Source organism: Acetobacterium sp. UBA5834, from assembly GCF_002435675.1.
GTDB lineage: Bacteria > Bacillota > Clostridia > Eubacteriales > Eubacteriaceae > Acetobacterium > Acetobacterium wieringae.
Genome location: NZ_DJGY01000020.1, coordinates 53,634 through 111,304, shown reverse-complemented (window position 1 = coordinate 111,304; position 57,671 = coordinate 53,634). Strand labels below are relative to the sequence as shown.

Annotated in this window: 53 protein-coding genes and 3 riboswitches (1 of these 56 only partly in view); of the genes, 46 read left to right on the top strand and 7 right to left on the bottom strand. The window is 46.9% G+C overall.

The window, feature by feature from the left end:
- The 5 genes in view from mtnA to B3F51_RS04780 are tightly spaced (at most 18 nt apart) and all read left to right on the top strand, a layout consistent with a single transcriptional unit that may run on beyond the window.
- Positions 1 to 873 carry the 3' portion of an S-methyl-5-thioribose-1-phosphate isomerase gene (gene mtnA / locus B3F51_RS04800; protein WP_286945747.1) on the top strand. 159 nt of this gene lie to the left of the window's left edge, so only the last 873 of its 1,032 coding nucleotides appear in the window; its start codon lies off the left edge, out of view; its stop codon occupies positions 871 to 873.
- Between the two features lie 18 nt (positions 874 to 891).
- Positions 892 to 1,623 (top strand): glycosyltransferase, encoded by a 732-nt coding sequence (locus B3F51_RS04795; protein ID WP_070369580.1) that lies wholly within the window; start codon positions 892 to 894, stop codon positions 1,621 to 1,623.
- A gap of 15 nt (positions 1,624 to 1,638) precedes the next feature.
- Entirely contained in the window at positions 1,639 to 2,751 is a 1,113-nt protein-coding gene (locus tag B3F51_RS04790) for a DegT/DnrJ/EryC1/StrS family aminotransferase (protein WP_070369579.1), read from the top strand.
- Between the two features lies 1 nt (position 2,752).
- Positions 2,753 to 3,892: an NAD(P)/FAD-dependent oxidoreductase gene (locus B3F51_RS04785; RefSeq protein ID WP_228878898.1), complete on the top strand. Its 1,140-nt coding sequence runs from the start codon at positions 2,753 to 2,755 to the stop codon at positions 3,890 to 3,892.
- The gene (locus B3F51_RS04780; RefSeq protein ID WP_070369577.1) at positions 3,885 to 4,853 is read left to right on the top strand and encodes a glycosyltransferase; all 969 of its coding nucleotides are present in this window, start codon (positions 3,885 to 3,887) and stop codon (positions 4,851 to 4,853) included. The genes B3F51_RS04785 and B3F51_RS04780 overlap by 8 nt, the downstream gene beginning before the upstream one ends.
- 264 nt (positions 4,854 to 5,117) lie before the next feature.
- Here the strand turns inward: B3F51_RS04780 and B3F51_RS04775 are convergent, their stop codons facing one another.
- Positions 5,118 to 5,858, bottom strand: a complete 741-nt coding sequence (locus tag B3F51_RS04775) for a hypothetical protein (RefSeq protein WP_070369576.1) — start codon at positions 5,856 to 5,858, stop codon at positions 5,118 to 5,120.
- 129 nt (positions 5,859 to 5,987) lie between these two features.
- On the opposite strand from B3F51_RS04775, the gene B3F51_RS04770 reads away from it, so the two are divergent.
- The 14 genes from B3F51_RS04770 (at position 5,988) to B3F51_RS04705 (ending at position 20,048) form a co-directional block, all read left to right on the top strand.
- Positions 5,988 to 6,782, top strand: a complete 795-nt coding sequence (locus B3F51_RS04770) for a sugar phosphate isomerase/epimerase family protein (protein ID WP_286945743.1) — start codon at positions 5,988 to 5,990, stop codon at positions 6,780 to 6,782.
- A 5-nt stretch (positions 6,783 to 6,787) separates the two neighbouring features.
- Positions 6,788 to 6,980: riboswitch (cobalamin riboswitch) on the top strand.
- A 106-nt stretch (positions 6,981 to 7,086) separates the two neighbouring features.
- Entirely contained in the window at positions 7,087 to 8,043 is a 957-nt protein-coding gene (locus B3F51_RS04765) for an ABC transporter substrate-binding protein (protein WP_228879300.1), read from the top strand.
- Between the two features lie 94 nt (positions 8,044 to 8,137).
- Entirely contained in the window at positions 8,138 to 9,169 is a 1,032-nt protein-coding gene (locus tag B3F51_RS04760; RefSeq protein WP_286945741.1) for a FecCD family ABC transporter permease, read from the top strand.
- A 1-nt stretch (position 9,170) separates the two neighbouring features.
- The gene (locus B3F51_RS04755; RefSeq protein WP_286945739.1) at positions 9,171 to 10,448 is read left to right on the top strand and encodes a heme ABC transporter ATP-binding protein; all 1,278 of its coding nucleotides are present in this window, start codon (positions 9,171 to 9,173) and stop codon (positions 10,446 to 10,448) included.
- Between the two features lie 79 nt (positions 10,449 to 10,527).
- The gene (locus B3F51_RS04750; RefSeq protein WP_286945738.1) at positions 10,528 to 11,892 is read left to right on the top strand and encodes a cobyrinate a,c-diamide synthase; all 1,365 of its coding nucleotides are present in this window, start codon (positions 10,528 to 10,530) and stop codon (positions 11,890 to 11,892) included.
- Positions 11,889 to 12,773, top strand: coding sequence for a GHMP kinase (locus B3F51_RS04745; protein WP_228879280.1), 885 nt, complete (start codon positions 11,889 to 11,891; stop codon positions 12,771 to 12,773). Before B3F51_RS04750 ends, B3F51_RS04745 begins: the two co-directional genes overlap by 4 nt.
- Positions 12,774 to 12,831: 58 nt before the next feature.
- The gene (locus B3F51_RS04740; RefSeq protein WP_228879276.1) at positions 12,832 to 13,461 is read left to right on the top strand and encodes a precorrin-8X methylmutase; all 630 of its coding nucleotides are present in this window, start codon (positions 12,832 to 12,834) and stop codon (positions 13,459 to 13,461) included.
- Complete coding sequence (cobI, locus tag B3F51_RS04735) at positions 13,455 to 14,195, top strand: precorrin-2 C(20)-methyltransferase (protein WP_228879273.1); 741 nt, start codon at positions 13,455 to 13,457, stop codon at positions 14,193 to 14,195. The genes B3F51_RS04740 and cobI overlap by 7 nt, the downstream gene beginning before the upstream one ends.
- A 12-nt stretch (positions 14,196 to 14,207) precedes the next feature.
- Positions 14,208 to 15,353: a cobalt-precorrin-5B (C(1))-methyltransferase CbiD gene (gene cbiD, locus B3F51_RS04730; protein WP_286945734.1), complete on the top strand. Its 1,146-nt coding sequence runs from the start codon at positions 14,208 to 14,210 to the stop codon at positions 15,351 to 15,353.
- Entirely contained in the window at positions 15,341 to 15,967 is a 627-nt protein-coding gene (gene cbiE, locus B3F51_RS04725) for a precorrin-6y C5,15-methyltransferase (decarboxylating) subunit CbiE (RefSeq protein ID WP_148637940.1), read from the top strand. The genes cbiD and cbiE overlap by 13 nt, the downstream gene beginning before the upstream one ends.
- Positions 15,960 to 16,538: a precorrin-6Y C5,15-methyltransferase (decarboxylating) subunit CbiT gene (gene cbiT, locus B3F51_RS04720; RefSeq protein WP_286945731.1), complete on the top strand. Its 579-nt coding sequence runs from the start codon at positions 15,960 to 15,962 to the stop codon at positions 16,536 to 16,538. The genes cbiE and cbiT overlap by 8 nt, the downstream gene beginning before the upstream one ends.
- A 205-nt stretch (positions 16,539 to 16,743) precedes the next feature.
- Positions 16,744 to 16,932: riboswitch (cobalamin riboswitch) on the top strand.
- A gap of 480 nt (positions 16,933 to 17,412) precedes the next feature.
- Positions 17,413 to 18,126 carry a type 1 glutamine amidotransferase gene (locus B3F51_RS04715; protein WP_286945730.1) on the top strand — a complete coding sequence of 238 codons (714 nt, stop codon included), beginning with the start codon at positions 17,413 to 17,415 and terminating at the stop codon, positions 18,124 to 18,126.
- 264 nt (positions 18,127 to 18,390) lie between these two features.
- Entirely contained in the window at positions 18,391 to 19,152 is a 762-nt protein-coding gene (locus B3F51_RS04710) for a creatininase family protein (protein ID WP_070369564.1), read from the top strand.
- Positions 19,153 to 19,205: 53 nt separating this feature from the next.
- Positions 19,206 to 20,048, top strand: coding sequence for a hypothetical protein (locus tag B3F51_RS04705; RefSeq protein WP_286945728.1), 843 nt, complete (start codon positions 19,206 to 19,208; stop codon positions 20,046 to 20,048).
- A 71-nt stretch (positions 20,049 to 20,119) separates the two neighbouring features.
- Here B3F51_RS04705 and B3F51_RS04700 read toward each other — a convergent pair whose 3' ends face one another.
- Positions 20,120 to 21,184: a chitobiase/beta-hexosaminidase C-terminal domain-containing protein gene (locus tag B3F51_RS04700; protein ID WP_286945726.1), complete on the bottom strand. Its 1,065-nt coding sequence runs from the start codon at positions 21,182 to 21,184 to the stop codon at positions 20,120 to 20,122.
- Positions 21,185 to 21,490: 306 nt separating this feature from the next.
- Between B3F51_RS04700 and B3F51_RS04695 the strand changes: the two genes are divergently transcribed.
- From B3F51_RS04695 to B3F51_RS04680, 4 genes are all read left to right on the top strand, one after another.
- Positions 21,491 to 22,165, top strand: coding sequence for a response regulator transcription factor (locus tag B3F51_RS04695; protein ID WP_286945724.1), 675 nt, complete (start codon positions 21,491 to 21,493; stop codon positions 22,163 to 22,165).
- Position 22,166: 1 nt separating this feature from the next.
- A complete protein-coding gene (locus B3F51_RS04690) occupies positions 22,167 to 23,177 on the top strand; it encodes a sensor histidine kinase (protein WP_228879258.1) in 1,011 nt (336 codons plus the stop codon).
- 121 nt (positions 23,178 to 23,298) lie between these two features.
- Positions 23,299 to 24,066: an ABC transporter ATP-binding protein gene (locus B3F51_RS04685; RefSeq protein WP_228879256.1), complete on the top strand. Its 768-nt coding sequence runs from the start codon at positions 23,299 to 23,301 to the stop codon at positions 24,064 to 24,066.
- Positions 24,059 to 26,044 carry an FtsX-like permease family protein gene (locus B3F51_RS04680; protein ID WP_286945720.1) on the top strand — a complete coding sequence of 662 codons (1,986 nt, stop codon included), beginning with the start codon at positions 24,059 to 24,061 and terminating at the stop codon, positions 26,042 to 26,044. Before B3F51_RS04685 ends, B3F51_RS04680 begins: the two co-directional genes overlap by 8 nt.
- A gap of 201 nt (positions 26,045 to 26,245) precedes the next feature.
- On the opposite strand, the gene B3F51_RS04675 is transcribed toward B3F51_RS04680, so the two are convergent.
- Positions 26,246 to 28,282 (bottom strand): putative bifunctional diguanylate cyclase/phosphodiesterase, encoded by a 2,037-nt coding sequence (locus B3F51_RS04675; protein WP_286945718.1) that lies wholly within the window; start codon positions 28,280 to 28,282, stop codon positions 26,246 to 26,248.
- 198 nt (positions 28,283 to 28,480) lie between these two features.
- A riboswitch (cobalamin riboswitch) is annotated at positions 28,481 to 28,658 on the top strand.
- A gap of 183 nt (positions 28,659 to 28,841) precedes the next feature.
- Between B3F51_RS04675 and B3F51_RS04670 the strand changes: the two genes are divergently transcribed.
- From B3F51_RS04670 to B3F51_RS04580, 19 genes are all read left to right on the top strand, one after another.
- On the top strand, positions 28,842 to 29,588 hold the full coding sequence (locus tag B3F51_RS04670; protein ID WP_070369556.1) for an energy-coupling factor ABC transporter permease: 747 nt from the start codon (positions 28,842 to 28,844) through the stop codon (positions 29,586 to 29,588).
- On the top strand, positions 29,566 to 29,865 hold the full coding sequence (locus tag B3F51_RS04665) for an energy-coupling factor ABC transporter substrate-binding protein (RefSeq protein WP_286945716.1): 300 nt from the start codon (positions 29,566 to 29,568) through the stop codon (positions 29,863 to 29,865). Before B3F51_RS04670 ends, B3F51_RS04665 begins: the two co-directional genes overlap by 23 nt.
- Positions 29,866 to 29,900: 35 nt before the next feature.
- Positions 29,901 to 30,602 (top strand): cobalt ECF transporter T component CbiQ, encoded by a 702-nt coding sequence (cbiQ, locus tag B3F51_RS04660; RefSeq protein WP_286945714.1) that lies wholly within the window; start codon positions 29,901 to 29,903, stop codon positions 30,600 to 30,602.
- Positions 30,595 to 31,437 carry an energy-coupling factor ABC transporter ATP-binding protein gene (locus B3F51_RS04655; RefSeq protein ID WP_286945711.1) on the top strand — a complete coding sequence of 281 codons (843 nt, stop codon included), beginning with the start codon at positions 30,595 to 30,597 and terminating at the stop codon, positions 31,435 to 31,437. The genes cbiQ and B3F51_RS04655 overlap by 8 nt, the downstream gene beginning before the upstream one ends.
- Entirely contained in the window at positions 31,412 to 32,704 is a 1,293-nt protein-coding gene (gene hemA, locus B3F51_RS04650; protein WP_286945709.1) for a glutamyl-tRNA reductase, read from the top strand. Before B3F51_RS04655 ends, hemA begins: the two co-directional genes overlap by 26 nt.
- On the top strand, positions 32,682 to 33,266 hold the full coding sequence (locus tag B3F51_RS04645; protein ID WP_286945707.1) for a precorrin-2 dehydrogenase/sirohydrochlorin ferrochelatase family protein: 585 nt from the start codon (positions 32,682 to 32,684) through the stop codon (positions 33,264 to 33,266). The genes hemA and B3F51_RS04645 overlap by 23 nt, the downstream gene beginning before the upstream one ends.
- A 22-nt stretch (positions 33,267 to 33,288) precedes the next feature.
- Positions 33,289 to 35,706, top strand: coding sequence for a hydroxymethylbilane synthase (gene hemC, locus B3F51_RS04640; protein WP_286945705.1), 2,418 nt, complete (start codon positions 33,289 to 33,291; stop codon positions 35,704 to 35,706).
- 165 nt (positions 35,707 to 35,871) lie between these two features.
- Positions 35,872 to 36,837: a porphobilinogen synthase gene (hemB, locus tag B3F51_RS04635; protein ID WP_070369549.1), complete on the top strand. Its 966-nt coding sequence runs from the start codon at positions 35,872 to 35,874 to the stop codon at positions 36,835 to 36,837.
- Positions 36,838 to 36,994: 157 nt separating this feature from the next.
- Positions 36,995 to 38,293 (top strand): glutamate-1-semialdehyde 2,1-aminomutase, encoded by a 1,299-nt coding sequence (gene hemL, locus B3F51_RS04630; RefSeq protein WP_286945703.1) that lies wholly within the window; start codon positions 36,995 to 36,997, stop codon positions 38,291 to 38,293.
- Between the two features lie 30 nt (positions 38,294 to 38,323).
- Positions 38,324 to 39,115 (top strand): sirohydrochlorin cobaltochelatase, encoded by a 792-nt coding sequence (locus B3F51_RS04625; RefSeq protein ID WP_148637926.1) that lies wholly within the window; start codon positions 38,324 to 38,326, stop codon positions 39,113 to 39,115.
- Positions 39,116 to 39,144: 29 nt separating this feature from the next.
- Positions 39,145 to 39,903 (top strand): precorrin-4 C(11)-methyltransferase, encoded by a 759-nt coding sequence (gene cobM, locus B3F51_RS04620; protein ID WP_070369546.1) that lies wholly within the window; start codon positions 39,145 to 39,147, stop codon positions 39,901 to 39,903.
- A 4-nt stretch (positions 39,904 to 39,907) separates the two neighbouring features.
- Positions 39,908 to 40,963 (top strand): cobalt-precorrin 5A hydrolase, encoded by a 1,056-nt coding sequence (locus B3F51_RS04615; RefSeq protein WP_286945700.1) that lies wholly within the window; start codon positions 39,908 to 39,910, stop codon positions 40,961 to 40,963.
- A gap of 26 nt (positions 40,964 to 40,989) precedes the next feature.
- Positions 40,990 to 41,727 (top strand): precorrin-3B C(17)-methyltransferase, encoded by a 738-nt coding sequence (cobJ, locus tag B3F51_RS04610; protein WP_070369545.1) that lies wholly within the window; start codon positions 40,990 to 40,992, stop codon positions 41,725 to 41,727.
- Positions 41,724 to 42,488: a precorrin-6A reductase gene (cobK, locus tag B3F51_RS04605; protein ID WP_250934526.1), complete on the top strand. Its 765-nt coding sequence runs from the start codon at positions 41,724 to 41,726 to the stop codon at positions 42,486 to 42,488. Before cobJ ends, cobK begins: the two co-directional genes overlap by 4 nt.
- Before the next feature lie 231 nt (positions 42,489 to 42,719).
- Positions 42,720 to 44,222, top strand: coding sequence for a cobyric acid synthase (locus tag B3F51_RS04600; RefSeq protein ID WP_263992931.1), 1,503 nt, complete (start codon positions 42,720 to 42,722; stop codon positions 44,220 to 44,222).
- Positions 44,219 to 45,232: an adenosylcobinamide-phosphate synthase CbiB gene (cbiB, locus tag B3F51_RS04595; protein ID WP_324251093.1), complete on the top strand. Its 1,014-nt coding sequence runs from the start codon at positions 44,219 to 44,221 to the stop codon at positions 45,230 to 45,232. The genes B3F51_RS04600 and cbiB overlap by 4 nt, the downstream gene beginning before the upstream one ends.
- Before the next feature lie 45 nt (positions 45,233 to 45,277).
- On the top strand, positions 45,278 to 46,324 hold the full coding sequence (locus B3F51_RS04590) for a pyridoxal phosphate-dependent aminotransferase (RefSeq protein WP_070369542.1): 1,047 nt from the start codon (positions 45,278 to 45,280) through the stop codon (positions 46,322 to 46,324).
- Positions 46,324 to 46,878, top strand: a complete 555-nt coding sequence (gene cobU / locus B3F51_RS04585; protein WP_070369541.1) for a bifunctional adenosylcobinamide kinase/adenosylcobinamide-phosphate guanylyltransferase — start codon at positions 46,324 to 46,326, stop codon at positions 46,876 to 46,878. Before B3F51_RS04590 ends, cobU begins: the two co-directional genes overlap by 1 nt.
- Before the next feature lie 88 nt (positions 46,879 to 46,966).
- Complete coding sequence (locus B3F51_RS04580) at positions 46,967 to 47,659, top strand: DNA alkylation repair protein (protein ID WP_286805592.1); 693 nt, start codon at positions 46,967 to 46,969, stop codon at positions 47,657 to 47,659.
- Positions 47,660 to 47,672: 13 nt separating this feature from the next.
- On the opposite strand, the gene B3F51_RS04575 is transcribed toward B3F51_RS04580, so the two are convergent.
- Positions 47,673 to 49,589, bottom strand: a complete 1,917-nt coding sequence (locus B3F51_RS04575; RefSeq protein WP_286945698.1) for an FAD-dependent oxidoreductase — start codon at positions 49,587 to 49,589, stop codon at positions 47,673 to 47,675.
- A 189-nt stretch (positions 49,590 to 49,778) separates the two neighbouring features.
- Between B3F51_RS04575 and B3F51_RS04570 the strand changes: the two genes are divergently transcribed.
- The 4 genes from B3F51_RS04570 (at position 49,779) to B3F51_RS04555 (ending at position 54,591) form a co-directional block, all read left to right on the top strand.
- Positions 49,779 to 51,122: a helix-turn-helix domain-containing protein gene (locus B3F51_RS04570; RefSeq protein WP_286945696.1), complete on the top strand. Its 1,344-nt coding sequence runs from the start codon at positions 49,779 to 49,781 to the stop codon at positions 51,120 to 51,122.
- A 215-nt stretch (positions 51,123 to 51,337) separates the two neighbouring features.
- Complete coding sequence (locus B3F51_RS04565; RefSeq protein ID WP_286945693.1) at positions 51,338 to 51,874, top strand: DUF1697 domain-containing protein; 537 nt, start codon at positions 51,338 to 51,340, stop codon at positions 51,872 to 51,874.
- A 99-nt stretch (positions 51,875 to 51,973) separates the two neighbouring features.
- On the top strand, positions 51,974 to 53,944 hold the full coding sequence (locus tag B3F51_RS04560; protein WP_286945692.1) for a tetratricopeptide repeat protein: 1,971 nt from the start codon (positions 51,974 to 51,976) through the stop codon (positions 53,942 to 53,944).
- Entirely contained in the window at positions 53,929 to 54,591 is a 663-nt protein-coding gene (locus B3F51_RS04555; protein ID WP_070369535.1) for a hypothetical protein, read from the top strand. Before B3F51_RS04560 ends, B3F51_RS04555 begins: the two co-directional genes overlap by 16 nt.
- A gap of 117 nt (positions 54,592 to 54,708) precedes the next feature.
- Here B3F51_RS04555 and B3F51_RS04550 read toward each other — a convergent pair whose 3' ends face one another.
- The 3 genes from B3F51_RS04550 to B3F51_RS04540 are packed head-to-tail and all read right to left on the bottom strand — an operon-like array spanning position 54,709 to position 57,595.
- A complete protein-coding gene (locus tag B3F51_RS04550) occupies positions 54,709 to 55,959 on the bottom strand; it encodes an ABC transporter permease (protein WP_070369534.1) in 1,251 nt (416 codons plus the stop codon).
- Positions 55,946 to 56,674, bottom strand: a complete 729-nt coding sequence (locus tag B3F51_RS04545) for an ABC transporter ATP-binding protein (protein ID WP_286945691.1) — start codon at positions 56,672 to 56,674, stop codon at positions 55,946 to 55,948. Before B3F51_RS04545 ends, B3F51_RS04550 begins: the two co-directional genes overlap by 14 nt.
- A 3-nt stretch (positions 56,675 to 56,677) precedes the next feature.
- A complete protein-coding gene (locus tag B3F51_RS04540) occupies positions 56,678 to 57,595 on the bottom strand; it encodes an efflux RND transporter periplasmic adaptor subunit (protein WP_286945690.1) in 918 nt (305 codons plus the stop codon).
- Positions 57,596 to 57,671: the final 76 nt, after the last annotated feature.

The following is a 57,671-nucleotide window of genomic DNA, read 5'->3' as shown; positions in this document are numbered from 1 at the left end:
GGCTACGGTGTTTATTTTGGTGCGTTGGAATATCAAAACGAGCCAAAAGATGTTTTTTATGTTAAAATGAAAGAAGTTTGCGAATTACTGGCGTCTACCCGTCCCACCGCCGTGAATTTATTCTGGGCGATTAAGCGGATGGAAGATGTGATGGCGGCCAATGCCGATAAAGAACCGGCCGAGCTGGTGACGATTTTAAAACAGGAAGCCGATGCAATCTGTGCCGAGGACATTCAGATGTGCCGGGACATGGGCAAGCATGGCGCCGAACTGATCCACGAAGGTGATACCCTCTTGACCCACTGCAATGCGGGTGCTCTGGCCACCGCCGATTACGGCACCGCCCTGGGCGTGATCCGGGCCGCCCATGAAGCGGGCAAGAATATTTCTGTCTATGCCGATGAAACCCGGCCGTTTTTACAGGGTGCCCGGCTGACGGCCTATGAGCTCCACGCCGACGGCATTCCGGTAACGTTGATCACCGACAACATGGCGGGCTGGATGATGAAGCAGGGTAAAATTGACGGCGTCATTGTCGGCGCCGATCGGATTGCAGCCAATGGCGATGTCGCCAATAAAATCGGTACCTATTCGGTGTCGGTACTGGCCAAGGCCCATGGCATCCCAATGTATGTGGCCGCACCGACCTCGACCATTGATTTTGAGATGCAGTCCGGGGATGAAATTGTCATCGAACAACGGGATTGCCGGGAGATCAGCCATATTGGCGGGGTTCAGGTGGCACCCGACGGGGTCAATATGGAAAACCCGGCCTTTGATGTCACCCCCCACCAGAACGTCACTGCCATCATCACCGAAAAAGGGGTGGTCTATCCGCCTTATGACCTTAATATTCCCAAGCTGAAAGAATAAAAAGCAAAAGGATGACGCATGAAAGTAAATATATTATTTCCCGTTCTCGATGAAGAACGGCGCCTCGAAAAGGGGATCTTAAAAACCCTGATATTCCTCAAAAAAAACAAACTGTTTGATTATCAGCTGACCATCATCGATAATGGCTCCACCGATGCCACCGAAGCCATCAGCCGCCGCTTGTGTGAAAAGTATAAAGAAGTCGAATATCTAAAAACCCCAGAAAAAGGGGTCGGTGTAGCCCTGCGAACCGGTGCGGCAGATAACAGCTGCGAAGTGATCGGCTATATGGACATTGACCTGTCCACCGATATCGAACATCTCAGACAGGTAAAGGATATTTTTGAAAACCAGCCCGATGTAAAAATTATTAAGGGGTCGCGGCTGATGAAAAATTCGGCCGTGACGGGCCGCAAGCTATCAAGAGAATTGACCTCCCGGGGGCTTAATAGCCTCTTGCATGTGGTGTTTAAAAATAAGTTTACCGATGCCCTCTGTGGTTTTGATTTTTACCGCAAAGACACCTTTGATCAGTTAATTGCCGCTTCCAGCCAGGACAATGGCTGGTTTTATTGCGTGGAGCTGCTGTTGCGGGCTGAGCGCCAGGGCATCGCCGTTTATGATATTCCGGTAATCTGGAAAGATGATTACGATACTAAGGTAAAGGTTGTTAAAACTGTGGTATCCTATCTTAAGCAGATCAAATTTTTAAAGTCAGAGTTTATCAAAGAAGATCGAACAAAAGGCTGACAGCAAGGAGTTAAGATGAAGGTACCAGCAAACAATTTACTACGTCATTTTGAAGAACATCAGCAAGAATATGAAAACAAAGCCCTGGAAATCTTAAGAAGCGGCAGCTACATTCTCGGGGATGAGGTGGACCGCTTTGAAAAAGATTTTGCCAGCTATATCGGCACCAGTTACTGCGTTGGCCTGGGCAACTGTTTAGATGCCCTGTGGCTGTCGTTTCGGGTCTTGGGCATTGGCGCCGGTGATGAGGTCATTGTTCAGGCCAATACCTATATTGCCAGCGTCATGGGCATTACCATTAACGATGCCACCCCGGTTTTTGTCGAGCCGGACGCCTTTCATAGCATCGATGCGGACAAAATCGAAGAAAGAATTACCGACAAGACCAAAGCCATTCTGGTGGTGCACCTTTACGGCACCTGCTGCGAAATGGATAAGATCGTGGCGATTGCCAAAAAGCATAACCTTTATCTGGTAGAAGATTGCGCCCAGAGCCATGGCGCCACCTATCAGGGTCAGATGACCGGTTCTTTTGGGGATATCGGCTGTTTCAGTTTTTATCCATCCAAAAATCTTGGCGCATTTGGTGATGGTGGGGCGATTACCACCAACAGCCCGGAACTGGATCAGGCCTTTCGGATGTATCGGTTTTACGGCAGTGAGAAGCGCTATTATAATAAGGTGGTCGGCACCAATTCCCGGCTCGATGAACTTCAGGCCGGGCTGCTAAACGTTAAGCTTCGTTATCTGGACGCGCTTAATGCCGACCGCAACCGGGTTTGCATGACCTATCTTAACAAAATGAACAACCCTGTAATTGCGCTGCCAAAGCTGCGGGTCCAGGCTACCACAGTCTGGCATCAGTTTGTCGTGACCACGCCCTATCGGGATGAGCTGAAAGATTATCTGGAAACACAGGGCATTGGCAGTATTATTCACTACCCGATCCCACCCCATCTGTCGGAAGCCTATGCGTATTTAAAGATCGGCCCGGGCAGTCTGCCGATTACCGAAAAACTGGCCGACGAGGTTTTATCGCTGCCGCTTTTTTATGGGATGACCGACGCTGAGATTGATACGGTAGTGGCTGCCATCAATGCTTTTGTGCCCAAGGCATTGGAGCAATAAGATGACCGCAAACAAAAGCAAATGGGACAAGATCATTATCGGCGCCGGGCTTTACGGTCTTTATGCCGCCAAGCTCTGTGGCGAGCGGGGCGAGCGGGTGCTGGTGCTGGAATGGGAAAAATCCCCCTTTCAGCGGGCCACCTACATCAACCAGGCCCGGGTTCACATGGGCTATCATTATCCCCGGTCTTATGCCACGGCCATCAAATCAGCCCATTATTTCAACCGTTTTATCAAGGATTATGATTTCTGCATTCACAGTGCCTTTGATCAGGTTTACGCCACCAGCGACAGCTTCAGCTGGACCAACCGGGAACAGTTTGTCCAATTCTGTCAGGCCGCCGAGATTCCCTGTGAAGAATTAATGCCCGACAAGTATTTTAAAAAGGGCCTTTGTGACGGCGCCTACCTGACCAAGGAATATACCTATGACGCCGGGATTCTGGGGCAGTTTTTTGTCGATGCGCTGACCGGAATGAAAAATGTTGAAATCAACTATGGCGTCCGACTGCAGCAGATTGATAAGGGGCCAGACAGCTACGTCCTGACGCTGGAAAGCGGTGCCGCTTTAGAAACGGGCTTCCTGCTTAACGCCACCTATGGTTCCACCAATCAGATTCTTAGTCTGGCCGGTTATGAGCCCTTTAAAATTAAGTATGAGCTCTGTGAAATCATTCTCTGTAAACCCCAGGACAAACTCCAGGAGGTCGGCATTACGGTGATGGACGGGCCTTTTTTTTCGGTAATGCCCTTTGGCAAAAGCGGCTATCATTCCCTGACTTCAGTCACCTTTACCCCCCATGTTTCGTCCTTTGACAGCCTGCCGCAGTTTAACTGTCAAACAAAGAGCTGGGGATATTGCAGTCCCGAACAGCTGGGCAATTGCAACGATTGCGTCGCAAAGCCCCAATCCGCCTGGCCCTACATGTCCAATATGGCTGAGAAATATCTAAAGGCCGAGTACGGTTTTAGCTACGAGGGCTCACTCTATTCAATGAAGCCGATCTTAAAGGCTTCCGAGGTGGACGACTCCCGGCCGACGGTGATCCGCAAGGTCAGCGAAAAGCCAACCTTTGTCTCGGTATTATCGGGAAAAATAAACACGGTTTACGATTTGGATGAGGTACTAAAAAATGACTAGACAGCAAGAACAGAAGGTGACCGTTCGGGACAAAGAAAAGAACTTTGTTTCGGCGGTGATCTATATTTATAATGATGAAGAGCGAATCCGGGATTTTCTGGAAAAAATCAATGCGGTTTTAAGTGCCAATTTTGAAAACTACCAGATCATCTGCGTCAATGACGCTTCGGATGACAACAGCCTGGCAGTGATCCGGGAGATTGGCAAAAGCATCAAAGGTACCGTCATCAACGTCGTCAACATGAGCTTTTATCAGGGCGTTGAGCTGGCCATGAATGCCGGGATTGATCTGTCCATCGGTGATTTCGTCTTTGAATTTGATAACATGGTGATGGATTATGATGCCGAGCTGATGATGGATGTCTATTACCACAGCCTGACCGGTTTTGATATCGTCAATGCCGCCCCGAAAAAATGCGGCCGCAAGACCTCGCGACTTTTTTATGCGGTCTTTAACCGGTATTCCCGCAGCCCCCATCCCCTGCGAACCGAAAACTTCCGGGTGTTGTCGCGCCGGGCGATTAACCGGGTCCATTCGATGAGCAAGACGATTCCCTACCGTAAGGCGGTTTACGCCAACTGCGGCCTGAAGATCGACACCATCGAGTACGACAATGACCGCTCCTGCACCAAGGGCTACGATAAGGAAACCCGCTATCAACGCAAAGAAATGGCCGCCGATTCGCTGATTCTGTTTACCAATGTGGCCTATAAGATGACCCTGCTGGCAGCGGTCTTTATGATGGTAGCCACCTTTGGCATTGGCATCTATACCCTGGTCAGCTATGTTACCGAAGACGTGGTGTCCGGCTATACCTCGATGATGCTGGTGATTGTCTTTGGCTTTTTCGGCGTCTTTGTGATTCTGGCGGTGATCATCAAATACTTGTCGATGCTGATGGAGCTGGTTTTCAGCAAACAGAAATACACCATCGAGTCGGTGGAGACGATCAGCGAGTAAGATCAAAAAGCTATTTGTTGTCTCAAGATAACCCAGTACCGACAATTGTTACATCATGTTGTACGCATCGGAGCGGACATGGCATCGCCTGTCCGATTCTGCGCGCAGGCAACGAGCCAATCACAAGCTTGCTTGTAGTTGGCGACTGCCCGCGACCAATGCGAAAGGAGCAAAGCGGATTTCGCATGGCGCGGCGAACAACAGATTAACAATTGGTCGGTACGGTAGTTGAGCGATAACCCTAAAGGTTGAGAAGAACGTTGGTTATTGAATTTCGACTTCGGCCTGGGGATCAAAGGGATTGGTTCGGATCGAAAAAGAGTACAAAAACGGATAGGACTTGCGCTGGTGGTTCATATACAGCAGCCATTCCACCAGCAGCAGTTGGTAGGCCCGTTCAATATCGGTCATCAGGTGGCGGTAATCATTGTCATTGAGCGTTAGCAGGTTTTTGCGGCTGGACAGTTCCTGCTCAGCATGGGAAAGCGACATAACCAGGTCGGTAAAGGTTTCATGCTCAACCAGAAACGGGTTTTCCAGCAGTTTTAAAAAAAGCTCCCGGTGCGACGTTAAAAATTCGCTGAGATTCGTAAGGCAGGGCCCGGAAAAACTCAGATGATGGCGAACCCCCTTCAGATTCTTCAGGGCGTTTTTATAATCCCGGTTATCCCACTGCGGTTTGATCAGCAGAAATTCGCGAAAATCTGGGAGGTGTTGATCTTCCCGGGAAAAGAACTGCATCAGTTCAACACCGGCCTCGGAGAAGAAAACACTGAGTACCATGTTGACTTTTTTGAGCCGTTCTTTTTTATCCTTATCTTCAATGACCTTATGAAAAATCACCGAAACCAATAAGACTTCAATCGGTAAAAAGGCAATGTCGCCCAGCAGATACAAAAAGATATGATGAGAATCCTTGAAAATCAAAAAATGCGAATAGTAAAGAATGGCGGATAAGGCGATAAAGCCAATGCCGATCAAGATGCCTTTGTAATATTTTTTCATGAACACGCTCCAATTTTAGTATTAGAGATATTATAGCGCAGTTTTTAAAAGATGACCAGAGTGGCGATTTGAAGAGCACGGGTAAATATCAGCAAAAGACCTAAATTTATTTGAGAATGCGAGGCCATTATGAAGTATAGTATGTTTTCCTGGTTTGGCTATTTTATGAAATTTGAAGACCGCATCAAAATCATTGCCGATGCCGGTTTTGATGAGGTGATGATTTCCTGGGAGGATGAGTTTGAGCCCTGGGCCTTAAAAAAAGAAGAATTCCCAGAGTTGGTTCGAAAAAACGGTTTGGGGATCACCAATATCCATGCCCCCTTTATCGGCTACAGCGACATCTGGACCGCCTCCCGGATGGAGATAAAACCCAAGCTGCAGATGTTCAAAGATTATCTCAAAGATTGCCAGGCTTTTGAAATCCCGGCGATGGTGATGCACACCAATGATCTCGATGAATTTGAGCCGGATCTCGATAAAGGCCTGGCCTTCTTCTCCGAGCTGGCTGATGCCGCCGAAAAATACGATGTCGATCTGGCGGTGGAAAATGTTTCCCGCCAGCATCTGCTTTGTTATCTGCTCGATCAGATTAATGCCCCCCGCTTTGGGATGTGCTATGACAGCTCCCACGATTTTCTGGAAGAACAGAACTGCGGCCGGATTCTAAAAAAGCATAAAGACCGGCTTAAGGCCCTGCACCTGTCCGACAATGATTTTAAGGCTGACCGCCACTGGATTCCCGGCGAAGGCAGCATTCCCTTAGATCAGGTAATGGCCGAAATTCTGACCGTGCCAACGATTACGATCATTTCCTACGAGGTGCTGGCCAATGAAGACTGGCGGGAAAAGGAACCGCTTGATTTTGCCCGGGCGGTGCTTGAGAGTCTGGCCATAAATGATGAAAAACCACCGCAAAAATAATCAATTGAAAAGTTGCCGATTCTATGATACACTGCCACTAATATAAATAAAGAAGTGATGAGGAAAGAGGTGGAAGACCTCTACAGCCCCCGCTACTGTAATTGCCAACGAGATTTTTGTGCCACTGTCTTTAAGGATGGGAAGTGAGAATCAAGAATATGCATAAGTCAGGACACTCATAATCATTGATATTCTTCGGTGGGAAGAACAGGATTAAACCGTTTGTTTAGTATCCAGCCTCCACAGGAAGCTGGATTTATTTTTGCAAAAAAATGCAAAAAAATAAAGAAAAAGAAGGACGAAAATGAAAAAGAAAAGCATGCGAAATTGGTTGGTGATTCTTGCTGTGATTGCTTTAATGGTATCCTTTACCGGCTGTCAGCCAGGCAAAACGACAGCGGATGAATCAGGCGTCGAAACAAAAAGCGGCTCGACTACTTACCCGGTCACGGTAACCGATAATGCCGGTAATTCAGTGACCATTGAAAAAGAACCCCAGAAGATCGTCTCATTGTCTCCGGCAACAACCGAAATCCTGTTTGCCCTGGATCAGGGGGACAAGGTCGTCGGACGGACCAAATACTGTGATTACCCCGAAGCCGCTTTAGCCGTGACCGATATTGGTAGTTTTAACGCACCAACCCTGGAAAAAATTATTGAGTTGGCACCGGATATTGTGGTGGCCTCGGATTTTGTCTCCGATGATATCAAACAACAGTTGGAAGCCACTGGCGCCAAGGTAATTACCTTTAATGCTGCCAATATTGACGGCGTCCTGGCCAATATTGTTCAGGCTGGCGAGGTCACCAATGCCAACGACAAAGCGACTGAAATAGTTAAAAAAATGCAAGCTGACCGAGAAGCGTTAATCGAAAAGGCGAAGACTGCCAAAACCCAAAAGTCAGTTTTCTTTGATATCGGAAAATTCTATACCGCTGGTCCCGGGTCCACTTTGGATTCGATGCTGACCGATTTGAACGCCGTCAATATTGCCGCTGATGGAGCAGAACAATGGCCGCAGCTCAGCACCGAAGAAATCATTGCTGATAATCCGGATGTTTATATTTCGCTTTATACCAAACCGGAGGATGTTAAAGCCACCGCTGGTTTTGATAAGATCAATGCGATCATTAATGATCAACTGATCTACTTTGAATACCTGACCCCGGAAAGTGATATGATTCAGCGGCCCGGTCCCCGAATTATTGAGGGGATGGCCTTAATAGCCGAAAGCATTTATCCGGAAATATTTACCAAATAAGTTTGTCTGATGGGGCGAAGGCTGTTCGCCCCCTGGTTTTCTTAAGTAGAGAGACTCAGGGGGTGAACAGACAAAATGATTAGTGGGAGAATACATGAAGAATACCGTCAAGAAATATGGCATCATCCTGTCCATTGCCATGTGCATCATCATCATTTACGTCTGTACCTTATTGGGGGTGGCATCGATTTCTTTTTGGGATGCCAATAAAATTCTATTGGATCAGATTTTTCATATCGATCTTGGGATGGAAAATATCAGTGACGGGGCCATTGCGATTATCTGGAATGTCCGTCTGCCCCGGATTATTTTGGCCTTTATTACCGGTGGAGTGCTGGCTATCTGTGGCGCCGCCTACCAGGGCATTTTTAAAAACCCGATGGCCGACCCCTATATTTTAGGAGTATCCTCCGGGGCGGCGCTGGGGGCGACGATTGGTATTGTCATGAATTTTTCCAGCAGTTTGTTCGGAATGAATGGTACGGCGATTTTAGCCTTTGTTGGTTCCTTTACCACCATTCTGGTGGTGTACAGTATTTCACGGGTTGGTCGCAAAGTGCCGGTGGCGACGCTGCTGCTCAGCGGGATTGCCATTGGTCAAACCATCAGTGCGATTATGTATCTACTGATGATTTTTAATCAGGAAGAAATGACCCAGATTATGTTCTGGATCATGGGCAGTTTAAACGGCAAGGGCTGGGATCAGGTTTTAACAGTCCTGCCCTATGTGCTGATTGGCGGGGTGATCATGCTGACTTCAGTGCGGGAGCTCGATATCATGCTCCTGGGCGAGGAAACCGCCACCCAGCTGGGCGTCGATACCGAACGGTTAAAAAAGAAAATTCTGATTACCTCGTCCCTGCTGACGGCGGCGGTGGTTTCGGTAACCGGGATCATCGGCTTTGTGGGACTGGTGGTGCCGCATATTGTGCGGTTGGTAACCGGGCCCAAACACCGGGTACTCATTCCATTCTCATTGCTCTTTGGCGGGGCGTTTCTGATTCTTTGCGATACCCTGGCCCGAACGGTGGCCGGGCAGGAAATTCCCGTTGGGATTATCACCGCCGCCTTTGGCGGGCCTTTCTTTGTCTATCTGCTTAGAAAACGCAAGCAGGGAGGTGCCTGAGATGGAACGATTAATGCCAAAAGTCATGCTGGATTTTAAGGATGTGGTCTCCGGCTATGGTGAAAAAGACATCCTGCAGGGCTTTAACGCCACCATCTGCCAGGGTGAGTTTGTCGGCCTGATCGGTCCTAACGGCACCGGGAAGTCGACTCTGCTCAAATGTTTGTCTGGTCTGTTGCCGGTGAAATCCGGGGTCATCACCCTGGAAGAAAAGGACAATACCAGCTATAGCCAACGGGAACGGGCCCAGATGATTGCAGTGGTACCCCAGTCCTTTGATATCGACTATGATTTTACCGTTGAGGATATTGTTCTGATGGGACGAAACCCCTACTTAAGTTATCGGACCAGGGAAAGTCAGAATGACTACCACATTGTGACGGAGGCGATGCGGGCTACCAAGACCCTCCCGTTTAGAAAACGGCTCTACAATAATCTCAGCGGCGGGGAAAAACAACGGGTGATTATTGCCCGGGCGATTGCCCAGGAACCGGACATTATTCTGTTGGATGAACCGACCTCGGCCCTCGATATCCACCACCAGATTGAAGTGATGGAGCTGATTCGCGATCTCAATCTGAAAAAATCGATGACGGTGGTGGCCGTGCTGCATGATATTAATCTGGCGGCCCGTTACTGTAACCGCCTGATTTTAATGAAAGACGGCAAGGCGATTGTCGATGGCATCCCCAAAGATGTGATCACCGAGCCTAACCTTAAAAAAGTCTATGAGATGAAAATGTTTATCAAGGAGAACAAGCTGTTTGGAAAACCGGAAATTATTCCCCTGCGGGTGATTAAAGAATCGGAGGACTACCGCAGCTTGCGGATTCATGTGATCTGCGGTGGCAACAGGGCCTCCCAGGTGCTTGAAGAACTCGAAGCCATGGGTCATCAGCTCACCGCCGGGGTGGTCAACCAGGGCAGCGATGATTGGACTATCTGTGATGTACTGGGGATTCCGATGATTGAAGAAAGTCCCTTTACGGCCATCAGCAGTGAAAAACAGGTTAAAAACCTGGCCGTTATGGCTAAGAGCGACCTGATTCTGATTTCTGATCTGCCCTTTGGCCACGGCAACATTACAAATCTGAACGGTCTGGAAAAGCTACCGGGGGAGATATATTTCCACCGCAATTGTCTGAATAATGATTTTACCGAAGGTCAGCTGCAAAAGCGGCTGGAAGCGATCAAAAAGCACAAGACGGTTAATGAAATTGATGATCATCAGGAATTTATTGAAATAGTTAAAGCCTTGACGCTAATTGAAGATAAATAATTTCGTATTAAACGGTTTTTAGCGGTCGATCAGTGAATGCGAATAACGAGATATGTCATTGGAAAAAGGAGACACAATTATGAATTATTTTATGCTGGCCGGAGCCAGCAGTAACGTCGGCAAAACAACCGTCACCATGGGCATCATGGCAGCCTTCAAGAAACGGGGACTGAGGGTAAAGCCCTTCAAAACCGGGCCGGATTACATTGATCCGATGTTTCACCGCTTTGTAACCGGCGAGCCGTCCATTAATCTGGATACCTGGATGTTAGACGAAGAAACGATCCGGGGGTTATTCTCCCGTCGTCTGGCAGAAAACGATCTGGGTATCGTTGAAGGGGTGATGGGTCTTTATGACGGCCATAGTCTGGAATCGGATGTCGGCAGCAGCGCCTATCTGGCTAAAACCATTGATGCGCCGGTGATTCTGATCATCGATGGCCGGGGCATGGCCAAAAGTGCGGCGGCAATGGTTAAAGGCTATGTCGATTTTGATCCCGATACCAAAATTGCCGGGGTCATCATCAACCGGATCTCAACCGAATCCCATTATCTCTTATTAAAAGAAATGATAGAAGCCTATAACGATGTGACCTGTCTGGGGTATTTCCCCAACAATCCCGATATTGTTATGGACAGCCGTCATCTGGGGCTGGTGCCAGTGGAAGAGATTGCTGATTTCCGGGACAAGGTGGACAAGGCCGGAGCATTGGCCGAAGCCCATATTGATCTCGATAAACTATGGGAAATCAGCCAGCACGATCAGGAGGTCAGGGCTTATGCCGATCCTTTTGCAGATTACGCCGCTAAATATCAAGGTCTGCGGATAGGGGTGCCCAAAGACCGAGCCTTTAATTTTTACTATGATGACAATTTTATGGCGCTTAAGCATGCCGGGGTGGAAGTGGTTCCTTTCAGTCCGCTTAATGATGTAAGTCTTCCTGAGCCGCTCGATGGCCTATATATCGGCGGGGGCTTTCCGGAAATCTTCGGCGCCGAGCTGGCAGCCAACACCGCAATGATCGCCGATATCAAAAGTAAGCTGGAAGCCGGACTACCCTGCTATGCCGAGTGCGGCGGGCTGATGTATTTAACCAACTCGATGACCTTAAACAGCGGCGAAACCAATCCAGCAGTGGGCTTTTTCGAGGCCGATGCTCAGATGACCAAACGGCTGCAGCGGTTTGGATATGTCAATATCGCCGCCTATCTGTGCGGCAAAACCATCGAGATCCGGGGACACGAATTTCATCACAGTCTGGTGAGTACCACCGAAGCCTTGCCGACTGCCTATGTGATCACCAAAAAAGGTAAAACCTGGACTTGCGGCTATCGCCAGAAAAACGTTCTGGCTGGCTATCCTCATATTCATTTTTACAGCAATCCGCTGTTTTTAACCAGTCTCTTAAATGTGGTTCTTGAGCACCAAGCGGGGCAGGCATGAGGCGGGTTACAGTTAAAACCCCGGGCACCTGCGGCGAATACATCCAGGGCTGGTATGATGGCAGCCCCTGTCTGGTATCCAGCCCGATTGACCGTTATTCCCGGATTATTCTTGAAGAAGGTCCGGGGAATATTGAGTGTCTTAAACTCAAAACAAAAAAACTGGTCGAAGCAGTTTTCCGGCACTTCGCAATTCCCCAGCCGGAAATGGAGCATTTGCATGTTACCATGACCAGCGAGATTCCGCTGGAGAAAGGCATGGCCAGCAGTACCGCTGACATTGCCGGCATGGCCGCCGGACTTTCGGCATATTTTAACTTGGGTCTGACCCCCAAAGAGATCGGTGCCCTGTGCACGACCATTGAGCCCTCCGATAATTTGATGTTTGAAGAATTAAATTTGTTTAATCATATCAGTGGCTCGGTGCTAAAGGAATTTGACGGCACCGTGTCGGCGGACATCCTGATTGTTGATTTTCATGGCGGCATTGATACCATGACCTTTAATGAAACCCAGGATGACTATTCACCAGAGGATTTAGAAACCTTTGCCGAAATTGTCGCTCAGTTTGAACAAGGGGTGCGCACCAACAGCCTGAAAGATATCGGCGCGGCTTGTACCAAGAGCGCTATCCTTAACCAGAAGCGGTTAAATAAGAACTATCTGGATTGTCTGATTGGTCTGTCCCGGGATTTTGGCGGATTGGGCACCGTCATCGGCCATAGTGGCACGGTGATTGGGATTATGTATGACAAGGGTGATTTTCAGGAAGAGGATTTCCACAAGGCCTTTAAAAAATTTGTTCCCGATTCGGTTTACGCCGAAATCTATCACAATCGCCTGATCCCCGGCGGAATAAAAATTATCACCGAAACGGTGTAAAAATAGAGCATCGATTGATGCAATAAATAAAAAAATTCATTTACGAAAGCGAGACAAGATGGAATACATTAACAACCCGAGAGAAATTGAAGAGCGTAGTTTTGAGATTATTACCGAAGAACTGGGAGACAAGGTTTTCCCGGAAGCGATTGCCCCGATGGTTAAACGAATCATTCACACCACCGCTGATTTTGAATATGCCGATTTATTGGAAATTTTAAATGGTGGCTATGAAAGTGGGATGGAAGCCTTGAAACAGGGCAAAAAAATCTACGCCGACACCCGGATGATTCAGGTCGCCGTCAATAAAAAAGCACTGGCCGATCACGGCATTGAAATTGTTAATTACGTTCATGATGCCGATGTCGCTGCTGAAGCGAAAGAACGTGGCGTTACCCGCTCAACTGTCAGCATGGAAAAAGCCTTAAAAGACGACAGCGTCGGTATTTTTGCCATCGGTAATGCGCCAACTGCGCTCTATACATTAATTGAACAGGTCAAACAGGGTACTGCCAAACCAGCCTTGATCATTGGTGCCCCCATCGGTTTTGTCGGTGCAGCCGAATCAAAAGAAGCCTTGGATCAGATTGACAGCCCGGTCATCCGAATCAACGGCCGTAAAGGTGGCAGTCCAGTAGTGGCTGCTATTCTTAACGCCATGCTTTATCAATTGGGAAGGGAATGGTAAAGATCATGAGTGCAGCAAAAAAAGGAATTTTTTACGGCATCGGAGTCGGTCCCGGCGATCCGGATCTGCTGACCGTTAAGGCGGCTAAGGTTTTAGATGCCTGTGATGCGGTGATTACACCGGTAAAAAAAATGGGCAGCACCAGTGTTGCCTTTGAAATAGTTAAAAGCCACATTTCCGATCTTTCCAAGGTTGTAGAAATGAATTTCCCAATGATTTCCCTGTCTCAAGAACGGGAAGCTCTTGAAAAACAGTGGCAGGAGAATGCCGACGAAATAGAGGTACTCCTTAACCAGGGCAAAGATGTCGCCTTTATTACCCTGGGTGATCCAATGGTCTTTAGTACTTATTCCTATGTGATGGAATATCTGTTAAAACGCAACATTGAAGTGGTCACCCTGTCCGGGGTGCCGTCATTCTGCAATTTAGGTGCCCAACTGAATATTCCGCTGACCCAGGGCGAAGAGTCGTTAGGGATTGTAGCCATGACTCAGCCGGAGGAAGAAATCCGGGCGATCCTGGATGCCCACCAGAACATTGTGGTGATGAAGATTTCTGCCAACAATGCCTGGATGGCAGCGGAGCTGGAAGCCCGAGGGCTGGAGAAAAGTTTTGTGCTGGTGTCCAACATTGGCATGGAAACCCAGCAGGTGATCCGGGATATTGAGGTGTTAAAGGGTAAGATTCCTTACTTATCGACCTTATTAATCAAGAAGAATTATCCCCTTCAGTAAGGGAGGGTTTTGATGTTTAATAAAACCGTCGAAAAAAATGGCAAAATAATGCGTTATGGTTATACCACCGGTTCCTGTGCGACGGCGGCCACCAAAGCCGCCCTGCTGATGTTTTTAAATCAGCAGAAATGGGATACGGTAAAAATCAATACGCCCAAAGGCTGGCCCCTGGATCTGGTGCTTCATGATCAGACTTTTTCCGAGTACGAAGCGTCCTGTTCGGTAGTCAAAGACGCTGGGGATGATCCGGATGTGACCAATGGCATTAAGATTTTTGCAAAGGTGATCCCATCTGATCAGGCCGGGATCACTTTTATTGCTGGCATTGGCGTTGGGACGGTGACCTCGGTGGGACTGAGCATCCCCCCAGGTCAACCGGCCATTAATCCCACCCCCAGAGAGATGATCGCCCAGGAAATTCGTGCGGTTCTGGATTCTGATGCCATCAAGCATCGGCCCGATTTACCCAAAGGCTGGCAGGTGGAGCTGTCGATTCCCCAGGGAGTTGAGCTGGCCAAGCGCACCTTTAATCCCAAGCTGGGGATTGAAGGCGGACTGTCAATTATCGGCACCACCGGCATTGTGGAACCGATGAGTGAAGAGGCCTGGAAAGCTTCATTGAAATTGGAACTCTCGGTGCTTCATGCCAAGGGCTTTAATGAAATCATCTTTGTGCCCGGCAATTATGGCAAAGACTTCTCGGAGGAACTGGGGCTTAATGAAGATGTGCTGGTTAAGACCAGCAATTTTATCGGCTTTATGCTGGATGAGGCCGAGCGGATGGGTTTTGATAAAATTCTTTTAATTGGGCATCTGGGTAAGCTTGTCAAGGTAGCGGGCGGAATATTTAATACCCATAGCAGCGTGGCTGATGGCCGGATGGAGATTCTGACCGCCCATGCCGGTATCCTGGGTGCATCCCGGGATACCATGGCAAAAATCATGGCCGCCAAAACTACCGACGAAGCCACCGATATAATCCTGGCCGAAAATCTGCCGGACTATTTTAATCAGCTGGCCGAAGTGGTAAAGAAGAAAGTCACTGATCGGGTTTATGGCACTATTGATATCGAAGTGGTGCTGTTTTCCAAGATCCATGGCTTTTTAGGACAAAGCAAAGACGCAGAAGAGTTGAGGAAACGATTATGTACCCATTAAAAATTATTGGATTGGGACCGGGGCATCCGGATTATATCTTACCGATCGCCTTAAAAGAAATTGCCGCAGCGGAAGTGATTCTCTGTGGCACCCGCCACGCCGAAAGTTTTGATGCCAGTGGCAAGGAGATGCTTTTTATCGGCAAGGGAACCCCTCTCAGTGAGCTGATGGAAAAGGTTGCTAAGGGCTATCAGACCCGCAAAACCGCCCTGGTAGTTTCCGGGGACTGCGGTTTTTATAGTCTGCTGACCTATGCAAAAAAATTGGTGCCGGAAAAGGACATTGTCTGTATTCCTGGGATCAGCTCACTGCAGTATTTTTTTGCCAAACTGGCTATTAGCTGGGAGGATGCGAGGCTTTTGAGCTTGCACGGTCGGGATCAGGATTTGGCGGCGGCGCTGGCAGAAAACAAAAAGCTGGGTATTCTTACCGACAAAAATAATAATACGGCCTTTATTGCCGGAATCCTGCAGACAGCCGGTTGCGAGAACAGTATTCTTTATGTCGGTGAAGAGCTGTCCTATCCCAATGAAAAGATCACCCGACTAACGGTGGCAGAAGCCCTGACTTATCAGGAGGAAGGACTGGCAGTCGTGGTGGTGATCAATGAGTAAGATAGCAGGATACAAGGACGAGGCCTATATTCGCGGCAAGGCCCCAATGACCAAACGGGAAATCCGTATTTTAACCATTTCGTTACTGGGAATAAACCCTGACGATGTGGTGGTGGATATCGGCGCCGGTACCGGCGGTTTGACCATGGAAGCAGCTTATGCCGCCGAAAATGGCAAGGTCTATGCCGTGGAAGCCAAACAAACAGCCCTGGAGCTGGTGCAAAAGAATAAAGACCATTTTAAGGCCGATAACGTGGTGATTATCCCCGGCAAGGCGCCCGAGGCGCTGGCTGAAATCAAAGAGCCGGTAGATCGGGTCATCATCGGCGGTTCCGGTGGGAATATGGAAAGCCTTTTTCAGTGGTGTAAAGCCAATACCGGCCCCGGCGGCCGGGTCATTGCCAACTTTGTGACCCTGGAGAACGCCGCCCAGGCCACCACGCTGATGAATCAGTATTTTGACAATGTCGAACTGATTCAGGTCGGTATCAGCCGGGGCGAAGGCATCGGTGGTTTAACGATGCTGAAGGCCGCCAACCCGATTTTTATTATTACTGGCGACGTGAACTAAACAACCGTTTCGGTATTTACGAAACTCAATAAAACGAACAATGGTTGCGTCCAAGCAGTTTTCACAAACAATTTTGTAACGTGTAGGCGAACAGGCGATAGCCTGTACGCCGTACAGTGTAGAAATTGTTTCGTGCAAAACTGATTGGTAAGCTTGCGACACTTTCGGAATTGCAGAAAAACTGCTATTGACAAGCAGCAGTTTTTCGTGTAGAATGAATTCAATTAAATAGTGAACTTGTCCTATATTCAAGGGAAAAAGGTGTAAATCCTTTGCTGTAATCGCAGCTGTAAAACATGATGACCGTCTCATAGCCACTGTTAAGAAATTAGCGGGAAGGGAGATGGAAAGTTGATTGTTAAGCCAGAAGACCTGTTTGTAGTGATTTCTTAACAACCTCCGATTTAGAGGACTTTAAGAGCATTATATTTAGATTTGTAAGTATGATTCTTTTATCCTTCTCCGTTGGAGAAGGATTTTTTTTCGTCTTGCCGTCGGTGACGATCGCAAGCGAACCGGGAAGTGTGTGATTTCCGGCAGTTGGTTACTTTCTCCTAGCCAATTTTAGAATCTCTTCGAATAAAGGGACATCTCCAAGTCAGTATTTAATACCCTTCCTCGGGGATGGTGTGTGACATCCCCGAATTTACCTTGCTTTCATTAATTTACATTTTTGATAGAATTTATTCCTCATTTCTGCTTAGATTTTTCTGGCCAAAAATTTGAGCACCAATAAAAGAAGTGCATTTTCTTATGGATGCGCTTTTTTTATTGGAATGGATTTCTTTTAATAAAAAATATTTTTGAAAAAGCGCCGAAAATGGTATACTTGCTATAAAAAATACTGATAACTATTCAGATAGGAAGGTCACAGATGAGAATTCACTATTTACAGCACGTCGCCTTTGAAAATCCCGGCAGTATTCTAAAATGGGCCCAAGCCAACAATTATCCCGTCACTGCGACACAATTGTATAACGATGAAGTGCTGCCGGAGGTGAGTGATTTTGATTGGCTGGTGGTGATGGGGGGGCCGATGAACATTTATGAAGAAGCGGAATACCCCTGGCTGAAGGCCGAAAAAGCATTCATTAAAGCCGCTATTGAAGCCAACAAGGTAGTCCTAGGACTGTGTCTCGGCAGTCAGTTGATTGCGGATATCATCGGCGGGAAGGTCGTGAAAAATAAGCAAAAAGAAATCGGTTGGTTTCCGATCACGTTTTTTGAAGAAGCCAAAGCATCGCCACTGTTTGCCTTTTTCCCGGACAATCCAGTCGTGTTTCACTGGCATGGGGACACCTTTGTCGAGTTGCCGCCGGAGGCCACCGTCATTGCAGCCAGTGCCGCCTGTCAAAACCAGGCCTTCGTCTACCAGAAACGGGTTTTTGGCTTTCAGTTTCATCTGGAAAATACCCAGGCAATTATTAAAGATCTGATTAAAAATTGCGGCGATGAAATGATCCCCAGTGATTTTGTACAGCGGCCGGAGGAAGTCATGGCCCACCCGGAATACATCCTTCAGGACAATCTCTGGATGGCAGCTTTTTTAGACCAGCTGAAACTACTGGTTGAAGCTGACCGGATTTAATAAAAATCTTTATTCACAACAACTGACTGGTGAAAAAGTGGGTAAATATAAATCAGAATCTATTTAAGCAATTCTAAAATTCAAAAGAGTTGATCAAAAATTGCTTTGCGTTTAGTTTCCACAAACAATTTTGTAACGTGTAGGCGAACAGGCGATAGCCTGTACGACGTACAGTGTAAAAATTGTTTCGTGCGAAACTGAATGCGAAGCTCACGGCACTTGTGCAAAAGTCTAAGAAACAATTTGATTGAAAGGAATTTTATAATGAAAAAGGTAATGCTTAACGAAATGACCGCCCTGGAAGTTCAGGAGCTGTTAAAAAATGCCGATCAGGTCACCGCCATTGTGACCTTTGGATCCTGCGAGAGCCATGGCTGGCATTGCTGCCTGGGGCCGGACTTTTTTGTGCCCTCCGAGGTGGCCAAACGCGTGGCGCAGAAGCTTAACAATGTGGTAGTGCTACCCTGCGTTCCCTTTGGGACTTCGATTCATTATAACTCTTACCCGATGTCAATCACCTTGCGCTATGAAACCGAGATTGCCATTGCCGAGGATATCTTTGAGAGTCTGATTAACAATGGCATCAAACACATTTATATTCTAAATGGTCATGACGGTAATATTCCGGCGCTCGAAATAGCCGCCCATAAGGTCAAGGATCGCCATCGCGAGGCAAAATTTCTTTATCTGCCGGATTGGTGGACCAAGGTTGGCCCGATTATGGGTGACCGCTTTGAAGTCTGGAACGGACTGGGCCATGGCGGTGAAGGCGAAACCTCGATTATGATGGCGCTACGCCCGGAACTGGTCAAGCTGGAAGATGCGGTATCCCAGGTACCGGAAAATGTCATTAAGATCAATGAAAAGGTTGACATTATCTGGGATATCAAGGAACTCACGGCCACTGGGGCCACTGGCGACCCCACAAAAGCCAGCATAAAAAAAGGCGAGCAAATGCTTGAGATCTTTGTCGATTTGGTGGCCAGCGCCATTGAAGAAATGAATAGCCGGGGTTGGGAGTATTAGTTTTTTGGTGGTAAAAGGATAGTTCTGATAAAATGAAAAGAGGTGGTTAAGTAATGAAAAAATTAATGGTGCTACTGACAATGCTTGGTTTAGTCGTGTTCCTGTCGGGCTGTTCGCTGATCCCGGGAATTTTTGGCAACAAGTCAGAGTCGGTAAAAAATCAGGAAATCACTCTGGCCTTGTCGTTTGGTGAGAAAACCGGCACTTATACGGGTCAATTGGTCAAAGGTTTACCCCAGGGGAATGGTGTCTTTACTGTTTCCGACGAGGATGAAGTGGCCTGGACCTATGAGGGCGAATGGGAACAAGGTCATTTTCAGGGGAGCGGGCAAACTGTCTGGGAAGATGGGTTTATGCAGGAAGGCTACTACCAGAATGATTTGTTAAATGGGCCGGGACAAGAATATCTTAATAAGAATCTCATATATGATGGCAATTACACTGATAATCGTTATGACGGACAGGGTACGCTTTACAACTATTATGGCGAGGTGATTTACGAAGGTGATTTTGACATGGGCTACTATAACGAGACGCTGGTTCAGCGAAAGGTGCGCATGGATCCGTTTAAAGCGCAAACCGCAGAAATATCCTACGCCGAAATCGTTGATAACGCCAAAAACGAAACTGGAAAAAAAGTCAAGATGACAGGGCGGGTTTTTCAGGTTTATGAAAATTATGAAAATCAGCAATACTTCTGTGATTTTATCATGGATGTCAATGATGATCCTAATCAGATGGTTCAGGTTTATTATCGCTTGAATTCGGGTGAAGCACCGCTGGTTGAAGGTCAAATGGTAACGGTCTGGGGTACCGTTGAATACCTCTATACCTACACCACCGATGGCGGCGAGGAAAACACCATTCCTAATGTGGAAGCCTGGAGTGTGGAATAGAATTTAATAACTGTAACCCAGAAAAACTCCCGGTCATACGACTGGGAGTTTTTAGTACTGGCAGTAGTGCGCTAATTCAGGGTAATAATATCGGATCCGGCAAATTGGAAAGGTAAATGATATTGACCGCTACCGATATATTCAGCAGCGGCATAGTCCCACCAGGGTTTGCCTTCATGACGGAGCCGCATCTGATTATCACCAGGGGTTCCAAAATCAAATTCAATCAGGATATCACCTGCATTGTAGCCTTCAACCGTAAAATTAAGAACCTTGATGGTGCCGCCGTTATCAGTGGTTGAAACAACACTATAATCACCGGTTGCATTGCTCAGAGGGTTGGGGATGTGCTCGGTATAGGTCGTTTGAGAAATCGACAACGAATTGCCATAATCGGTTTTATACCATACTCCATAGATTCTGTTAATAAATTCTTCCGGGGTTAGCACAGACTGGGTATTGGCTTGGGGGGCGGTCAGGATGTATTTTCCTTCAATCGTTGCACTGGAAAAGCCTTTATCGCTCACTGCGACGGCTTTAACCGTGGTTTCGCCAAGGGGTAGGGGAATGGCACTGGTGTATTTTGGCGAGGTCTTGTCGGGGACATTGCCATCAACGGTATAATAAATCGTATAACCAGAGTTACCCTTGATGATTTCCAGGTTTTGGGCACCCTCATAGCTGCCCGGAGCCAGGTTGAAACTGGGCGGTTTAACCAGATAGCTGTCCTGGTTTTGAATGTAGCTTTGATCCCCGGTTTCTTTGGCGGCCCGTTCCAGTAAGGCCAGAATCTCAGCTTCGGATTTTCCGGAGGTTGCATAGGAACTGAGCAGTTCGTCATAGAGTTTTTTTAATTCCTCCTGATCGGTGGTTTTTTCTATTTTTTCTTCACTGGTCAGATTGGCTGAGGCAAACTGATTGTACAGGAAAAAAGTGAGGCCACCAAGAATCAGAATACTGCCAACAATTGCTAGGATGATAATCAATTTTTTTTTGCTTTTTTTTGGTGGTGGAACAATTGGTGATGAGTGGTTTTGATTTGAGTCGACCTCAGTTCGCTCCAGTTCAGCCCAATTTAATTCGTCATGAGCTGATTTGGCGTCATTGCGGTCAGGTGAGTGTTCGTGATCAGTCATTTTTACCCCTCCTTGTCCGGGTTGGAATCGAAACACGTAAAAATTCTGCGCTACAAAAGTTAAGAAATGGCAGGGAATTGATCATCCAAATAATTAACCGTGTCGTTATTAAATCTATACCCATTTACCGGATTTTTATATAGTTGTTATTGACGAGTTTTAAAAAATATGAACAATCTAATCAGTTGGATTTTGAAATCTGCTTGATTTGCTTTATAATAGTGAATAACTGGCAACGAATCATGCGTGTTTCGCCTTGATCATGAGTATTTTGTCTGCCGGTGAAAAAATGATTGGATGGATTATATGTATAAAATACTAATTATCGAAGATGATCAGATTATCGCAAATGCGTTAAAAAATCATTTGGAAAAATGGGGACTTGAAGCAGTGACTATCGATGATTTTCATTATATTTTGGATGAATTTGTGACTTGCGATCCCCAGCTGGTGCTTCTGGATATCTCACTGCCATTTTTTAACGGCTACCACTGGTGCAGCGAGATCCGCAAGATTTCCAAGGTACCGATTATCTTTATTTCCTCCACCAGTGACAATATGAACATCGTCATGGCCATGAATATGGGCGGGGATGACTTTATTGCCAAGCCCTTTGATCTGGCGGTGGTGGTGGCAAAAATTCAGGCCCTACTGCGGCGAACCTACTCCTTTCAGGGTCAGGTCAACCTGCTGGAACATAAAGGTGCGATTTTGAATCTCGGTGATGCCAGCCTGAGCTATGCGGATCAAAAAGTGGAGCTGAGTAAAAATGAGTTTAAGACCCTCCAGATTCTGCTGGAAAACAAGGGCGAAGTGGTTTCCCGGGATGTGATTATGAAACGGCTCTGGGACAGTGACTGCTTTGTGGATGACAATACGCTAACGGTTAATATCACCAGGCTCCGCAAAAAACTGGATGAGGCCGGATTGTCGGATTTTATTGCCACCAAAAAAGGCGTCGGTTATTTGATTGGAGACTAAGATGAACATGACATTTGTTTTTAAGGCCTACCTGAAAAGCCGGATCAAGGTAATTGCTGCATTTGTGTTAATGATGCTGGTCTATGCGCTGGTCTATGCGCTCTACTATCTGCCGCTGGAGCCGATTGTTTACAGTGCCGAATTAGTAACGGCACTGGCAGTCGTTTTTGCCAGTATCGATTTTTGGCGCTTTTATCAAAAACATCAGCGTTTGAATGCAGCAATTAGCGGAGCCACTGCCGGGGTAGGGGAATTACCAAAGCCCCGGGATTTACTGGAAGAGAATTATCAAACTCTGATTCGGGTGCTGGCCGAGAGTCGGGCTGAACTGATCTCCCAGTTTGATAACCGTCAAACCGATATGATCGACTACTATACCTTATGGGCCCACCAGATTAAAACCCCGATCTCGGCCATGGGGGTGCTACTGCAGACCGAAGAGGGGGATCGGGAACGGATCAGTGCCTATCGGCAGGAACTTTTTAAGATCGAACAATACGTGGAGATGGTGCTGCAGTATTTACGGCTGGAAAGCATGTCCGCAGACTTGCTGCTGGTTGAGTATAATCTGGGGGATCTGGTCCGACAGGCGGTAAAAAAATATGGCATTATTTTTATCAATAAAAAAATATCGCTGGAGTTGGCAGAACTCGATTGCCGGGTTCTGACTGATGAAAAATGGCTGGTCTTTGTGCTGGAACAGATTATTTCCAATGCGCTGAAGTACACCAATCAGGGTAAGATTTCCATTTATCTCGATCACCAGGCAGAAAAAACTTTGATCATCGAAGACACCGGCGTCGGCATCCGAGCCGAAGACATTGCCCGGATTTTTGACCGGGGCTTTACGGGTTACAATGGCAGAATGGATAAAAAATCCACTGGGATTGGTCTTTATCTGTGTCAGCAGGTGTTAAATAAGCTCTCGCATTCGATCACGGTAGCCTCCCAGGTGGGGCAGGGTACCCGGGTCAGCATTGATCTGGCGACCCGAGGATTTGAAGCGCTCTAAGCCAATCTTACAAAAGTGTAAGATTAACAATCGAAATGTAAGGCAAAGCGATGGCTGGATCTTTTCTTTTTCGTTATACTTTGGTTATCGATAAAATAAATCTAAGATCAGGGGAAAAAATATGCGATTACTTGAAGTAAAGAATTTAAAGAAAATTTATACCACCCGCTTTGGCGGAAATCAGGTTCAGGCCCTATCTAACGTCAGCTTCTCGGTGGAGCAGGGCGAGTACGTGGCCATTATGGGGGAATCCGGTTCGGGAAAAACGACCCTGCTCAACATTCTGGCCTCGTTGGATAAGCCTACCAGTGGCGAAGTATTTCTTGATGGAAAGAACATTGTCACCATCAAGGACAGTGAGATCTCAGCCTTTCGGCGGGACAATCTGGGCTTTGTTTTTCAGGACTTTAATCTGCTCGATACCTTTTCGATTCAGGATAATATCTTTTTGCCGCTGGTGCTGGCTCAAAAAAATTATCAGGAAATGAACAGCCGACTGGGTCCCTTGGCCAAACGATTAAACATCGAAGAAATATTAAAGAAATTTCCCTATGAGGTTTCCGGGGGACAAAAACAGCGGGCGGCTGTGGCCCGGGCGTTGATTACCCAGCCCAAGCTGGTACTGGCCGATGAGCCGACCGGAGCCCTGGATTCCAAGGCGGCAATGAATCTGCTAAAGATTTTTTCAGCCATCAATGAACAGGGACAGACCATTCTGATGGTTACCCATTCCGTGGCAGCTGCCAGCCATGCCAATCGGGTTTTGTTTATTAAAGATGGCGAAATCTACAATCAGATCTATCGGGGTTCGATGAGTAACGATGATATGTATCAGAAAATCTCCTATACATTGTCGGTGCTGGCGTCGGGAGGTGAGGATTGTGAATAAGTTCTTTTATCCCCGGCTGGCACTGGTTAACCTCAAGAAGAACGGAAATACCTACATTCCCTATATTCTAACCTGTATCGGATCGATCATTGCTTTTTACACCATGGTTTCGATCCACAGTAACAAGGGCCTCGATCAAATGCCAGGATCGATCAATTTAAAGACCATTCTTTTTCTGGGGATCATTGTGATTGGTATATTTGCGGTTATTTTTCTTTTTTACACCAACAGTTTTTTGATCAAACGGCGCAAAAAAGAACTGGGCTTATACAGCATCCTGGGTCTGGAAAAAAAGCATATCGCCCGGGTGTTGTTTTATGAAACCGTCTTTGTGACGGTGATCAGCCTGAGTCTGGGACTGATCGGCGGCATACTGATTGGCAAATTGCTGTTTTTACTGCTTTTGAATATTGTTCATTTCAAGAGTCCCCTAAGTTTTCATATTGATTATTGGGGGCTGTTAATCACCACCGGGGTGTTTCTGGTCATCTTTGGCTTGACGCTCCTGACAAATTTTTTGCAAGTAAAACTCTCAAACCCCATCGATCTTCTAAAAGGCGGACAGCATGGGGAGAAAGAACCAAAATCTTCCTGGATTGTTACCGTGATCGGGCTTGTTTCCCTGGGGGCGGGTTATGGAATTGCCCTGTCGGTTAAAACACCACTAGAGGCACTGATGCTTTTCTTTGTGGCAGTGGTATTTGTCATCATCGGAACCTATGCCTTATTTATTTCCGGGAGCATTACCCTGCTAAAACAACTGAAAAAGAACAAAAAATTTTATTATCAGTCCCGCAATTTTATTTCAGTATCGGGGATGATTTACCGGATGAAACAAAACGCCGTGGGGCTGGCCAATATCTGTATTTTGAGCACCATGGTGTTAGTCACCCTGTCGACAACGGTATCCTTGTATGTCGGTCAGGAAGGGATGCGTCGGGATTTTTATCCCATGGATGTCAGCATTATCGGCGAAGCAGGCAACACTGACTTCGATGAAGTCAAAGCGCTGCTTGAATCAGAAAAAGAAAAATTAATGGTGAGGAGTAGCGATGAAATTTCTTTTGATTTGGCTCGTTTTCGAGCTTTTCAGGAAGGTAGTCATTTTCTGAAGGATATGGTTGATGATGAAAGCACCGATGCCAGGTATTACGAAAGGATCTCAAACATAACCCTGATTCCCCTGGACGACTATAACCGCTTAACCGGTGGCAACAAAAGTCTGGCTGAAAATGAAATGCTGATCTTTTCGGTGGGTGACAATTATGGCCAAGCGACCATTGTTTTTGGCGATGCGCAGTATCTGATTACTGAACAGCTGGAAGCCATTCCAATGGACTTTAAAAAGACTCAGGATATGGGCCAAACCTACTACCTGATTGTCAAAGATGATGCAGTTATGGAGGCCGTTTATCAGACCATGAAAAACGACGATGATCCCCAGACCACCCTCCATGCCCTGATGTTTAATCTCGATGGGGACGAGGACACCCTCAACACCTTTTCCGCTAATCTGCGGACAGCGGTAACCCAGAGCAATCCAGATATCAACATCCAAAACCTGTATGAAGCATTGACGGAATTGTATTTCTTTTTTGGTGGATTTTTGTTTCTGGGGGTATTTTTAGGATCACTCTTTATGATGGCAACGGTCTTAATTATTTATTTCAAACAGATTTCCGAAGGCTATGAAGACAGTGAACGGTTTGAGATCATGGAGAAGGTGGGAATGGATAAAACCGAGGTTAAAAAAACCATCCGTAAGCAGATTCTGATGGTGTTCTTTTTGCCCCTGGCCGGTGCCATTGTTCATGTGGCTTTTGCCTTCCCGGTGATCACCAAAATGCTGGCTGCCTTCCGGCTGACCAACGTAACGCTGATCTTTTTATGCACTCTGGCTGGTGTTGTCGTTTATGCCCTGGTTTATACCGGCGTCTATCTGCTTACCGCCAGATCATATTATAAGATGATCCATTAAGAACAACTGCGGCAACTAAAAAATCCCCAATTTCAGGGGATTTTTGACTATCAAAAAAGATAACTTAGTACCGACAATTGTTACATCATGTTGTGACCTAGGGGTCAGACCCTACGCATCGGGGCGGACATGGCAGAACCTGTCCGATCCCGCAGCGAACAACAGATTAACAATTGGTCGATACGGTAGTTTGTGCGTTTCCTATTTCAGGGGATTTTTTTGAAGTAGTGCTTCCATGTCTTTAACGCTCATGGGTTTGCCAAACATAAAGCCCTGAATGCAATCGCAGTTGTTGGCTTTTAAATAGTCCAGTTGGGTGCTGTTTTCAATACCTTCGGCAACAATGTGGGCATCCAGGTTATGACCAAGTGAAATGATATCGCCGACAATGCGGATTGAGGAATCCTGATCGGAGAGATCATCAATAAAGGATTTGTCAATTTTTAAGGTGTCAATCGGCAGCCGCCTTAGATAACTCAGGGATGAAAACCCGGTGCCAAAATCGTCCAGGGAAATTCGGACGTTTAATGCTTTGATTTCATTGAGCATGTCAATGGTTTCTTCGATGTTATCGATAAAGAGGGATTCGGTAATTTCCAGTTCCAACTGCCTGGGATCCATGCTGGTTTCGGAAAGAACGTTTTTAACCGTGTCGACAAAGTTTTTGTCCCGCATCTGCACCGCTGACACATTCACCGAGACGCAGAGATTCTGATCAAAACGCATATCCAGTTCCTTGAATTTATGACAGGCGGTCAGAAGCACCCAGTGGCCGATGCCGATGATCAGCCCCATTTCTTCAGCCAGGGGGATAAAGTTCATCGGAGCAACCCGGCCATAGTGGGGGGAGTCCCAGCGGATCAGGGCTTCAAAGCCGCGGATGCGATGATCCTCGGCATTAAACTGAGGCTGATACTCAATGAAAAATTCCTTATTCTCATAGGCTTTCAAGAGCAGGGATTCCATTTGAATCTTATTAAGAATTTCTTCTTTCATGTCCGGTCTGAAAAATTGAATGTTATTGCGGCCCAGCTCTTTGGCCTTGTACATTGAGGTATCGGCACTGTTAAGCAGCTCAATGGGATCCTTGCCATCCTGCGGGAAGACCGAGATACCGAAGCTGGCACTGACTTTAAATTCTGAGCAGCTGGTTTTGATTTTATCACATAGTTCATTGCGCAGGCTTTCCACGTAGTTGTAAGCAGCATCTTCTTTGATATTCCGCTGAATGATCAGGGCAAATTCATCGCCACCCAATCGGCCCAGTAAATCATCTTCGTGAACGAGCTCCTTCAAACGTCTGGCAGTATACCTTAAATAGTCGTCACCATAGAGATGGCCCATGGTATCATTGATTTTTTTAAAATTATCCAGATCGATAAAGACAATAAAAAAGGATGCCTTTTCATTTTCGGAAAGATTAACGAGCAGATGCAAGCGTTCCAGAATCATTTTGCGATTAGGGAGCTCGGTCAGACCATCGTAATACGCCAGAAAATGGAGCCGCTCTTCGTTCTTCCTTATTTCTTCATTGAAGGCCTGAAGTTCCTGATTCTGAACGGCCAGTGTCTTTTTGGTAAGGATTAGTTTTTTGTAGAGCCGGGCAATTTTTTCTTTTTGCGAAGTAACCACATTCAGACGAACCACGGCTTTATCATAGCGATTCAAATTCAGATAAAAAGTTGCTGAAGCCAGGCAGAAAATAAAGCAGAACAGCAGATTTTGAATTAAAAAATAAACCGGGCTAAAAAGAAATCCGTCAACTGGCAACAAAAAGGTGACATACAAGCCGCAGACAAAGGTGGTTATGGCAATGTAATAAAGCATCGTTATTTTTAATCGCATCAGTGAAAGGATAATCATCACAAACGAAACAGACCATACTGCCGGACCGATAATCTGGTAGTATTGGACGACGATAAAAGCCAGAGTGATGGATTGGGTGAGTGAAACGAGATGATCAAATAAATTGATAGTCAATTCTTTTCGGGAAATGAATTCAAAGCTTAGCCCCAGCAATAAAAATATCCCGCTGTTTAACAGAACCTCAACTAAATTGCCGCCCCAAAAAAAGTACACAACAATGATATTGGCCAGGGCGCCCAAAAATAAAAGGGGCGACGCCCACATACAGGTGATTAGATTTTGATAATATAATATTTGGGCAGGATCATCTTCGGCATTTAATAAATCGAACACAACCGGTATGGTTCGCTTGAATTTAATGTTGTTCATCATACCACCTCTTTACCATTAAAGAATTACAAATATGCTGCTCTATTGTATCATTTTTGGGATCTGATTGCGAGTGATAGAACGCTAACTAAAAAATTATCTGCAGTGATTTCAGGAAAGCCGTTTTTTAGCCTTAAGGCATCTAAAAAAACCTGTACTTTTGTCATATCCATGTTATAATATAAACACAATTAAATAAGAAATGTAAAAAATCATTTAGGATGAAAATTTCATTGAGGGAATCTGGTTAGAATCCAGAACGATCCGGTCACTGTAATTAGTTATGTCTCCTTAATATGTCACTGGGCACGTTTTGTCTGGGAAGGCAAGGAGAATAAACGCTATAAGTCAGGAAACCTACTAAAATGATGTACTAAAGTGTCCTTCCAGGGAAAAGGGAAGTTAGTAACATTAACAAAAGTTGGTTCTTTGGCGTTTAGTTATCGAATTGATGAATACGTGTAATGATGAAACCTTTTTTCCCATCGTAATGTGGGTAAAAGGTTTTTTTTTCGGAAAGGTTTTTCAAGAGGTTATAAAAATATGGAGGTTGATCGTAAAGATGAAAAAAGCTAAAAGAACCATGACCGTTGCCGGTATTGTGTTTTTTATGGTCGTTCTGGCATCACAGCCAGTCAATGCCATGCATATCATGGAAGGTTTTCTGCCGATTGGCTGGGCAGTCTTCTGGTGGATATGTTCCCTGCCGTTTATCGCATTTGGATTATATCAGGTGGGAAAAATATTTAAAGATAAACCCGAACAAAAAGTGCTGTTAGCCATTGCCACGGCGTTCACCTTTGCTTTATCAGCGTTTAAACTGCCATCGGTAACTGGCAGCTCTTCACATATGACCGGGATTGGTTTGGGTGCCATTGTACTGGGTCCCTTTGCCACTGTAGTGGTTGGTACCATTGCGCTATTGTTTCAGGCGCTGCTGTTGGCTCATGGCGGACTGACAACCCTGGGCGCCAATGCCTTTTCAATGGCAATTGTGGGATCTTTTGTGGCTTATGGGATTTACAAAGGTTTGTCAAAACTCAACGTGCCCAAGGCCTTAACCGTTTTTCTGGCGGCGTGTTTAGCCGATCTGGCAACCTATGTAACCACTTCCATCCAGTTGGGCCTGGCTTTTCCGGATCCGGTTGGCGGGATTGCCGCTTCAATGGTTAAGTTTTTAAGTATCTTTGCGATTACCCAGATACCGCTGGCCATTATCGAAGGTATTTTAACCGTCCTGGTAGTTAATGCCATTTACCAATATAAAGAAAAGGGGATTATTTCCAATGAAACTCTCACCGATAACTAAAGTTATTCTGGTTTTGCTGATTGGCGCCCTGATTGTTATTCCGCAGATTGTTTTGCCGGACGCCGAATTTTCGGGCGCTGATGATGCCGCCGGAACAGCCATCACCACAATCGATGAAAATTATGTGCCCTGGTTTGAAAGCTTGTTTGATCCCGGCGATCTGGAAGAAAACCTGTTTCATTTCCAACAGCTGCTAGGCGTCGGTGGACTGGGAATCTGCTTTTTCTACCTTTATAAAAAAGCAAAAAAAAATGAAAAGGCTGATAAATCAGCTTGATGAAATACTAACAGCATCTTTAGAAGGAGACGGACATGATTGATCGTTTTGCCCATACCAATAAACTTAGCAATGCCAATCCTACGGTTAAAGTAGTGGTTTCATTGGTCATGCTCCTGTCGGTCTTTTTTATCAATCAACCCCTGTATATGGCAGGGGTTTTTGGTGTTATGGTGGGTTGTACCCTGCTGTGGGCAAAAATTCCGGTACGGATTTATCTACATACCTTGATTTTTGATTCGCTATTTGTTATTCCCGGAGCCCTGGCGTTATTGTTTACGATTTCAAAAGGTGGCGGCGATTATTTATGGGCCGTTAACTTTTTCCAGTTTACCATCGGCATTACCACCACCAATCTGGTGCTGGCCAGTCTGGTTTTTTGCCGGGCTATGGCCGGTGTTTCCTGTATGCTTTTTTTAATTTACACCACCCCGGTAATGCAGATCGCCGGAGTCATGAAAAAAGCTCACATCAGTAATACGTTTTTAGAAATATTTATTTTAACCTACCGCTTCATCTTTGATTACTGGGACAAAATAAAACTGATGGCCACCGCCCAGGAACTGCGGTTTGGCTACCGTAATGTAAGAGTTGCACTGCAATCCATCGCAATGATGTTAAGCAATTTATTTCTCATGGCCATCCAGAGCTACGAGGAAATGACAAAAACCCTGGAGCTTAAGCAATACCAGGGAGACTTTCATGTAAGCTATCGGAAAGGTCTTAAAAATGATTAAAACAGAAAATTTAACCTATCAATATCCAGATGGCACCACCGCTCTCAAGGGGGTGTCGATTGACGGCAGCCGGGGCAATTGCATCGCCCTGATCGGAGAAAACGGAGCCGGCAAATCGACCCTGATGTCGGCCTTGATTGGGCTACTCAAGCCCACCGGGGGAACCGTTTTTTTTAAGGATCAACCTTTATCCTATCAGAAAAAAAAACTTTATGAATTTCGCAAATCGATTGGGCTGGTCATCCAGGAATCGGATAAGCAGGTCTTTTATTCCGGCATTTATGACGATGTGGCCTTTGCCCTGCGAAACATGGGCATGGCAGCGGAGCAAATCGATCAGCGGGTGCAGGCGGCCATGGAAGCTACCGGAATCTCGCTGTTAGCCGACCGACCAGTGCATTATCTCAGCTATGGCCAAAAGAAACGGGTGGCTATGGCCGGGGTTTTAGCCGTCGAACCGGAGATCATCCTGATGGATGAACCGACCCTGGGACTCGATCCTAAAAGTAAGGCCGGGGTTAAAGCGATTATTGAAGGCGCTTTGGCCAAAGGCATTAAGATTATTTTATCCAGCCATGATATGGATTTTATTTATGAATTTTGTGATTATACTTATGTGCTCCATCATGGCGGGGTACTGGTCGAAGGTGAAACCACCGACGTTTTTAAAAACACCGAAGCCCTGGAAACGGCCAGTCTGGAACAGGCAACGATGACTCGCCTGGAACAGTGTCTGGGGATTAAAGGGTTTCGCAGCATTGCCGCTCTGGAAGAAGCGATCAGGAATCAGAAAAAGGAGGTTCAAACGGATGAAACTGGTAGTAGCGGGCATTAATCATAAGGATACACCTTTAGAAATTCGGGAGAAAGGGGCTTTTCTCCATCGCACCCTGAATGAAGCGATTCGTACCCTTTTAAAAGAAAAGGATATCGCCGAGGTGATCATTCTGTCGACCTGCAACCGCAGTGAGATTTATGTGTCAACCCGCCACCCTGAAGCAGCTGGAAAAATCTTAACTGATTTTTATCTCAGCGAAAAATCAGCGGAACTGGCACCCTATCTGTTTGTCAAAAAAGAGCGGGAAGCGATGGTTCATCTCTATGAGGTGGTCACTGGTCTCGACTCGATGATTCTGGGTGAGGACCAGATCCTTGGCCAGGTCAAGGATGCGCTGGAAAAATCTCAGGCAATTAAAGGCTGTGGCAAATACCTGACAAAAATGTTTCGCGAAGCGATCACCTTTACCAAAAAAGTAAAAACCGATTATAAAATTTCCGAAACCCCCTTATCCTTAAGTTCAACCGCAGTCAAGCATATTAAACGAGAGTATCCTAATGATTATGGCGATAAAAAAATATTGATCATCGGTTCGGGAAAAATGGGCGTGCTGGCACTGCGCTATATGAAGGCCGAGGGCTTTCAGAATCCCTACATGACCAACCGGACCTTTCATAATATGGATCAGTGCGAAGCGATTCATGAAAACGTCCAAACGATCCACTATGAAGACCGCTATGCGATTATTCCTGAAATGGATGTGATCATTACCGCTACCGCATCACCCCATGTTGTTTTAAAAGCCGATGAAATGAAGCCGCTCCATAAACCGCTGACGGTGATCGATCTGGCGCTGCCCCGGGATGTCGAAGAAGCCGTTGGCAATTTGCCGATGGTTACGCTGTTGACCATTGATGATTTTAAAAACATCATGGATGAAAAGATGGCCTATCGGGTCAAAGTCGCCGAAAAAATAGCAGCCGAAATTCAGGATGAAATCGATGGACTGTTGTCCTGGGTGACGCACGCCAAGGTCGACAACATGGTCCGGGATTTAAACGAAACCTCCCGGCAACTGGCCGAGGAAACGATTGAGAACCTTTGCGGAAAATTAAACCTGACCGAAAAAGAAGAAGTCTATCTGGCCAAAGTAATCCGCTCTAAATTTAGGGAAATGGTGATGCCGCCGATTAAACAGCTGAAGTCGCTGGAATGCGAAGAGGAAATTATTGGCATTGAAAAAACCGTGACCTACCTGTTCCCGGGTATTCAGGACAAAAAAACATTGGCAGATCAACAAAATGATGACACCGCTGTTATTTAATTTAAAAAACAAAAAGGCCCTGGTGGTCGGCGGCGGGAAGGTGGCCGCCAGACGGATTGTCACCTTACTGGAAAACGGCATGCAGGTGATCGCTGTGAGTCCGGATTTTTCTGAGGCGATTATTAAAACCGAGAACAATCAGCTGATCCTGATAAATGCTGGCTATCACAAAGATCAGCTGGCGGACATTGATCTGGCGGTGGCGGCAACCGATAATCGTGCCTTGAATGGGCAGATCAAAAAGGACTGTCAAGCCCAAAAAATCTGGTGTAACCGGGTCGACGATCCCGATGATTCGGATTTCATTTTTCCCAGCGTCATTCGCCGGGGGGACTTAACCCTGTCGGTCTGTACCGAAGGGGCAAGTCCCTTCTTAACGAAGCAGATTGTTGCTGAGTTGGCCGAGCACTATGATGACAGCTACACCGAAAAAACCGCCTTATTGCGATTGCTGCGCCAGGCAGTTTTAGCCGGCGATGGGTCGCCGAACGAAAAAACCGCAGAACTTAAAGCCTTGTCCCGATGTTCCAATGCGGAACTCAGGTCAAAACTAGGAAAATAACTGACAATTGGAGATAGGATAAATGAATATAAAAGTTGGAACACGGGGCAGCACGCTGGCCCGCACCCAAAGCCAGTGGCTGATTGATGTACTGGCGAAAGCCCATCCGCAGGTAAACTTTGAAATGGTGATTATTAAAACTAAAGGTGATCTGGTTCAGGATAAACCGCTTGATAAAATTGGCGACAAGGGCTTGTTTACCAAGGAGTTAGAAGATGCGCTACTATCCGGTGAGATCGATATGGCCATCCACAGTATGAAGGATATGCCGTCAAAGCTGCCGGAAGGCCTGGTCTTAACGGTGCCACCGGTTCGGGAGGATCCCCGGGATGTCCTGTTGACACCCCATCGGATTACTGCCCTGGATGAGTTGCCCAAGGGTGCTGTGGTGGCCACCGGCAGCAAACGGCGAATTGCTCAGCTGCAGAAACTGCGGCCGGATGTGGAAATTGTGGGTATTCGTGGTAACATCGATACCCGAATCCGCAAAATGCAGGAGCAGCAATTGGATGGCATCATTCTGGCGGCAGCCGGGTTAAAACGGATTGGCCGCTTGGAAGACTCAGCCTACTACACCGTCGCACTACCGGAAACCACCTTTATCCCGGCACCGGCCCAGGGTATTCTGGCGGTGGAAGTCCGGGAAGACAATCAGACGGTTAACGAACTGATGGCAGTCATCAGCGATCAAAATACGATTGTTCAAATGAGCGCCGAACGGAGTTTTTTAAATGCCTTAAACGGGAGTTGTCATATTCCCGTTGGCGCATTTTGTGAAATAGAAGCTGAAGAAATTACAGTATACGGACTGTATGGTCTGGAAGATGGGAGTCGGGTGGTGACCCGATCCATAAAAGGTGCACCTGAGGAGGCAGAAAATTTGGGAAAACAATTAGCTAAAGCATGTTATCAGGCAGTGCATGAAAAACCGGGAAAGGTCTATCTGGCTGGAGGCGGTTGCGGCGATCCCGGCCTACTGACCGTTAAAGCCAAGGATATTTTGACCAAAGCCGATGTGGTGGTATATGATGCTCTGGTTAATGAAAGCTTTTTAAACGATGCCCGAGCTGATGCTGAAATTATCTATGTCGGCAAACGGGCGGGAAACCATGCCATGCGCCAGGAAGATATCAATGCCCTGTTAGTCCAAAAAGGCCAGGAAGGTAAATTGGTCCTGCGCTTAAAAGGCGGCGACCCCTATGTCTTTGGCCGGGGTGGCGAAGAAGGGGAAGACCTCTATGACGCTGGGGTACCCTTTGAAGTGATCCCCGGGATTACCTCGGTTATCGGCGGACTGGCTTATGCCGGGATTCCGATTACACATCGGGACTGTGTATCATCGTTCCATGTTATTACCGGACATTTAAAATCGAACGCCTACGACGGTTCATCAGATCTGGACTGGCCGGTGCTGGGCAAACTCAAAGGCACGATCGTCTTTTTAATGGGCGTTAAAAATCTGGAAAAGATCTGTGACGAACTGGTTAAAAACGGTATGAATCCGGAAATGCCAGTGGCTGTGGTGCATCGGGCCTCCACCCCCTATCAGCGGATCGTAACCGGAAACCTGACCACCATCTATGATATTGCCGCGGAAGCAAAAATCACGGCGCCGAGCCTGATTGTGGTCGGCGAAGTCGTGAATAAAAGGCAAAAACTGCGCTTCTTTGATGAAAAACCATTGTTTGGCAAAAACATTATCGTCACCCGGTCCCGGGAACAGAGTTCTCAAATGGTTGAAAAGATCACGGAGTTGGGTGGCAATGCCATTGAATTCCCAACCATCAAAATTGTCCCCATTAACGAAGCCGCCTGTGACGAAAAGGTGAAGTGCCTTAAGGACTACAGCCATATTATTTTTACCAGCATCAATGGCGTGGAAGTCTTCTTCGATTCGTTGGCCCGCTGTGGCAAAGATGCCCGAGCCTTTGGCAACCTGCATATTACCGCCATTGGAGAAGGTACCAAAAATGCCCTCTTAGCCCGGGGCCTGCAAGCCGATTTTGTGCCGGATAAATATGTCGGCGAAGAACTGGTCAGCGGTCTGGTGCCGCTGCTCACTAAAGACAGCCGGGTGCTGATCCCCCGATCTAAAAATGCCCGGATCTATGTGGTCGAAGAATTGTCAAAAATCTGTCCAGTCGACGAGGTTCAAAGCTACGAAACCATCCGCGAAGATCATGCCACTGTTGATCCGCTGGCAATGTTAAATAACAAAGAAATTGATTATATTACCTTTACCAGTTCCACCACCGTCGAGTTTTTTGTCGAAAAAATCGGCGCCGCCCATATTGATGCCATTAACACCGCAAAATGCGTATCGATTGGGCCCCAGACCTCAAAGAAATGTGTTGAGCTGGGTATCACTGTCGATATCGAAGCCGAAACCTATACCATTCAGGGCATGCTGGATGCGATTTTGAAGGATTCACAGAAATAAAACTTGAGTAAAAGAGCTGAAGTAGTACCGACAATTGGTTACATCATGTTGTACGCATCGGAGCGGACATGGCAGAGCCTGTCCGATTCCGCGGCGAACAACAGATTAACAATTGGTCGGTACGGTGCATGCAAATAACTAGAAGTAAATTAGGAGGTCAGCAATATGTTGCCAACACGATTACGAAAAAATACGGCGGTTCGGAATTTAATCCGGGAAACCCAGCTGTCCATGAATGATGTGGTTTATCCGCTGTTTATAGTCGATGGACAGGGAGTGCGCAAAGAAATCGGCTCGATGAAAGACCAGTACCACCTGTCTTTGGATATGCTCGGGGCGGAAACCCTGGCGCTAAAAGAACTGGGCATTCGTTATGTCATTTTGTTTGGAGTCCCTGATGAAAAAGACGGTGAAGCTACCCCTGCCTTTGTAGCCGATGGTCTGGTTCAGGAAGCCATTCGGGTGATTAAAAAGGTTGATCCGGAAATGTATGTGATCACCGATGTCTGTTTGTGTGAGTACAAGAGCGACGGCCATTGTTGTTTCTTTGAAGAAAACGGTGAGATCCGCCGGGCTCAGACCCTGGAAACCTTAAGCAAAACGGCGCTCAGCCATGCCGAAGCCGGAGCTGATATGGTCGCCCCTTCGGACATGATGGACGGCCGCATCGATCATATGCGAGAAACCCTTGACCGAGCCGGTTATGAATCGATTCCGATCATGGCTTATTCGGCCAAGTTTGCTTCCAGTTTTTATGGCCCCTTCCGGGATGCCGCCAACTCGGCCCCAGCCTTTGGCGACCGCCGCAGCTATCAGATGGACCCGGCCAATTCCCGGGAAGCCTTAAAAGAAATGGTTCTGGATATCGATGAAGGAGCTGACATTGTGATGGTTAAACCGGCCATGCCGTATCTTGATATCATCGCTCAGGGCAAGGAACTTTCTTATTTACCGATGGCCGCCTATCAGGTCAGCGGCGAATATGCCATGATCAAAAATGCTGTCGATGCCAATCTGATGGATCGCCGGGCGATTTTTGAAAGCCTGATCAGCATCAAACGGGCTGGCGCCGACATCATCATCACCTATTTTGCCAAAGAACTGCAGGCGATGCTGAAGGATTATCAATAACAGCAAATTATTTATAAGTCATGAATCGATTGTTTAAGACAAACGCAGTACCGACAATTGTTACATCATGTTGTGACCCCTTGGTCATTGGTCGGTACGGTTGGGAGCGAACACCTGAGTTTTACACGATAGTGAAATAATTATTATTGGAGAGATTATGAATCGAGAAAAATCAGAACAATTATTTATCGAAGCCGAAAAATATATCCCCGGCGGCGTCAACAGTCCGGTGCGGGCCTTTAAATCAGTGGAGATGCCACCGGTTTTTATTGACCATGGTCAGGGTGCTAAAATTTATGATGTCGATGGCAACGAGTATACCGATTATATCTGTTCCTGGGGGCCCCTGATTTTAGGTCACGCCTCACCGGTTTACTTTGACGGGATTCAGGAAATGCTGCAAAAAGGCACCAGCTTTGGCGCCCCAACTGCCATTGAGGTTGAGGTGGCCAAGCTGATCACCGAAGCCTATCCCTCGATGGAAATGGTGCGAATGGTCAGCTCCGGCACCGAAGCGACGATGAGTGCGCTGCGGGTCGCCAGAGGTTATACCGGCCGGGATAAGATCATTAAATTTGAAGGCTGCTACCATGGCCATGCCGATGGCCTGCTGGTTAAATCTGGCTCCGGTACCTTGACCTTTGGCGTTCCGACCAGCTCCGGGGTGACCCCGGGCACAGCTAAAGATACCTTAGTAGCAACCTATAACGACATTGCCAGCGTCAAAGCCCTCTTTGTCGAAAACCCCGGTGAAATTGCCGCCATCATCGTCGAACCAGTGGCCGGTAATATGGGCGTTGTCCCACCCGATCTGGATTTTATGAAAGAGCTGCGGGTCATTACCGAGGCCGAAGGAACGGTGCTGATTTTTGATGAAGTCATCACCGGATTCCGCTTAGCTTACGGCGGCGCCCAGGAAGTCCTGGATATTAAACCAGACATGACTACCTTAGGCAAAATCATCGGTGGTGGCATGCCTGTCGGCGCTTACGGCGGACGTCGGGATATTATGGCTACCGTAGCCCCCTTAGGCGGTGTTTATCAGGCGGGAACCCTATCCGGAAATCCCATCGCCATGAAAATGGGACTCAACACCCTGACCTACCTCCGGGATCATCCCGAGGTTTTCACCGAAATGGAAGAAAACGCCAAGCTGTTAGAAGCAGGTTTTAAGGCCAATATTGAAAAAACCGGTGTCAAAGCCCAGATGGTCCGTTTCAAAGGGATGACCTGCTGCTTCTTTACCGATGTCCCCATTGATGGCTATGCTGCCGTGATGACCTCGGACACCAAAGCCTACACCAAATATTTTAAAGCCATGCTGGACGCTGGCAACCTGATGCCGCCAGCCCAATTCGAAGGTATTTTCCTCTCCGCCGCCCACACCAAAGCGGACATTGAGAAAACCATCGAAGATCACTACCAGGCATTACTGTCTTTATCTGAATCAAAATAGAAATAATAACATAAATAGGAGAACCACTTAATGGAAAAAAAAGCGTTACTGGTCATCAGTTTTGGTACATCTTACCCTGAGACCCGAAAAAAAACCATCGAGGCTACCGAGAACCGCTTAAAAGAAGCATTCCCGGACCATGATTTTTATCGAGCCTTTACTTCTCGTATGATCATCAACAAACTGAAGAGCCGGGACAACGAATCCGTGGATACCCCGCAAGAAGCCCTTAAAAAGCTGAAAACAGCTGGTTATACCCACGTGCAGTGTCAGACCACCCATATCATCAACGGTTATGAGTATGACATTACCCTAAAAGAACTGAAGGCCTTTGAAAAAGACTTTGCATCCCTGACCCTGGGCCGACCGCTGTTAACCACGGTTGAAGATTACGAAGAAACGGTGGACATCGTGATGAAACAGATGCCCAAGCTCAAAAAAGGCGAAGCCCTGGTTTATATGGGCCATGGTAGCGATCACCACGCCAATTCCACCTATCCCTGCCTGGATTATATGTTTAAAATGAAGGGCCATGAGGATGTTTATGTGGGGACGGTCGAAGGTTTCCCGGAACTGGAAAACATTGTGCCGTTACTTCTGGAAAAGAAATATAAAAAGATTTATCTGGCACCCTTTATGCTGGTAGCCGGTGATCATGCGATTAATGACATGGCCAGTGATGAAGAAGATTCCTGGCGAACCGTTCTTGAAGAACAGCGGTTTAAAGTCGAATGTATCCTGGAAGGCCTGGGTGAATATACTGGCATTCAGAACATGTTTTTAGATCATTTAAAGAAAGCACAACCCGTTACAGAAATGTAGGGACATTATAGAGTTTAGGAGAAATAGTTATGAATACAGTGTATATGGTGGGTGCAGGCCCAGGAGATCCCGAACTGATTACCGTTAAGGGTCAACGAATTGTCAACGAAGCAGATATTATAATTTATGCCGGTTCTTTGGTCAACAAAGCCATTATTGCCGGACATAAACCCGATGCCGAAATTTTTAATTCTGCCTCAATGACCCTGGATGATGTGATTGCCGTGATTAAACGGGGCACGGAAGAAGGAAAGAAAATTGCCCGGGTTCATACCGGTGATCCTTCTATTTATGGTGCCATCCGGGAACAGATGGACCGCTTGGACGAGCTGGGCATTCCCTTTGATGTAATTCCCGGGGTCAGCTCCTTTGTGGCCTCAGCAGCCGCCCTTAAAAAAGAATTTACCCTGCCGGATGTATCCCAAACCGTTATTTTAACCCGTTTGGAAGGTCGAACTCCGGTGCCGGAAAAAGAAAAGCTGGAAGATCTGGCCTCCCATCAGGCGTCGATGTGTATCTTCTTGTCGGTTCAGATGATTGACGATGTGGTGGCACGATTGATGAAACATTATGCCCCAACCACCCCGATTGCGATTATCCAACGGGCAACCTGGGAAGATCAGAAAATTGTTATGGGAACCCTGGAAACCATTGCCCAGAAAGTAAAGGACGAAAATATTACCAAGACTGCCCAAATCTTAGTGGGGGATTTCCTCGGCGATCAGTACAGCTTATCCAAGTTGTATGATCCCAGCTTTACCCACGAATACCGTCAAGGGGTTGAATAAAACCGTGAAAACTGAAAAATGGGCCATTGTCACCCTGTCAAAGGATGGCATGGTTTTGGCGAACCGGTTGGCCAAACATTTGGATGACCGGGAATGTCAGATCTACACCAAAGAAAAATACGCCAATGAAACCACAAAAATTATCACCACCGATATTACTACCTTTATGGGCAGTATCATTGGGGAATACCAGATCATCTGTTGTATTATGGCAACCGGCATTGTGGTTCGGGCGATTGCCCCCCATCTGGCACATAAATCCTCCGATCCGGGGATTCTGGTGATGGATACCAATGGCGAGTTTGTCATTAGTCTGCTGTCCGGCCATCTGGGTGGCGCCAATGACGCCACCCGGCTGGTGGCCAAACGCCTGTCGGCGCAGGCGGTGATTACTACCGGCACTGATGTTAAAGGTACGATGGCGGTGGATGTACTGGCTCAAAAAATTCATTGCACCATCGATAATTTTACTGATGCCAAGGATGTCACGGCGCTGATTTTGAATGGCGATCCGATTGCCCTGATTAATCAGGAAAACTGTGATCTGGATGCAGTGGTGCTGCCCCAAAACATTAAAACAGTCGTGGATTTAACCACAATCAATCAATATTCCGGTGCGATCATCACGACGCTGGATACCCAAAAAACTGACCTGCCAATACCAAGCGTCAAGCTGGTGCCCAAAAAACTGGTACTGGGGGTCGGTTGTCGCCGGGATACCCCGGGCGAGCGGATCATTCAGGCCATCACAGAGACACTGGCCGCTTTGAATCTCAATAAAAAAGGGATCAAGTCCCTGGCTACCATCGGTCTGAAAGCAGATGAACCGGGAATTATCGAAGCCTGTACTTTCTTTGCCGCAAAAAAGGTGATCATCCCCAATGAAATGGTGCAAATGGTCCAAAGTCGTTTTGACGCGTCCGATTTTGTTTTTAAAACCACCGGTCTTTATGCCGTTTCCGAACCCTGCGGCTTTGTCGCCTCCGGCTTCGGAAAATGTCTGCTGGAAAAACAGAAACTGGGCGGTATTACCCTGTCGGTTTGGCGGGATGAAAATTGAAAACCTTGTATATAAAAGGAGAAAAAATGAGCAAAATTTATGTTACCGGGATTGGTCCCGGTCTGTATGAACATATGACCGAGGCGGCCAAAGCCAGCCTGGAAGATGCCGATATTATTGTTGGCTACAAAACCTATATCGATATTATTGCCGATTTAATTGGCGACAAGGAAGTTATGTCGTCAGGGATGCGCCGGGAAATTGACCGCTGCGAAAAAGCCCTGGAGTTGGCTGAACAGGGCAAAAAAATCTGTCTGGTCAGTAGCGGCGATGCCGGTGTTTTCGGAATGGCTGGGATCATGCTGGAAATTGTGGAAGCAAAAAACAGTGACGTTGAAGTTGAGATCATTCCCGGGATTTCGGCTGCCAATGCCGCTGCTTCAACACTGGGCGCTCCGCTGATGCATGATTATGCCGTGATCAGTCTCAGTGATCTGCTGACGGATTGGGCGGTCATTGAAAAACGGCTGCACTGTGCCGGTGAAGGGGACTTTATTATTACCCTCTACAACCCCAAAAGCAAGGGCCGTCCCCACAATATTGAAGCTGCCCAGGAAATTCTGCTGAAATATAAAGCGCCGGAAACCCCAGTGGGGATTGTGCGTAATGCCAAGCGTAAAGATGAGTCGTATGTGATCACCACCCTCAAAAAAATGAATGAAGCAGAGATTGATATGTTTTCGATGGTGATCATCGGTAATTCCAAAACCTATGTAACCCGGGATCAATTAAAAATGATTACCCCGAGAGGTTATCAGCTTTGATTCTGGTATTGGGAGGAACCCTTGACAGCCGAATATTAACTGAACTTCTGCTTGAAGAGGGAAAAGAAGTCTGCTATTCATCGCTGACCAATATCGCCACCGATCAGATCGCAGAAAACCCCCTCTTAACAAAGATCTCAGGACAGTTGGATGCGGGAACCCTGCGGGAAACCATCACCATTTATAATATCAATCTCTGTATCGATGCCACCCACCCCTATGCCCGGGAAATTTCTGAAAATGCAATCTGGGCTTGTGATGCCATGAATATCGATTATATCCGACTGGAAAGACCATCACATATTGACGAGGGAAGCGATATTATCGCTTATCATACCTACGAAGATGCCCGGGATTATCTGATTGGAGCAATGGGAAAAAGTGACCGAAATATTCTTTTGACCACCGGCAGCCGACAACTGGAAGCCTTTGAAGGGCTGCCCAAAGACCGCACCTATATCCGCGTCCTGCCCACGGCTGGGGTCTTAAAAAAATGTGAAAATTTGGGCTATAAACCCCGGCATATTCTGGCGCTTCAGGGCCCTTTTTCGGTGGAGATGAATGTTGCCACCATGAAAGAATACAAGATCGGCTTTGTTGTCACCAAAGATAGCGGCGACGTTGGCGGCATCCCCGAAAAGGTCGCAGCCGCCCGACAGGTTGACGCAAAAATTTTATTCATCCGCCGTCCCGCCGTCGCCTATCCCCGGGTGATCACGTCCGTTGAAGACGCCGTGGTTTGCGCATTGAAAAACCATTAGAATTTTGGTTTATAGAACAGTTAAAGTTATTTATGAGTTTTTGAAATTTAAAATGCTAAAGAATCGAACAATGATTGCTTTGTTGTCAGTTTCACAAACAATTGTGTAACGTGTAGGCGAACAGTCGATAGACTGTCCGCCGTACAGTGTAACAATTGTTTCGTGCAAACTGGCAGCAAAGCTCACGACAGTATCTTAGTTAGCAAAGCAAGTTAAGAAAGAGGAGAAGACATGGCAAAAAATATTATGTTTATGGGCACCGGGTCGTCAGTTGGAAAAAGTCTGATCACTGCGGCTATGTGCCGGATACTCGATAACCACGGCTATCAGGTGGCGCCCTATAAATCCCAGAATATGGCCCTTAATTCGTTTATCACCAAAGACGGCAAAGAAATGGGCCGGGCTCAGGTGGTTCAGGCCGAGTGTGCCCGGATCGAACCCCAGGTCGAGATGAACCCGGTGCTGCTTAAGCCAAATTCCGATGTTGGCTGTCAGGTCATTTTGATGGGAAAAGCCGAATTTAATATGGATGCCATGGATTATCACGCCCATAAACCCAAACTGGTGGAGATTGTGGTTTCGGCTTACGATTCGCTGGCTAAAGACAAAGATGTCATTGTCATCGAAGGGGCCGGCAGTCCGGCTGAAATCAACCTGCGGGACAATGATATTGTCAACATGGGACTGGCCGAGCTGGTGGATGCGCCGGTTGTGCTGATTGGCGATATCGACAAGGGTGGCGTGTTTGCCTCGATTTATGGTACAATTATGCTACTGCAACCCGAAGAACGAGCCCGGATAAAAGGCTTTATCATCAATAAATTCCGGGGCGATGTGGAACTATTAAAACCCGGTATCAAAATGATCGAAGACATGGTCAATGTGCCCTGCCTGGGCGTCATTCCTTACAAACGCTTTGTTATTGATGATGAAGACAGTGTCAGTGAACGCTTTGATAATCAGTCTGAAGGTCTGATCACGATTGGCGTGGTCTATCTGCCCCATCTGTCGAACTTTACCGACTGCACCGCCTTTGAAATGCACCCCGATGTCAAGGTGGAATACTATCGCAATCAGCGGGAGTTACAGTTGGCCAACCCGGATCTGCTGGTTATTCCCGGCAGCAAGAATACCATTGATGACACCTGTCACGTGATTAACAGCAAGATGGGTGATGAAATCCATCGGCTCCATGACTGCGGCGTCCCGATTGTGGGCATCTGCGGCGGCTATCAGTTGCTGGGCAAAGAAATTCGCGATCCCTTCCAGGTCGAATCAACCAAGGGCAGTATTGAAGGCTTGGGGCTTTTAAACATTGTCACCACCATCGAAGCAGAAAAGCGGACCGTTAGGACAGCTGGCAAGGTTCAGGGGAACTTCATGGGAATTGAGCTGGCTGACATGGAAGTGGAAGGTTACGAAATTCACATGGGCATCAGCGAAGCGCTGGATCATGCCAAACCGTTTGCCATTCTTGATGACGGCACCATCGATGGCGTGATTGCCGAAGATGGCACCGTCATGGGAACTTATCTTCATGGTATCTTTGACAACGACGGCCTGCGGGAAAAAATCATTGAAGCGCTACGGATCAAAAAGAATTTGGAAGCTGGCCCAGCGGCCTTTGATTTTAAGGCTTTTAAAGAAGAACAGTATGATTTGCTGGCCCAGACAGTGGAAGCGAATCTGGATATGAATAAAATAATGGAAATCATTGGAGAAATAGAAAAGTGAATCTGATCGAAGGACTTCCCCTGGGTTTAGGGGGAGGCTTTTGGTTTTTACTGATCCTCATCGGCGTGGTGTTGGATTGGCTGATCGGGGATCCTCCCTGGCTGCCCCATCCGATCATTGCCATCGGTAAAACCATCGGCTTTTTAAATAAAAAACTGAATCACGGCAAGCATCGCAAGGCCAAAGGCTTTTTGCTGTTATTTTTAGTGCTGGGCCTAACCGGGGCAATCGTTTTTGGGCTGCAGTGGCTTTTGTACAGCATCAACATTTATCTTTACATCCTCTTTAACCTCTATCTGATTGTCACCGCCCTGGCCGCTAAAACCCTGGCAGTTGAAGTACAAAAAGTGATGACCGCCTTAATGGGCGGCGATATTGAAGTCTCCCGGGTTCAGGTTGGCTATCTGGTTGGACGGGATACCTCGGAACTCAAAGAAAAAGAAATCATCCGGGCGACGGTGGAAACCACCGCCGAAAATACCATTGATGGGGTTCTGGCACCAATTTTCTATCTGCTGCTGGGTGCCTTAATACCGGTGCCCTGGCTTAATCCCGTGATGCTGGTCATGCTTTATAAGGCAACCAACACCCTGGACTCAATGGTCGGCTACATCCAGGAACCCTATAAGGACTTTGGCTATGCTTCGGCAAAATTTGACGATCTCATCAATTGGATTCCAGCCCGCATCGGCAGCATCTTTATGCTGGTTGCCGGAATGTTTTTGGGATATACCTTCAATGATGGCTGTCGTATTTTTAAACGGGATCGTCACAACCACAAGAGTCCCAACTCGGCCCACCCCGAATCGGTGGTGGCCGGACTTTTAGGTATTCAGTTGGGCGGCACCAATCAGTATTTTGGACAGGTGCTGGAAAAGCCGACTATCGGTGACCCCAAAAGCCCACTGGAAATTCTCGATATCCGGGAAACCATCACGATCATGTACGGCAGTGAGGTTGTCCTGATGGTTTTTGCCACCTTGATGGCGGTGATTATCTTTTCTTTATAAGACAATTGGTAAAAGCAGCGAAACTAAAATTATGGGAGCGTCACGATGAATAAACACGGCGGATATCAGGGCGAGAATAAAAAAATGCTGGATTTCAGTGTCAACATCAATCCTCTGGGAATACCCCAGGGCATCCGGGAAAAACTGATTGCTGGCATTGATGAGCTGGTAAAATATCCGGAGATCACTGGGGTATCGGCGATAAAAAAGATTGCCGCTGATCTGGCGGTACTGCCTGAAAATATTATTCTTGGCAATGGCGCCATCGAGCTGATCTATCTTTTTGCCCGCAGCATCGGGCCAGGAAAGGCACTGATTGTGCAGCCTACCTTTAATGAATATGAACGGGCCTTGAAGCTTTACGGTTGGGAGGTCACTCATCATGTTTTATCAGAGAAAGACCAGTTTACCATTGACCCGGAAGTATTAGTGTCAGTGATTAAAAAAGAAGAGCCCCAGGCAGTCTTTATCTGCAATCCCAATAATCCCACTGGTCGGGTTTATAGCAGTGACTTTATCAGAGCAATGTTAGAGCATTCAACGCCAGAAATCAGCTGGTTTCTGGATGAGTCCTTTCTGGATTTTTCTGAGCAAAGTAGCAGTCTGGCATTGGTTAAAGAAGCAAAGCAGTCAGTCTTTATTCTCAAATCGTTGACAAAGTTTTATGCGCTGCCAGGGCTCCGCATTGGTCATGGGGTCGGAACACCGTCGATGATTAAGAAGATGGAAAGCTTCAAAGAGCCCTGGACCATCAATGCCCTGGGTTTGATTGCAGCGATCGGGGTATATGACGAAAAAGACTATGCGGCCAAAACCAAAACCTATATTCAGAAGGAACGCCACCGGGTTTTTGAAGCCTTGAGCCAGATTAACACCATCAAGGTTTATCAAAGCGGGACTGATTTTCATCTCTGCCGACTGTTACAGGGCACGGTGGCAGAGCTGCAGATTGCCCTGGAAAAAGAAGGCATGTCGCTGCGTACCTGTGAAGATTTTATGGGTCTTGACGACTCCTATTTTCGGATTGCGATCAAAAAAGAAGCAGAGAATACCAAGCTGTTGACTTTTCTTAAAAACTGGAGGAATGAGTAATGGGACAGTTAATATTTGTCACCGGCGGGGCCCGCAGCGGCAAGAGTACCTATGCCGAAAATTTAGCCCGGGAATCAGGCCAGCCCGTGGCTTATATTGCCACGGCGATTGCCTTTGATGATGGCATGAAAGACCGGATTGCCAAACATCAGGCGCAGCGGCCGAATCATTGGGGCACGATTGAACAATATAAGGATTTTCAGACAATTGCCGAGAATCCCATTTTTAAGCAAGCCAGGGTCGTCCTTTTTGATTGCCTGACCGTGATGACGACTAATAATATGCTCGATTTTCCGGTCGATTATGATACGTGTTCAATGGAGACGGTCGGCGAAATTGAAGCGGCGATCAAGCTGGAAGTCGAAAAGCTGCTGGATGTTTGTCAGGATAAAACCCTGATTGTGGTTTCCAATGAGGTCGGTCTGGGCCTGGTGCCAGCTTACAAACTGGGCAGTTATTTCCGGGACATTGCCGGACGGATGAATCAGCTGGTGGCCGGTCGAGCCGACGAAGCCTATTTACTGGTAGCGGGCTTACCAATGAAATTAAAATAAATGACAACAGGAGCCTATTTGCGCTGGCAATCACGATTGCCAGCGCAAAGGGCTTTTGTTTTGTCTGAAATAACAGGGAGAGCAGACCATGGATCAAAAAGAATTAAGAGATGAATTAGTGGCTTTATCCGAAGAAAAATATCAAAAATTTTCCAGTCGTTTGACACCGGGAACCGATACGATCTTAGGGGTACGCCTGCCAGCGCTTAGGAAGATCGCCAAACGGATTGCCAAAGCCGACTGGCGGGCTTATCTGGAAACCGCCCGGGATGACAGCTTTGAAGAAACTCTGCTCCAGGGAATGGTAATTGGTTATCTTGACGTGGAACTGGATGAACAGCTGGCACTAATCAAATCCTTCATCCCCAAGATTGACAACTGGTCAATTTGTGACAGTTTCTGTACGGGTCTGAAGTTCACAAAAAAACATAAAGAGGAGGTATGGCTGTTTTTACAACCCTACCTCCAGTCAAAAGAAGTTTATGAGATCCGTTTTGGGGTGGTGATGTTTATTACTTATTTTGTGGAAGACCGATATCTGGAGCCGATGTTTCGAAATTTCAATGCCATTGACTGCGACAACTACTACGTCAAAATGGCCGTGGCCTGGGCCATAACCAGCTGTTTTACAGTTTTTCCGGAAATGACGATGATTTATCTGAAGGCCAACGATCTGGATGACTTTACCTATAATAAGGCCTTACAGAAAATCATAGAATCGCGGCAGGTTAGTCCGGAGATGAAGGTGCGGATACGCTTTATGAAACGAAAAAAGAAATAATGATAATCAGTAATCAGATATCCAATCCGGCGTTATAACCGGCGGTGGTGGCGGTATAAAGGGTTCCCTGGCTGGTGGTGCAATCACCGATACAGATAACCGTATCAATCAGATCGGCAAATTTGGATACTTCCGGCAGATTTGGTTTGACCCCCAGAGAAAGAATCAGGGTATCAAAAGGTATTTCTTTTTGACCGGCACTCCCTTCAATCAGAACGGTATGATCCCCGGCCTTAATCAGTTTGTGATCTGCCAGGATGGTCACATTTTCTTTTTTAAGCAGCTGCAGCAAAGCCGTCATCGGAATTGGTGAAGGTTCAAGCATTTTCTTTTCACTGACCATTTCGACAATCGTGACATGTTTTCCTTTTCGGGCCAGATCCAAAGCGGTTTCACATCCGGTTAAGCCACCACCGGCAATGACGACATTTTGCCCGACAGAAACCGCTCCGGATTCAACATCACCGACCCAAACCACATCGCTTCCGTCCAAACCGGGAATGGCGGGAATATTGGTTTCGGCACCGACAGCAATAATCAGGGCATCCGGAGACTCGGCCAGAATGTTTTCAGGGGTCGCCGTGGTGGATAATCGCAGCGAAACATTGGAATGACGGCTGGTCATGCGGATTGCCCAGGCCAGATAGCTTTTAAGATCAGCCTTGAAATCCGGAGCAACCGCTAATCGTAGCGTCCCCCCGAGACAGTCGTTTTTTTCAAAAAGAACCACCTCATGACCCCGGTCTCCGGCTGTTCTGGCGGCTTCCATCCCGGCCGGACCACCGCCGATGATGACCACCTTTTTCTTGTGATCCGCCAGGGTGTTGGTATCTTTTAATTCACATTCCCGGCCCGCCTGGGGGTTAACGGCACAGGCTACCCGCAGCGGTTCCATACCATGAGTACGATTCAGGCACAGCACACAGCGGATACAGGGACGGATTTCTGCTTCATTCCCGGTACGGGCTTTATCGACACTATCGGGATCGGCAATAACGGTGCGGATCATCGCACACATATCGGCTTCGTTGTTTTCAATGATATCGGCTGCCAGATCCAGATCAATGGAACCAACGGTGGTGACTGGAACATGAATGCCTGGGGTTTTTTTAATACTGGCGGCGTAATGGGCATTATAACCACGTTTTAGATAGGTCGGTTGGGTGGTGATCGGCACCATTTCGTCATCCAGGAGCATCCCGGCGGAGACATGAATCAGATCGATTTTGTTCTGGATAAGTTTAATGAATTCAATGGTTTCGTCCAGTTCGACACCACCGGGAACCAGTTCAGCGGCACTCAGGCGAAATTCAATGGCCAGCTTATGGCCGACCTTGCGGCGAATGGCATCGAAGAGTTCACAGGCAAAGCGGGCCCGGTTTTCGATACTGCCACCATATTGATCGGTGCGGTGATTAAAGAGGGGTGAGAAAAAATTACTGACGAGAATGCCATGGCCACCGTGGATCAGTACCATGTCCATGCCAGCTTTCATGGCCCGCTCGGCGGCATTGGCAAACAGGTTAATCCAGTTTGTGATCTCTTCCTGGGACATCATGTCAATGGGGGATTGTCCTTCTTCGGGCATGTCGTGTCCCATCGCAAACCCCGCCAGTTCAATGGAGGCTTTGGCGCCATAACGATGAACCGTGTCGGCCAGAACCGCTAAACCGGGAACCACGTTGTCATCGCCGATGTTCACACAAAAACCGTTCATGTGTCCAAAGGGCGGGGTGACCATGGAGATTCCGACAGTGACAATTCCGGCGCCACCCTTGGCCAGAGCCCGGGTCCACTCGATCAGCTCCGGGGTCACCAGTCCTTCCGGGGAAGCCAACCGCGGCGCCGCCGGAGCGGTTTCGATCCGATTTTTTACAATCATATTACCAATTTTAATCGGGGTGAAGATCTTTGCGTATTTGGAATTCATTTTAAACCTGCTTTCTTTTTGTAAATCGTTTACTTAAATTAATTTTATCAGGAATATCAGTTAAAACAATGTCAATAAAGCAAAAAAAATCAAGTATATTTATTGCAAAATGACAATGAATGAATTTGCATTTTTATCATTAAATGCGTATAATATGAGCTAAAATATGCGGTTTAAAGCAGGTTAAAGATGAAAAATAGTAAAGACAGCAAAAATACATACCGAATTCGGGAGAAAAGTTTTGGGGATGATCCGGAAGAAAATTATAAGCTTAGAGGCTACTGTTTACAAAAACGGCGTTTCGAAGCAAAAAAAGCGAAACTGACCGAGGCTTTATTATCATGCGGGGGTCTGCAGCAGATCATTGATATCGGCTATCAGGTGCTGGGAAATCCGATGTTTGTCAGCGATATGGGCTACAATGTGCTGGCGTTTAATAAAAATGCGGTAGTTGGTGATCCGTCCTGGCCGGCCGCCAAATCGGAAGAAGAATTTGCAGCCTATGAACGGATCAAAAAACTTAATGATAGCGGTGTATTTGAAAGGCTCTATAGCAGCGAAAGCCCCTGTATTGAACATTTTGATTATGCTCCGACCCGCTGGATGGCTACAAAAATTGCAATCAATGGAGACAATATCGGCCATGTTGCTGTGGTGGAGTCCAACAAAGTCTTTACGCAAATGGATTTTGAGCTCCTGCAATGGCTGTCCCGAATCGTAGCCAATGAGCTGCAAAAAGAGCCGATTCGGAGTGGTCAGTTGGCTGGCGAGTTTGAGCATTTTCTGGTTGGTATGCTTGAAGAAAAAATCATCAAAGCAGAAACAATTAAAAAACAGGGAAACAAACTAGGCTTAAAGGCAAAAAAATATTGTTGTCTGGTCACAGTCAGTCCGGAGTTAAACACAGCAAAAAGAATGTCGCTGAGTTATATCAGAAGCATAATCAATCGTATCCTGGGGACTGAAAAATCTATTTTGTATCAGAATAAAATTACGGTATTGTTACTATGTGACAGAAAAGAAGCCCTTTCGGCTACTGCCAAAAGTAAACTGACTGAATTCTTAACCAGCAATCAGATGAATGCCGGTGTCAGCGCTTGTTTTTCGGAGTTGGCAGGGCTTAAAGACCATTACAATCAATCCATAAAAGCATTGGAATTGGGGGTCGCCATCAACCCCAAGCAGAAGCTTTTTTATTATGATGCGTATGCCTTTTATTATTTGCTTGAAATGGCGGGGGATCAAAACCGCTTAAAGGACTTTTGCAGTGGCGCATTAACTGATTTAATGGACTACGATCAAAAGTACCAAACAAATTACTGCCATAATCTGATCATCCATCTGCAGAACGACGGTAATGTGACCAAGACCGCCCAGTATTTTCAAATTCATCGCAATTCGATGAAATATCGTATCAAAAAAATCGAGGAAATTATGGCAGTGTCACTGGCAGATAGTGAAATTAAATTTTCATTGATGATGTCGTTCAAACTGCTGACTTATTTGGGTGATGATATTTTACTGAAGGTTTAAGCTAGATGTGAACACTTTATATTTATTAGGCACTGTCTTATAAATAAAGTTTCACAGGTTGTTTACGGGGTTAAGAGTTTGAGTGTAAGTGTTTTTTTGAATAGCGATTTTAAACGTCTGACTGTTTGTTGGGCGTTTTTTTCTATCATTTGTTTCTCTTTAGTGATACAATAAAGCCATTCGAAGCGACTCAATAAAAAGGAGATGCTATTATTATGGTGTATGTTGCCTTATTACGAGGTATCAACGTGGGCGGAAAAAATAAAATCGGAATGAAACAGTTAAAAGAGACCTTTCTTCGCTTAGGTCTGGAATCGGTGGTGACGTATATTAATTCCGGCAATGTAGTTTTTGTCGATCACCAGACCAAAGATGTGTTGGAAAAGAAATTGCGTCAGGAAATTTATCAGGAGTATGATCTGGATATTCCGGTATTAATTCGCAGTCTGAATGATTTTGAATGCTTAATGAAAATCTTGCCAGCTGACTGGAAAAATGATGATTCCATGAAATGCGATGTGCTGTTTTTGGAAAGTGGCTTGGACGAAACTGCAATAATGGAAAAATTGACTGTTAAACCCGGTATCGATACCGCCTTATCGGCCACTGGTGTCATTATCTGGTCGGTCGCAAGAAAAAATGTCACCCGTAGTAGCTTGACCAAAATTGTCGGCACCGATCTTTATAAAAAAATGACGGTACGAAATGTAAACACTGCCCGAAAGCTCTATGAAATGATGAGAAATCTTTAGATGGGATTAAGGCCGCTCGTTAAATTTTTTGATTAGTATGAATCTAGTCGATTACAAAGAAATAATTTTATCCCATCAGAATACCAAAGGAACGAAGCAATGAAAAACTGGAATCATCTACCTTCAGGCTCAATCGAGCTCACAATTGAAAGCGAAGCGTATCTGGAGCTCGCAAAAGACTATCTCTCAGAGTGCCAATACGAGGATGCGAAACAGGCGCTTGAGGTTGCCGTTAGAAGCATAAACCCACAGGCGGAATATCTGTTTGGAATTCTTTATCAAAATGCGCTTGGTGTTGACAGGGACAACGAAAAGGCGCTTTTTTGGTATCTTCGTGCGGCGGACCATGGCTACGCACCCGCCCAAATTGCTGCCGCTTGCTTGCATATTGATAAAGACAATGGGCTAACGGATTATGCTGAGGCCTACCGGTTGCTCACATTGGCGGTTCATAAAGAAGTTACTGATGAAAACGCTGAGTCGCTGTCTGCGGACTTTCCTCATGTAATAGAATGCTTCGATGAAGATGAGCGCTGGATGGCGGTGCAGGAAGGCTATGCAGAGTATCTGCTGGGATGGCTACATGGTGCCGGTCTTGTTGGGGCGATCGATCATGCAAAAGCCATCGGCTGGATGGAAAAGGCCGCAAAAAAAGGATTTCGGGCAGCTGTCTTTGAGCTTGCGCAGAAAAGTGAATATGGTATTGAGCGCAACGAAGTCTGGGCGAAAAAAGCGCTCGAGTATGGTGAACACGCCCCGCTTATTGGTGTCGCACGACGATATCTGGATAATGATGGCACACCGCAGGACAGTAAAAAAGGCCTGTCAATTCTCACAGAACTGGCCGACAAGGGCATCGGTAGCGCCCAGATCGCACTGGCTGAATGCTTGATCAAAGGAAAACATACGCCCAAAGATGCAAATAAAGCACTTCATTATTTATTGCTGGCGGCCAAAATGGTCGATGCAAAATTAATGACTGGTTTGGGCATTGCATTGTACAAGTCTGAAAAACCAGAGATAGATTTTGCCATAAAAAGCCTGGAGCTGGCGGTGGCTGCAGGGGATGATCAGGCGCTGGTTGAACTCGGGAATTTGTACTTTGACGGTGCGGGAGAAATGATGCCGGATCAGGAAAAAGCTTTCAACTATTTTACCCAGGCCGCCAAGAAAGATGTTCCCCGCGGTTGGGAATTGGTGGGGTACTGCTTGTATGAAGGCAAAGGCGTGTTGAAAAACAGGTGTGAAGCCTTGAGGTGGTATGAAAAAGCGGCCAAGTATGGACTTTATAACAGCTATTACATGATGGGGATGATTTACGGCTATGATGAGACCTTATTTAATTATGAGATAGCGGTTAGTTGTTTTGAAAAAGCGGCAAATTTTGGACAGACGGATGCGTTCGTGCGACTGGGAACCATGCATTTACACGGCGTCGGTACGAACCCACCGGATCGACAAAAGGCTTTTTCATATTTTAACCAGGCAGCGCAGGCGGATAACAGCCTCGGCTGGGAATGGGCAGCTTACTGCCATTATTGGGGCTACGGTACTAAAAAAAACCTGCAGAAAGCCCAGCAATTTTATCACAAGGCCGCTCAAAAGGGCTCGAGCCATAGCCAGTACATGCTGGGTTATATTTATGGATATGATGTCACACCGCCTGATTTTAAAAAGGCGGCTTGCTGGTTTGAAAAAGCAGCGGAGCAGGGTCACCGTGATGCCCAGCTTAAACTGGGCTTTTACTGCCACCAGGGGCGTGGTGTCAGGCAAAACTATAAAACAGCATTTAATCTATTTACCCAGGCGGCGGCCCAAGGACAGGCCAGCGCCATGTATAATATCGGCGACGCCTATGAAAACGGGTATGGCGTGGAAAAGGATGAAGAACAGGCGTTTGCCTGGTATCGCAAGTCAGCGGAGCTGGGTGACAAATGGGGGATGTTTGGTGCCGGTCGACTGCTTTTTTATGGCATCGGCACACCGCCAAATCAGGAAGAAGGCCGACGCTGGATAAACAAAGCCGCCAAAGCCGGTTTACCGGAGGCCATTAAATGGAGACCACACTAGATGTCAAATGCAACCAGATAAAAGATAGTAGCATGGACACATACCAATTTGACGCAGTTGCCTATCGACGCATAAGGCTTCCGTGGCTGCTGCTGGTTTTGTTTCTGTCGTTTGCTGTGGATGGTATACTGATCGGAATCTGGCAGACTGGGGTTAACCCGGAGGCAAAATATTACTGGGATGTCGGATTTGCGTTCCTGTGCTTCATCAACCTGGTGTTTGTGAAGGGTGTGTCGTTGTATATTTATTGGCATACAAAAAAGATGCGTTTGCGTAGCTATGTGCGGCTTGAAAAAGACGTGGTCGTTCATTACCTCTTGAGGACACGCATGTCCCACTGGCAGGTGGAGACAGCCAAGGAGACAAGCTTTGCCGCAGACGGCAAGGCGGAATACCTTTTCGCCGACACCGTTTTTATCTGGCAGGTGAAGACTATTAAGCGGCGACCAAACGGAAGCATCGTGATTGAAGGAATCATTGAAAGCGAAACGCTCAATGAAGGCTGGGAAGAATACAGCCCTGAAGACGGAAAAGCGTTAATAAAAATGATCAAAAGGCATAGGATTCCCGCTTATTATCAAGAGATGGATGAGATCATTAATGCGCTTGAGAGGCTTAGGTTAAAAAAAATACTGTCAGGATCATAAAACGAATGATCAAAAAATAAAAGCTTCACCCATAGCTCGAATTGAAGCTTTGGGTGAAGCTTTTAAAATTATCAGATCAATTTTGCAAAAATCCGCAATTCAGATAAAGCAGAGGAACTACTCATATCGTAGCGCATCAATCGGATCCAGTTTGGCGGCCTTATTGGCCGGATAAAAACCAAAGAAGACGCCGATGGCCATCGAGAAGCAAAGAGCAATGATCATTGGGCCAATAGGTGGTGTTGATGGGAATTTCATCAGGGTACTGCCTGTTATCCCCAAAACGGAGCCGAGGCCAACGCCAATGATTCCACCGATTAGACAGATAATCATCGCTTCGATGATAAACTGACTGCGGATCGCCGAATTACGGGCTCCTAAAGCTTTGCGGATACCGATTTCCTTGGTTCGCTCGGTGACGGATACCAGCATGATGTTCATCACCCCAATGCCGCCAACCAGCAGTGAGATACCGGCAATTACTGAGATACCCAGGGATAAGGTGCCGAGCATACCGGTGGCTTCACTGGCAATGGCTTCCAGGCTTTGGGCCTCAATGGTGTAGTCGGATAATGGACTCATTCCCTTAATAAAATAATCTTTGGTGGTCTGAGCAAAGGCGGCGGAGTCGGTGTTGGAAGTGGCCATGATGGTGAAGCTTTCATAACCAACCGTGTTGGCTGTATCGGGATTCAGTGATTTGGCGGTCGTGATGGGAATAAAGCACTCGACCCGGGTATCGTCACCCATGTAAAACAAGGGATTGTCAATCACCATTTTTTCGTAGACGCCAATGACCGTATAGGTTTCGTTAGTGGACTTGGTGTCGACCTGGACTTCTTTACCGATCACGTCGCCATCTACACCAACCAGGTTATTTCGTAGCGTCGTATCAATGATGATGACGTTGCGGTTCCCATCCATGTCCCGGTTGCTGATAAAACGACCCTGAACCAGATTGACATTGTTAACCAGACCATAGTCCGGGCTGGCGCCGGTGATGCTGACATCTTTATGGATGAAGCCACTGTTGAGCCTCCCCGAGCCCATCCCGGTCGAAAAGCTGATGGCCTTGATCTGATCGGCATAGGTGTTTCGAAATGCATCCAGTTCTTCCTGGGTAATCAGATCGTCTTCCTGCAAGGTGGATTGGGTATCGTAATTTTTGGGCGACAGTGAAACCATAATATTTTTGCCGCCGATCTTATCCATGGTTTTGGTGACCGATCCGGTCATGGCTGAACCCAGTGTGGAGATGGCCATAACCGAAGCAATCCCGATGATAATCCCCAGCATGGTAAGCAGTGCCCGCATCTTGTTGGCCCGCAAGCCCTCCAGGGCCAGTCGAATATTTTCAAACAGATTCATAGGAGCCCCCCAATTGATATTGATTATTTTTACGGTTATCGACGATCGAACCATCCCGGAGACGGATGGTTCGTTCGGTTTCTTCAGCCAGTTCGGCATTATGGGTGATCAGAATAATGGTTTTTCCTTGTTCCTGATGGAGTCGATGGAAGATGTCCATAACCAGACGACCGGTATGGCTATCCAGGGCACCAGTCGGTTCATCGGCCAGAATAATGGCCGGATCGTTGGCCATCGCCCGGGCGATCGCCACCCGCTGTTTTTGACCACCGGATAATTCATTGGGGCGGTGATGGGAACGACCACTCATTTCCACCAGTTGCAGCAAATCCGCCGCCCGCCGCGACCGTTCACTGCGGGGCACCCCGCCGTATAGCATTGGCAGAGCGACGTTTTTTAAGGCGGTGGAACGGGGGATCAGATTAAAGGTCTGAAAGACAAAGCCAATTTTTTTATTACGGATTTGCGATAAGCCATCGTCCTTGACATTTTCCATCGGTAGATGATCCAGATAATAGTGTCCTTTGGTGGGGCGATCCAGAGCCCCGAGGATATTCATCAGAGTGGATTTGCCGGAACCGGAAGCGCCGACAATCGATAAGAATTCGCCTTCATAAACATCCAAATCAATGCCATGGAGAATTTCCAGCTCGTTGGGAGTTCCCTGATAATAGGTTTTGACAATCCCCCGCATTTCAATAATTTTCTTGCGCATTGTTTAGACCCCGGCTTCCACAGAAACAGCCATTCCCGGTGATACGGTTTGTGGTTGGGAAATAATGGCCAGCCCTTCACTGAGCTGATCGCCGGCGATTTCAATGAGTGAATCGGTTTCCAGTCCGGTGGTGACCGGAATCGCTTCAACGGTATAGGAGCCTTGTTCAACAGGGTTTTCTTTGGCAATATAAATCGAAGTCTGACCGGCATCATTGACTACCAGCGCTTCGAAGGGAACACAGAAAACATCGGCCCGTTCTTCACTGACAATGCTTAAGCGGGTGGTCATCCCAATTTTTAGTCCAGTGACGTCAGCCGGTAGATCAACTTCAACCTCAAATTCGGCCTTGGTGGCGGCAGCATTCGCAGCAGCATCGTTTTTAATGGCGGTGGGGGCGATTTTAGAGAGATTTCCTGGGAAGACCTTATCGCCGGTGGCATCGGCTTTAACCAGAACTGGCATATTGTCGTGGATGTGATTCAGATCGGCTTCTTTAACCTTGCCGCGAACTTTCAGATCATTGGTGTCCTCAATGGTAAACAGTTCGCCATTGGCAGGGTTTCCTTTAACGGCGTTCATGGCCGTGATGGTACCGCTGGTGGTGGCTTTAACATAGCTGTAGCTGTCATCGGCTTTGTTATAGAGCTGACATAACCAATCGTCTTTGGCCACCCATTGTCCAACTGAAACATAAATTTTTTCAATATTATCATTGCTGGTATCATTTACTTTGACCTTGGTGTAGCTTTCAATCACGCCCGTGGCTGAGATTGTGTTTTGCAGGGTGGCCTTGGAGAGGGGGGTAGTTTTAACCGCAACCGCCGGGGCGGGCTGAGAATTGGCATAAACATAGGCACCCCCGCCAACCAATAGGGCTACCCCGAGCACAACACATAAAATAATTCCTTTTTTCTTCATAACTTCTCCTTCTTTGTTTCTTGGTTTGGGATTTGGAAAACGAGTTCGTCGCTATCACGATTCGTATTATTGTATT

What these genes read in the sequence shown, in the direction of transcription:
- B3F51_RS04795 (WP_070369580.1), top strand. Translation starts at nt 892, where the DNA reads ATGAAAGTAAATATATTATTTCCCGTTCTCGATGAAGAACGGCGCCTC.
- B3F51_RS04790 (WP_070369579.1), top strand. Translation starts at nt 1,639, where the DNA reads ATGAAGGTACCAGCAAACAATTTACTACGTCATTTTGAAGAACATCAG.
- B3F51_RS04785 (WP_228878898.1), top strand. Translation starts at nt 2,753, where the DNA reads ATGACCGCAAACAAAAGCAAATGGGACAAGATCATTATCGGCGCCGGG.
- B3F51_RS04780 (WP_070369577.1), top strand. Translation starts at nt 3,885, where the DNA reads ATGACTAGACAGCAAGAACAGAAGGTGACCGTTCGGGACAAAGAAAAG.
- B3F51_RS04775 (WP_070369576.1), bottom strand. Translation starts at nt 5,858, where the DNA reads ATGAAAAAATATTACAAAGGCATCTTGATCGGCATTGGCTTTATCGCC.
- B3F51_RS04770 (WP_286945743.1), top strand. Translation starts at nt 5,988, where the DNA reads ATGAAGTATAGTATGTTTTCCTGGTTTGGCTATTTTATGAAATTTGAA.
- B3F51_RS04765 (WP_228879300.1), top strand. Translation starts at nt 7,087, where the DNA reads ATGAAAAAGAAAAGCATGCGAAATTGGTTGGTGATTCTTGCTGTGATT.
- B3F51_RS04760 (WP_286945741.1), top strand. Translation starts at nt 8,138, where the DNA reads ATGAAGAATACCGTCAAGAAATATGGCATCATCCTGTCCATTGCCATG.
- B3F51_RS04755 (WP_286945739.1), top strand. Translation starts at nt 9,171, where the DNA reads ATGGAACGATTAATGCCAAAAGTCATGCTGGATTTTAAGGATGTGGTC.
- B3F51_RS04750 (WP_286945738.1), top strand. Translation starts at nt 10,528, where the DNA reads ATGAATTATTTTATGCTGGCCGGAGCCAGCAGTAACGTCGGCAAAACA.
- B3F51_RS04745 (WP_228879280.1), top strand. Translation starts at nt 11,889, where the DNA reads ATGAGGCGGGTTACAGTTAAAACCCCGGGCACCTGCGGCGAATACATC.
- B3F51_RS04740 (WP_228879276.1), top strand. Translation starts at nt 12,832, where the DNA reads ATGGAATACATTAACAACCCGAGAGAAATTGAAGAGCGTAGTTTTGAG.
- cobI (WP_228879273.1), top strand. Translation starts at nt 13,455, where the DNA reads ATGGTAAAGATCATGAGTGCAGCAAAAAAAGGAATTTTTTACGGCATC.
- cbiD (WP_286945734.1), top strand. Translation starts at nt 14,208, where the DNA reads ATGTTTAATAAAACCGTCGAAAAAAATGGCAAAATAATGCGTTATGGT.
- cbiE (WP_148637940.1), top strand. Translation starts at nt 15,341, where the DNA reads ATGTACCCATTAAAAATTATTGGATTGGGACCGGGGCATCCGGATTAT.
- cbiT (WP_286945731.1), top strand. Translation starts at nt 15,960, where the DNA reads ATGAGTAAGATAGCAGGATACAAGGACGAGGCCTATATTCGCGGCAAG.
- B3F51_RS04715 (WP_286945730.1), top strand. Translation starts at nt 17,413, where the DNA reads ATGAGAATTCACTATTTACAGCACGTCGCCTTTGAAAATCCCGGCAGT.
- B3F51_RS04710 (WP_070369564.1), top strand. Translation starts at nt 18,391, where the DNA reads ATGAAAAAGGTAATGCTTAACGAAATGACCGCCCTGGAAGTTCAGGAG.
- B3F51_RS04705 (WP_286945728.1), top strand. Translation starts at nt 19,206, where the DNA reads ATGAAAAAATTAATGGTGCTACTGACAATGCTTGGTTTAGTCGTGTTC.
- B3F51_RS04700 (WP_286945726.1), bottom strand. Translation starts at nt 21,184, where the DNA reads ATGACTGATCACGAACACTCACCTGACCGCAATGACGCCAAATCAGCT.
- B3F51_RS04695 (WP_286945724.1), top strand. Translation starts at nt 21,491, where the DNA reads ATGTATAAAATACTAATTATCGAAGATGATCAGATTATCGCAAATGCG.
- B3F51_RS04690 (WP_228879258.1), top strand. Translation starts at nt 22,167, where the DNA reads ATGAACATGACATTTGTTTTTAAGGCCTACCTGAAAAGCCGGATCAAG.
- B3F51_RS04685 (WP_228879256.1), top strand. Translation starts at nt 23,299, where the DNA reads ATGCGATTACTTGAAGTAAAGAATTTAAAGAAAATTTATACCACCCGC.
- B3F51_RS04675 (WP_286945718.1), bottom strand. Translation starts at nt 28,282, where the DNA reads ATGATGAACAACATTAAATTCAAGCGAACCATACCGGTTGTGTTCGAT.
- B3F51_RS04670 (WP_070369556.1), top strand. Translation starts at nt 28,842, where the DNA reads ATGAAAAAAGCTAAAAGAACCATGACCGTTGCCGGTATTGTGTTTTTT.
- B3F51_RS04665 (WP_286945716.1), top strand. Translation starts at nt 29,566, where the DNA reads ATGAAACTCTCACCGATAACTAAAGTTATTCTGGTTTTGCTGATTGGC.
- cbiQ (WP_286945714.1), top strand. Translation starts at nt 29,901, where the DNA reads ATGATTGATCGTTTTGCCCATACCAATAAACTTAGCAATGCCAATCCT.
- B3F51_RS04655 (WP_286945711.1), top strand. Translation starts at nt 30,595, where the DNA reads ATGATTAAAACAGAAAATTTAACCTATCAATATCCAGATGGCACCACC.
- hemA (WP_286945709.1), top strand. Translation starts at nt 31,412, where the DNA reads ATGAAACTGGTAGTAGCGGGCATTAATCATAAGGATACACCTTTAGAA.
- B3F51_RS04645 (WP_286945707.1), top strand. Translation starts at nt 32,682, where the DNA reads ATGATGACACCGCTGTTATTTAATTTAAAAAACAAAAAGGCCCTGGTG.
- hemC (WP_286945705.1), top strand. Translation starts at nt 33,289, where the DNA reads ATGAATATAAAAGTTGGAACACGGGGCAGCACGCTGGCCCGCACCCAA.
- hemB (WP_070369549.1), top strand. Translation starts at nt 35,872, where the DNA reads ATGTTGCCAACACGATTACGAAAAAATACGGCGGTTCGGAATTTAATC.
- hemL (WP_286945703.1), top strand. Translation starts at nt 36,995, where the DNA reads ATGAATCGAGAAAAATCAGAACAATTATTTATCGAAGCCGAAAAATAT.
- B3F51_RS04625 (WP_148637926.1), top strand. Translation starts at nt 38,324, where the DNA reads ATGGAAAAAAAAGCGTTACTGGTCATCAGTTTTGGTACATCTTACCCT.
- cobM (WP_070369546.1), top strand. Translation starts at nt 39,145, where the DNA reads ATGAATACAGTGTATATGGTGGGTGCAGGCCCAGGAGATCCCGAACTG.
- cobJ (WP_070369545.1), top strand. Translation starts at nt 40,990, where the DNA reads ATGAGCAAAATTTATGTTACCGGGATTGGTCCCGGTCTGTATGAACAT.
- B3F51_RS04600 (WP_263992931.1), top strand. Translation starts at nt 42,720, where the DNA reads ATGGCAAAAAATATTATGTTTATGGGCACCGGGTCGTCAGTTGGAAAA.
- B3F51_RS04590 (WP_070369542.1), top strand. Translation starts at nt 45,278, where the DNA reads ATGAATAAACACGGCGGATATCAGGGCGAGAATAAAAAAATGCTGGAT.
- cobU (WP_070369541.1), top strand. Translation starts at nt 46,324, where the DNA reads ATGGGACAGTTAATATTTGTCACCGGCGGGGCCCGCAGCGGCAAGAGT.
- B3F51_RS04580 (WP_286805592.1), top strand. Translation starts at nt 46,967, where the DNA reads ATGGATCAAAAAGAATTAAGAGATGAATTAGTGGCTTTATCCGAAGAA.
- B3F51_RS04575 (WP_286945698.1), bottom strand. Translation starts at nt 49,589, where the DNA reads ATGAATTCCAAATACGCAAAGATCTTCACCCCGATTAAAATTGGTAAT.
- B3F51_RS04570 (WP_286945696.1), top strand. Translation starts at nt 49,779, where the DNA reads ATGAAAAATAGTAAAGACAGCAAAAATACATACCGAATTCGGGAGAAA.
- B3F51_RS04565 (WP_286945693.1), top strand. Translation starts at nt 51,338, where the DNA reads ATGGTGTATGTTGCCTTATTACGAGGTATCAACGTGGGCGGAAAAAAT.
- B3F51_RS04560 (WP_286945692.1), top strand. Translation starts at nt 51,974, where the DNA reads ATGAAAAACTGGAATCATCTACCTTCAGGCTCAATCGAGCTCACAATT.
- B3F51_RS04555 (WP_070369535.1), top strand. Translation starts at nt 53,929, where the DNA reads ATGGAGACCACACTAGATGTCAAATGCAACCAGATAAAAGATAGTAGC.
- B3F51_RS04550 (WP_070369534.1), bottom strand. Translation starts at nt 55,959, where the DNA reads ATGAATCTGTTTGAAAATATTCGACTGGCCCTGGAGGGCTTGCGGGCC.
- B3F51_RS04545 (WP_286945691.1), bottom strand. Translation starts at nt 56,674, where the DNA reads ATGCGCAAGAAAATTATTGAAATGCGGGGGATTGTCAAAACCTATTAT.
- B3F51_RS04540 (WP_286945690.1), bottom strand. Translation starts at nt 57,595, where the DNA reads ATGAAGAAAAAAGGAATTATTTTATGTGTTGTGCTCGGGGTAGCCCTA.